Below are 57,671 nucleotides of genomic sequence, written 5' to 3' on the forward strand. Positions count from 1 at the left end.
ACATGACCGCAGCTGGAATGGCCAGGGATTTACAGGTGGGTTAACTTCTCAAGGGATCGTCATGTGTCAGGTTGATATTGGGGTGTGCGGCGAATATCTGCAGGACAATCTCGAAAAAGGTCTCACCTTCTCCACGCTCAACGGCGTCAAGCTGCGCTTGAATATGCCGCGTGTTGTATCCGACAGGTTGCGCCAACTTGCCAAGCAGCCAATTCCGCGTGGTCCCGACCCCCAGATCCTGACGGCTTTTCCCGATATTCTTCCAATGGATACCCACCGACATTGCGCCGTTCAGCGCCCCGTATCCACCGTAAAGCATGTCATCCAGAGCATCCAGACTATGACCCAGTCGCCAATCCTCGTTGGCCATGAAGACACGGTTGATCTCTTCATAAAAACCATCGATGCCGTCAAAGCTGCCACCGTCAATGGTCAAGGTAAGGACAGGTTTCGTTTCCTCCGCCCGCCCTTCGCAGCGCATTTCCAGAAGATCCGCGACGCGGTCGACGTCGCATAGCCTGCTTGCGGAAATCCGGCGCAAGATCAGGTCATTGCGATTGCGCAGCAACGCAGCTGCGCCGTTGTCGCCGGTCAGATGCCCCAACCGGTAAAACAGCGCGCGAGGAAGCAAGGCAGGTGGCATCGGACGCTTGCCTTTGGCCATCGCGGGGTGGGTGAGGCATCCCCGTACAACCTCGACAAGATCGCAACGCGCCAGACGGGGCATATCGGCCAGTAGCAGCAAGACATGGCTTGCACCGCTATTTCGGGCGGCCTTGATCCCGGCGGCAAGACTGCGGCTTTGAGATGAACGGACATGACCGATCAGCACGGGGCGCAGGCCGCGAAACAACCCCGAATGGCGGCTGTCACGCAGAACGACGAACCCCCGACAACGTGGCAGTCCTTGCAGGGTCCGGACGATATGGGCGGCCAAAGGACGTCCCTCAAATGCCGCCATCAGTTTGTCCTGACTGCCAAAGCGGCGCGATTGGCCCGCTGCCAGTACGACGACGGCCAGTTTCACCTTTGGTTCGCTTCGGCCAGCACTTCGGCCAGAACCGAGGCCGCCAGAGTCCGGGGATCGCGTGTCGAGGGGATGACGCCAATCGGCCCACGCAGCCTGCACAATTGACTTTCGGGTAAACCCATCGCACGCAACTCCTGCAAGCGCCGCTCGGCGGCCCGCCTGCTGCCCTGCGCTCCGACGTAGAATGCGGGGCTAGCCAGCAGATCGCACAGGATCGCGGGTTCATGGTCGTGATCGTGAAAGAACAGTACAGCGGCGGTAAAGGGATCTATGGCAACCTTCTGCACCGATCCGGTTAGGCCCAGTTTCTGAACAGATAGTCCTGATAGCGCGGACAGCGTCTCGGGATCGGGCGAGTGCAGCGCCGTTTCATAACCCGCGCCAGAGGTCATACGGGCAAACGCAATCGCCTCGGGGCCTTTGCCGAATACGGCAAATCTTGGGTCGGGATCGACCGTCAGATCCAGCCAGCCGGACATGGGTTTAACAGAGAGGCCCGCCGCGGAAATCCAGATCTGCAACCGTTGTCGGGCATCCAGATGGCGCTTCAAGCGGTCTTGAGTTTCCACGTCGGGCGCAGGGATGACGCAGATATCCAGACCACCGCCACAGGGCAGTTCCAGATCGCGGAAGGGTGAACCCATTCCGTAGCGCAGCAGTAACCCCTGCCCGCACGCCGCAGCGCGAGTGGCATGAACCGCAATATCGGCGTCGATGCAGCCCGATGACAGCGATCCACGCAGGCTTCCATCGACCGCGAGTACCATCGTCGCTCCGACTGGCCGGTACGAGGGACCATCGGTCCCGACGATAAAGGCCAAGGCTACGGCAGGAGGACCGGCCAAAGGCAGATCGCTGGCGCGGACCAAGGCGCGCGGAACCATATCCACCTGAATGCGCTGATCTTTCAACTTGGTCCCTGCGAGTTGCCTTGTTTTACTATAGAACGCCAGTTCCGGCTGAACAGCCCGCATCTAACCCGAGTCCTCGTCGGTAATCAGGGCGAGCTCGCGCATCTCGGAGCGATCAAGAACGCGGATATCCTCGGGCGGGGTGCGCAGGGCATAGGCCATCAGGCGCAGGTCGATGCCCATCTCGGTCAGGTAGTCCATCACGCTGGCCTGCGCGCGCTGCACATCGCTGACCGCCATGAAGGCAGGCAGCAGGGTGTTCTTGCCAAAATAATGCTGATGCACTCCGACTACGGCAGTGTCAGCGACTTCGCGTGTCGTGCCCGCCGCCAGCAGATAGGGACAGGCCGAGAGACAGACCGCCCCTTGCCCGACCTCGGTCGCGTAACCCGCCGCCCGAATTGTATGGCCCATAGCGAGTGCGTCCGACACCGATCCGCCCGAACTATCCAGCAAAACGCGGCTTGATTGCGGCCGCGTACTGTCCAGCCATGCAACGAACCGATCCGCGTCTCCGGGCGCGATCTGACCGGTTATGCGGATGATGTCGGCATCACTGGCAAATTCCAGCTTCTCGGGCATGGGGCGCATGGCCGGAGCACCAGTTCCAGCGGGTCGAAGATCGGGACGATAGGGCCTGATGCTGGGGCCCTGCGTCGAAGGCGCGAACAGGTTCGGGGCCGCGTTTCCTGTACCATGTCGCAGATCAAGCGCCACGATGGCAGTACCCAGAACGACCTGCGAAAGAAGCACAAGCTTGATGGCTGCCTGCGGCGTCGACAGGAACCGCATTTCAGCTATCCGGCTTCGTCAGGGCGCGCGGGGCCTCGGCGGCACTGTCGGCACGGCGCAACTGATCCGCTGCAGCAAGGGCTGCCCGCAATTCGCCGACGGTCATCCGCTCGTCCGAGTCATGATCGCCGCGCCCGCGACGGATCGCCGCCTGCACCACCATGATGATGAAGACCAGAACGGCGGGCAGCAGATCGATCGAGATCGCCCCAGCCCAAGCCGGCACGAAGTTCCCGGCATAGACAATCACCGCATCAGCTGCCGAGATCGGCGCATAGACGGCCTCATCGGGCTGCGGAAGTGCCTCGACCTCGGCGGCTGCGCTGGTCAGGGTGCTGGCGCGCTGCTCGACAAGGCTCAGGACCGAATTGATCGTGCTGGACTGGCCCGCCCGCATCTCGGCGGTCGAACCGTCCAGCTCGGGCAAGACGACCGCATCCGACAGATCCTTGGCCGCGCGGGCGACCAAGGGCGCAGGGTTCAACTGGCGAAGCTGGGTGATCAGGCCCGCCAGCTGGACTGCATCCTCGGAGAAACGGACCGTCCGGTCCTCTAGCGGCCCCGGCTCGACCGAGGTTCCGCGCATCCGCGACAGGATGGCATTGCCATCGGCGAAGGTTGTCTCGATCGGTTCGGCCACGCCCGCAAGCTGCGCCTCGAGTGCCTGAAGTTCGGCGCCTTTCTGGGTCAGCACGCGAAAAACCGCGCCACGGCCCGAAAAACCAGACAAAGTGCCTCCGGCTTCCTGCTGGGACAGATCGTCGAAACTTTGCCGGACCCGCGCGACATCGCGCGCCAGCGACTGGCCAGCGACCGCATTCGAATGCGCACGCTCCAGCGACGCCTGATAATGCTGGACCGTATTGGCCATATGGGTCTCGACAGCGGCGCTGCCAGCAAGGGCGGCAGCGTTCAGCCACGAGGACATAGCGACAATCGCCACGCAGCCCAATGCCATCGTCAAAAGCAGCCCCACCCGCGACGCGGCGCTGCGGACCGCTGGCAGCAAGCGCATCATATAGGACCAGAAGACGAAAATCCCGACCGAGACGGCAATCGAGTAGGACAGCGCCGCGAAGGTCGTCCACAGGCCCGGATTGTCCAGCAGCGTCCGCACGCCTAGATAGGTATAGATCCCCGATGCCGCCGCCAGCACGCCAAGCGCGGTCGAGGAAAACGTATCGAGCCAGTCTAGATGGCGCTCAAGCTCGCGCGCGTACCGGTCTCCGGAACGGCTGGAACCCGAACTTTCGCCTGTCCGTGGCATGTCACTCATGCGGTCCTCGCGCCAATGATGTGGTTACGAAAGCAAGCTAGTCGGATATCGCCTGTTTCTCAGGCCATAACTGCTCACGCATCTTCACAGTCGCGCCAGATCGGAATGATTATCTTAGCTTGGACAGGCGGCTCCGGTGTCGATCCACGCCCGCGTCAACGCACCGAACAGCTCCTGACTGCCCGGAGCGGGTGTCCGCCCTTCGCCGGGTTCCCAGCCCCAACCGACCAGTCCGTCATGGGCATTATGTTCGTGCAGATCCTCAAGCGACTTGCCGCCATTGCGTTCGGGGTCTTTGATCTGCGTGCAGATGTCAGCCAGACTGGCCCCCTGCCAGCCCATGCTGACCGGAGCCAAGGACCACGGCTCATGCCCCGGAATGCTGCCGCTTCCCGACGTCAGCTGCATGTTGGCCGTCCCGTGGCACACGTTGCAATTCATCCCCGCCGCTCCGAAATCGGCCTCGCCCCGGACAACCGGCGGCGAGTGCGGATGCATGTCGTCACCCTGTGTCGGCCCTCCTGTCACGGGATGGCAGTTCAGGCAGCGCGGATGGGTCAGCACCTTGCCCATTTCCTCGAACAGCGCGACCGAGCGCGCCTGTTCATCTGCAATTCCCGCGAATGCATCGGGACCGGAAAGCCCATCTTGCGCCCAGACCGGAGCCGCGCAGAAAACAGCGGTCGCAACCGCCCACATCACATGCTTCATGACATCGCCCCGCCGATCGGCAGATAGTGCTGGATCTGGCCCGACAAGGCGCGCCATGCGTTCGCCATCGCCGGTCCAAGCGGAGGAACGCCCGGCTCTCCGACACCGGTCGGGTCGGCCTCGCTGGCAATGATCGCAACCTCAACCGCGGGCATTTCCGATATCCGCAGCATAGGGTAATCGTCGAAATTCGATTGCTCGACCTCGCCGCCCTCACCAAGTGTGATCCTGCTATGCAGCACCGTGCCAAGCGCATAGCCGATGCCGCCCTCCATCTGGGCGCGGATGATGTTTGGATTGACCGCGATCCCGCAATCGACCGCGCACCAGACGCGCGTGACCTTGGGAATCCCCGCCTGATTCTCGACCTCGACCACCTGCGCGACATAGGTGTTGAAGCTTTTCGCCCAAGCGATGCCGTAGCCCTTGCCGTCACGCACCGGTCCGGTCCACCCCGAGATTTCGGCGACTTTCTCGATCACGCCGCGCTCGCGCAACGCATCTGCGGGCAGCAATTCCAGCCTACCTTGCACCGGATCCTTTCCGGCTGCCTCGAGCACCTCGTCAAGGAAGGTTTCGACCGCATAGGCCGTATGGGTATGGCCGACCGAGCGCCACCACAGCACCGAAACCGGACTCTCCATCCGCGCCCAGCCGATCCGCCTTGCGCCGAACTGATAGGGCAAGCCCGTCGATCCCTCGAACGAGGAATTGTCGGGGCCGCCTTGCAGCATCGCTTCCAAAGGCGTGCCCATCATGATGGATTGGTTCGCGACAGTATTCTCCCACGCGATGATCTTGCCCTCGGCGTCGATACCCGCACGGAAGCGATGGACGGTCATCGGACGATAATAGCCGCCCTTGACGTCATCCTCGCGTGTCCAGACCAGCTTGAAGGCTCCGTCGCGTCCTGCCGCCTTGGCGATCTCGGCCGCCTCGGATGCAAGATGAGCCGAGCCCTGCGCGCGTCGCCCGAACGACCCGCCCGCAAGCAGCACGTTGATCGAGACATCCTCGACGGGAATGCCCAGAACCGCGGCGACGGTCGGGCGGTCGAAAGTCGGAAACTGGCTGCCAAACCACATTTCGGCCTTGCCGCCCCTGACTTCGATCACCGCATCCAGCGGCTCCATCGGGGCATGGGCGAGGTAGGGAAAGCGGTATTCGGCCTCAAGCACCTTGGCGGCGCCCGACATGACCGAGACGTCACCCTTTTCCTCGACCGTGACACCGCCTTCGGCTGCGGCCTTGGCGAAAGCGTCAAACATCTGGGCCGAACTGCGGGTTTCCGCCGCGGTGTCGTCCCACTTGACCACCAAGGCATCGCGGCCCTTCAGCGCAGCAAAGGTATTCGTCGCATAGACCGCGACGCCCGAGCCGATCTGGCGCACCATCTCGACCCCTTTTACCGCCAACGCCGCCTTGTCGTCGAACGAGGCCACCTTGGCTCCGAACTTCGGTGGATGCGCGACAACAACTGTCAGCATGCCATCGCGGTAGACGTCCAGCGTGAACTGCGCCGTGCCATTGGTCTTGCCAACCGTATCCAACTTGGGCCGGTCCTTGCCGATCAACACGAACTGGTCCGCCGTCTTGACCGGAGGATCATCAGGCACCGGTTCCTTCGCCGCCGCAGCTGTCAAGGCTCCGAAACCTGATTTGTGCCCCGAGGCCGCGTGCGAGACGGCTCCGGCCGCGACCGAAATCTCGGCCGCCGGAACACCCCATTCCCTGGCGGCGGCCGCGACCAGCATGGCCCGACAGGCGGCGCCCGCCTTGCGCATCTGCATGAAGCTATTCGCCATCGCGGTCGATCCGCCCGTACCCTGCAAACCGAAGGCAAGATTGGCATATAGCTGGTCATTGGCCGGAGCGCCCTCGGCCCGCATCTGCGACCAGTCGGCATCCAGTTCCTCGGCGACCAGTGTCGCAAGTCCGGTATAGGGGCCCTGCCCCATTTCGATATGTTTGATCAGCACGGTGACGATATCGTCTGTGCCGATCCGGATGAACGCGTTCGGTGCAAACGGTCTTGCGACGGTCATCTGCGCCCGACCGCGCCCCAAAGGCAGCATCAGGCCCAGCGTCAGCCCCGCGCTACCGGCCAGAAAACCCCGGCGGGTGGTAATCACGCCCATGGCCTAACCCTCCAGCGTTTTTGCGGCGTCGTGGATCGCTTGCCGGATGCGGACATAGGTCGCGCAGCGGCAGACATTTCCGGCCATGGCATCGTTGATGTCACCATCCGTCGGCTTCGGGATGGCCTGCAGCAATGCCGTCGCCGACATGATCTGGCCAGACTGGCACCAGCCGCATTGCGGCACGTCGATCGCGGTCCAAGCTGCACGCACGGCGTCAGCCTCGGGGCCCTCGATTGCTTCAATGGTGACGATCTCGCTGCCCTCGACCATCGAGATCGGCGTGACGCAGGACCGGCGCGGCATGCCGTCCAGCATCACGGTACAGGCGCCGCATTGTGCAATCCCGCACCCGAACTTAGTGCCGGTCAGCCGCAACTCGTCGCGCAATACCCAAAGCAGCGGAGTGTCCGGATCAATGTCGAGATCATGGTCCCGACCGTTCACACGAAAGGTGGTCATGCCTGGCCTCGTTAGCTGGGCTACCCGACCATGATGCGCCGCAACCGTTTCAGGTCAAGCGCGAATTCCGGCAATTGCGGTGCAACTAGGCAACCGACGCAGTTGTGATCACGGTTCCGCGCATATTAACCATTTGATTAGATGACTCTTGTATCCGTTTTTGCGAGAATGGAGCATCAAGGAAACTCGGCCTCGTTTTGGCCGGACTTTAGGGTTTAAAACCGTCTCGGGTTCAGACGTAGTTAACTGGTGTAATTATTACAGATTGAGGCCTCGCTCATGACGACAGAGCCAAACTCGAGCAGCATTGCGGTTATTGTTGTGAATTTCGGAACGGCCAATCTGGCAATCGCCGCGGTCGAAAGCGTTCTTGCCCGTGAACACGGCGACCGCATCATCGAAGTACATCTCGTCGACAATGCCTCGCCCGGAAACGATGCCTCGGATTTCCTGCGCATCCACCAAGAACGGTCATGGGGGGAGCGCGTCACATTGTGGCTTGAAACCGAGAACCACGGCTTTGGTCGGGGCAACAATGTCGTCATCGACAGGCTGGCACACCGCTCCGACCCGCCCGATTACGTTTTCTTGCTGAACCCCGATGCCGCCTTGGAAAACGAGGCCTTGGTGATCCTCGCGGACAAACTCGATGCTTCTCCGGAAATCGGGGCTGTCGGTGCGGGGATCTCGCTGCCCTCAGGAAAGCCTGTTGCGGCAGCTTTCCGATTTCCTTCGGCAATCCGCGAGTTCGTTCAAGCCGTGAATTTCGGACCGCTGACGCGATTGATGTCGACCAGTTTGGTACCCTTGCCCGCGGATCACCCCGAGGGGGCAGTCGATTGGGTGGCGGGCGCTGCCGTCATGTTCCGCATGTCCATCCTGCGTGCCGAGAAAGGCTTTGATCCGGATTTCTTCCTTTACTACGAAGAGGTCGAGTTGATGCACCGCATCCGGCGGGCGGGGTATCAGATCCACTACGTCCCCCGCGCGCGCGTGCAACATGCCGAAGGCGCGTCGACCGATGAAAAAAGCCAACGGCAGGAACGTCGCGGTCGTCCGGCTTATTGGTATCGTTCCTGGATGCTCTATTACGTCAAGACGCGGGGTCAGCGCGGGGCGATCCTTGCGGGGCTGGCATGGATCGCGGGTGCATTGATCAATATTCCACTTTCCATTCTGCGCGGAAAAGGCCCAATAATGCCCAAGAATTTTCTGAAAGATTTTCCAAGGCTTGTGATGCTACCCCTCTTGATGGGCAAGATCGATGTTTGACGGTCAAGGAGACTGGCAGGAGCGCGCGGTCAAGGATCGGCGGTTCGCCCCCTCGCTTGGCGATCGCGACAACAACCCTTCCGGGATTGGCTTTTGGGCGTTGGTGGCGGAAGATTACCGCACCCATGGCCGCAGGTTTTTCGCCGACGGTTTCGAGGTGCTGTTCTGGCATCGCTTCGGCAACCTGCGCATGGGGATGCCCAAGCTTCTGCGCGCACCGATGACGCTGCTTTATCGCTTTATGTTCCACGTCGTTTCACGCCGCACCGGCATCTACCTGCCCTATACGGTCCGCGTTGGCAGGCGGGTGAAGTTCGAGCATTTCGGAGGGATGATCCTCGTCGCTCAATGGATCGGTGACGATGTCGTTCTGCGGCAAAACACGACATTCGGCATCGCTCGCGTCGACAAGCTGCATGATCGTCCCGTGATTTGTAACGGCGCAGAAATTGGCGCAGGTGCGGTCATCCTTGGCGCGGTCAAGATCGGTGAAGGTGCGGTTGTCGGGGCCAATGCCGTCGTCCGGCACGATGTCGACCCCTATATGATCGTCGGCGGTGTTCCGGCCAAAGTGATCGGCTCGATCGACGGTCGCAATGCGGCAACTGGCCATTCATCCATGCGCGACGGGATGCGTCTAGCCAATGAACCGTCCGGTCCTAATCCAACCAAACCGCTCAGTAAAACCGCAAACCCCCGACGTCAGGCTTTTCCGGACAAGCGAAGCGATCTCAACGCGTAAGACTTCAAGCTCCTAGCGGAAGGGGGAAAACACGATCATAAGCCCAATTGAATACAAAGGCATAGACCAGATAGAACAGCGCAAAGGCTATCTCCATAACCAGCGCCTCGCCCAATCCGATGTCCAGATACCATGCGATGAACGGCAGGAGCATAATCAGCAACCCGCCTTCAAACAGAACGGCATGGAGAACGCGCAGCGGCATGGTCTTTCTCACTGTTCCCAGGACGCGTTTCATGACTCGGTCGAACAGCAAATTGTATAGATAGTTCCAGCCGGTGGCGATCGACGCACCGACCACAGCCATCACGCCCACCTCATGAACCTGCAATCCGAACCCCAGTGCCCCTAGCGGGGTTACAATCGCAAGGCCCAATAGCTCAAAGCTGATCGCGTGCCGAATACGGTCAGAGGTCGTGCGCATAGTTTCCCCATCGCTGGTCCGGGCCGTCCCGGTATGGTGCCCTGATGGGGGAGGTCGTCCTCGCGGGTTCGTCGTAGAGGAAATCCCGCAGGATTGTCCAGCCCCCGGACGACTGCACGAGTGGCGCGATAGTACGGATCATGCTGAATGGGAAAGGGTTGCGATCAGGTGGCCGAAAAATCGGCCCACCTGACCGCACCCTCTGAACCATCAACCAAGCAGTTCGTGCATCCCTGCGTCGGCCAATCGCTACGCGTCTGCCTGAACACCAGCAAGTGCCGTCGCGACCACATCACGCATCGGCGTTGTCGGACGCCCGATCAGACTGGACAATTGCTTGCTGTCGTCGAACAACGCGCCCTGCGAAGCGCCGGAATCCCAGCTTGCGATAGCCGCAGCCAGCGGCTTGGGCAAACCCACGGCCTCCAAAGCGGCAGCATATTCGGCTTCGGGAAGATCACGATAGGGAATGTCGCGGCCAGTCTGGCGCGAGATCTCGGTCGCCAAACCGGTCAGTGTGTAGCTGTCGTCACCGGCAAGTTCGTAAACCTTGCCATCATGTCCGTCGGTCGTAACAACTTTTGCCGCCGCCAAGGCATAATCCGCGCGCGAAGCAGACGAGATGCGTCCGTCCTTGACGCTGCCGATGAGTGCGCCGTTCGACAATGCTGCGGGGATCGAGCCAGCGTAATTCTCGGTATACCAGCCATTGCGCAAAATAGTGGTGCGCAAACCCGAATCCTTCAGCATTTGTTCGGTTTCGCGATGCTCAACTGCAAGGCTCAGCGGCGAGCTATCCGCATGAAGCAGGCTGGTATAGACAATGCGGGATACTGCGGCCGATTGCGCGGCCGTGATGACATTGCGGTGTTGCGCTGCGCGCTGGCCAACCTCACTGGACGAGATCAGCAGCAGCGTGTCGACCCCTTGCAAAGCGCGCTCGAGCATTTCGACCGAGTTGTAATCGGCCTTGCGGGTCGGGATGCCAAGATCGCTGGCTTTCTCGGGGTTGCGTGCCAAGGCCACGACATCGGCCCCCTGCAAAGCCTTGATGACTAAGCGTCCCAGTTGGCCTGTCGATCCGGTAACTGCGATGGTCATATTTTGTCCTTCCGGTTTTGATCAGGCAGATGTAGAAGCAGTCCTAACTTTTCGGAAGTACGCACGTTAATGTAAGTATGGAGATGGCATGTCGCTGTCAGAGAAATTCCGGCGTGGCGATCTGATGGCGGCAGAATGCCCCTCTCGTCAGGTGCTCAAGCATGTCACCAGCCGATGGGGTGTTCTGGTCCTGATCGCGCTTGAAGGCGGGACGCACCGCTTCAGCGAGCTGCGGCGCATGATCGGCGGCGTAAGCGAGCGCATGCTGGCCCAGACCCTGCAATGGCTCGAAGCCGACGGACTGGTCTTGCGCACTGCCTATGAAGTCGTTCCCCCGCATGTCGATTATCGCCTGACCCCGCTGGGGGTCGAGGCCGCCGGCAAGGTCCGCGTTCTGGCAGACTGGATCGAAACCAACCTACCCGAAATCACTGCCAACTGGTCGGATTGGCAGCCGCGCTAACCCTGCCGCAGACTGCTGGCGCGGCGCGTTGACAGAATAAGGTTAGTCTCGGACGTCATAACCCCGTCCATGTTACGGATACGGCGGATGACGTCATCAAGTTCCGCCAAGGATTCCGTCGATAGCTCGACGATCATGTCCCATTTGCCATTGGTCGAATGCACCGCCATCACCGCGGGCATGCCGGTCAATCGCGCGGTGATCCGATCCCCGCCACGACCTTCGATCCCGATCATCATCAAGCCTCGCACCGGCGCGACCGAAATGTCCGAGCGCGTCAGCACGATGAAGCCGGCGATCTCCCCTACCGACTTCAACCGGTCCAGGCGCGTCCGAACGGTCGCGCGGCTGACCTTCAGCCGCTCGGCCAGTTCCGAGATGGATGCGCGACCGTCCCGCCGCAACTCGGCAATAATTCCGTGATCAAGATCGTCCATAACGGTAGCAAGATATATCAATTTGCGAAGTTAGTTTGCCAAATTAGCAAAACATCCGATTGAAGTCACCACGAAGCGGCGAAATTTCTATGTCAAAGGAGATTTGAATGAGCAGAATTTCATTGATCGGTGCGCCGGTGGATTCAGGCCAACGCCGCCGCGGTTGTCTGATGGGGCCAATCGCCTATCGCGTCGCGGGGATCGAACCGTTGCTTGCCGAATTGGGACATGACGTGACCGATCTGGGCGATGTCGCCTTGGGCGAATTGCCGCAAGCCGATTGCGTGAACCCGACTGTCGACCAATTGCCCGAGACATTGGGATGGACCCATGCCCTGCGCCAGCGGGTTGCCGAGGCGCTGGAATCCGGAACCATTCCGGTAGTGCTGGGGGGCGATCACAGTCTGGCGCTGGGTACGGTCACAGGTTCGGCCGAACATGCCGCGCGGGCGGGTCGCCCGCTGTTTCTGCTATGGCTTGACGCGCATAGCGACTTCCACACCCCGCTGACGACAGAATCCGGCAACCTGCATGGCACTCCGGTCGCCTATATCGCAGGACGCGAGGGCTTTGACGCCTTCCCGCCTTTCCCGCTTCCCGTTCCGGGCAAGAATATCTGCATGTTCGGAATCCGGTCGGTCGACAGCGCGGAACATGCTGCCCTTCGCACCACCGAGATCACCGTCAATGACATGCGGGTTCTGGATGAACGCGGTATCGTCGCACCTTTGCGGGAATTCCTTGATCAGGTGCGCTCGGCAGATGCTATGCTGCATGTTAGTCTAGACGTGGACTTTCTTGACCCCTCGATCGCGCCCGCCGTCGGGACCACCGTTCCGGGCGGTGCGACCTTCCGCGAGGCTCATCTGGTCTGCGAATTGCTGCATGAATCCGGTCTGATGACCTCGCTCGATCTGGTTGAACTGAACCCATTCCTTGACGAACGCGGCCGCACCGCCCGCCTGATGGTCGATCTGGCCGCTTCGCTTTTCGGCAAGAAGGTCTTTGACCGTCCTACCCGCAGTTTTCTCTGAGGCATCATGCTAACACCGTCCCAAACCGCCTACGTTCCCTTTGTCAGCGTCGAGAACATGATGCGGCTGGTCCTGCATATCGGGATCGAAAAGATGCTGACCGAACTGGCCGCCGAGATCGAGTCCGATTTTGCCCGCTGGCCGCTTTTCGACAAGACTGCCCGCGTCGCCAGCCATTCCGATATTGGCGTGATCGAACTGATGCCGACCTCGGATGGCGAGACATATGGTTTCAAGTATGTGAACGGTCATCCCTCGAATACCAAGCAGGGGCTGCAGACCGTGACCGCCTTTGGCCTGTTGGCAAGCGTGGCAACCGGTTATCCCCTGATGCTGTCGGAAATGACCATCCTGACCGCATTGCGCACCGCCGCGACCAGCGCGATGGCGGCAAAATGGCTGGCTCCCAACGGTGCAAGCGTGATGGCGATGATCGGCAACGGCGCTCAGGCAGAATTCCAGGCGCTGGCCTTCAAGGCGATTTGCGGCATCCGCGAGGTCCGGCTTTACGATATAGACCCCCTCGCGACCGAAAAATGCGCCAATAACCTCAAGGATCAGGGCTTGGCTGTCATCCGCTGCACCAGCGCCGAAGAGGCAATCATGGGTGCCCAGATCATCACCACCTGCACCGCCGACAAGCAATACGCAACGATCCTGAGCGACAACATGGTCGGCACTGGCGTTCACATCAACGCGGTAGGTGGCGACTGCCCCGGCAAAACCGAGTTGCACCGAGACATCCTGCTGCGCTCGGGGATTTTCGTCGAGTACCCGCCCCAGACCCGCATCGAGGGCGAAATCCAGCAGCTTGACCCCGATCATCCCGTTACCGAGTTGTGGCAGGTCATCAATGGTACAGCCGAAGGCCGGTCGGATGCGCGCCAGATCACGCTGTTCGACAGCGTCGGCTTTGCGATCGAGGACTTCTCGGCGCTGCGTTATGTCTACTCGCGACTGAAGGGCACAGGGCTGTTCCAGAATCTCGACATGATCGCCGATCCCGATGACCCGCGCGATCTGTTTGGCATGATCTTGCGCGCCGGACAGGCCTGACAACGCAGCGCGGCCCGACGGGGTCGCGCCGCATTCGAACACGTCGGGAAATGACGCGGATTGCTCGCGTCAGGTCACATCTCTGATCGCCTTATCAACGCATTAGCTGGAACGATCTGGTATGGATTTACTTCCGTCGCCAACTTTCCCACGCTATGGCTGAGGCGGGCGGCTGCGGCATCTTCGTGGCGCGTTAAAGTAATCGAGGCGCATTTTCTTGACCGATGACACAAATCAAACCGTCAAGACCGAGCATGCTCCGCTGCAAGCGATGGTCTACCGCACTCTGCGCACCCGCCTTGTCACGGGTGCGATCTCGCCTGACCAGATCCTGTCCTCGCGAAGAATTGCGCGCGAATTGGGGGTCAGCCCGATGCCGGTTCGCGAAGCGATCTCGCGGCTTGCTGCGGAACGTGCGCTGGAAGTGCGGTCGAAAAGCAGCGTCGTCGTGCCTGAAATGACCACCGCGAGATTTGATGATCTGCTTTTCAGCCGCCTTCAACTTGAACCTGCCGCCGCCGCCCGTGCCCTTGATGGCGTCACGACCGAATTGATCGACGAGTTGCACGGGATCGACGAGGCCATGAACCGCGGTCTTTCCTCGGGCGATGTGGCTGCCTACATGCTGGGCAACTTCGAGTTTCATTTCAAGATTTACGGAGCCGTTCCCGGCCCCACCCTCATGCAGCTTATCGAAACGCTCTGGCTGCAATTCGGCCCGATGATGCGCCTTGTTTTCGAACGATATGCGCCGACCCACAATGAAGAAGACAAGCATCCGCTGATCCTGCGCGCCCTGCGCCAACGCGATGCGGGTATGTTAGCGGACGCAGTAGCCGCAGATATCCGCGACGGAATGCGACTGGTGCGAACCGGATGCGACAGGTGAATATCTGCGATCTCAGATATCGATTGACAGGCTGAGATCTCAGAACTAGCGTCACACCACGACCCACCCCCGTGCATCTTACTGTCGCGCGACCAGCGACCAAAACGCATGGCCCATGAACGGAGATTGACATGTCTGGCCATTCCGTCACGGCAAATGCTTCAGCAATGACCGAAACGGTGATCGCGGCACTGGTTGACGCCATCGGTTCAGGAAGTGTCCTGACCGATCCGGCAGACCGCGCACGATATGAAAGCGATTGGCGCAACCGTTATTCCGGCACGGCGAGCTGTGTGGTCTTGCCTCGCTCGACGGCTGAAGTGGCCAAGGTAATGTCGATCTGCTACGAGGCCCGCGTGGCGGTGGTACCCCAAGGCGGCCGGACCGGCCTGGTCGGCGGCGCGATCCCGCAAATACCTTCGGTCGTCATTTCCCTCGAACGTATGACGCAGATACGTGCATTCGATCCGCTTGGCATGACGCTTGCGGTCGATGCGGGTCTTACCCTTGGCGCGGCGCGGGCTTACGCGGGCGAACACGATCTGGCACTGCCGATCCTGATCGGGGCCGAAGGCTCGGCCCAGATCGGCGGAATCATCGCGACCAATGCCGGCGGCAGTAATGTGCTGCGATACGGCATGACACGTCAAAGGGTCATCGGACTTGAGGTCGTGCTTGCGGACGGGCGAATCTGGAACGGAATGCGGTCCGTCGCCAAGGACAATACCGGCTACGGCTTGCAGCACCTGTTCATTGGCAGCGAGGGCACGCTTGGTATCGTGACCGGCGCTGTCCTGCAGTTAAGTCCCGCCCCGCGCGGCGTTGTCACGGCACTTTGCCCGGTTCCGTCCATCGATGCCGCGCTGTCCGTCCTGCTCAAATTGCGCGCTGCAATGCCGGAAGCCCTCGTCGCGTTCGAGTTCATGAGCGCGGCAACCGTTGCGCTGATCGCCTCACAGCGCCCCGATCTTGCCGCCGCGCTAGCTATTTCGGGTGAAAGCGGCGCCTGCCTTCTGGTGGAATGCGAAGACTTCACCGGAACCGATGCAACGCAGGACCGGATGCACGACGCATTGGGTAACGCACTTGAAACGGGCGAGATCTCGGATGCCTTGCTTGCCCAAAGCGTCGCACAGCGAGACGCCATCTGGGCCTTCCGGGAAGCTATCTCCTTTGCTCAAAACGGTGTCGGATACTCGGTCAAGAACGATGTCTCGGTTCCGATCGGACGGATACCGGACCTGCTGGCGCAAGGCAGCGCGGCCATCATGGCGATTTGCCCCGATGCCGTGCCGATTTGCTATGGCCATCTGGGCGACGGAAATATCCATTTCAATGTCAGCCCTGCCGTGCCCGAAGCTTCCGCCGCCCTGCAAGGCTGCGAGCCGCAAATCAACGCCGCATTGGCCGATTTGTCCGAAGAACTGGGCGGCAGCTTTTCCGCCGAACATGGTGTGGGCCAATCGAAACGCGACAGTCTTTCGCGGCTCCGCTCTGGTCCGGAGCTTGAGATGATGCGGCAGATCAAGGCCGCGCTGGACCCGCTGGGACTGATGAATACCGGCAAGTTGCTCTGACGACTGCCACAATCCAAACGAAACTGGAGACGAAAATGTCCTACCCAACCCCGATGATGTTCATCGCCGGAAAATGGTGCGCGGCCTCGGATAATGCCAGCCAGCCCGTGCTGAACCCCGCCACCGAGGAGATCATCGGTCATGTGCCGCTGGCGACCGCCGAAGATCTGGACCGCGCCGTCGAGGCCGCTGTTCAGGGCTTTGCCATCTGGCGCAATGTCGGGGTCTTCGACCGCTACAAGATCATGCGCAAGGCAGGTGAACTGGTCCGCGAACGCGCGCAGGACATCGCCCGCAACCTGACACTGGAACAGGGCAAACCCCTGCCCGAGGCAATGGTCGAAACCATGGCCTGCGCCGACGTGATCGACTGGTTCGCCGAGGAGGGTCGCCGCAACTATGGCCGGATCATTCCGGCACGGGCACCGAACGTGCATCAGCAGGTCATCCGTGAACCGGTCGGCCCAGTCGCGGCCTTTACTCCATGGAACTTCCCGCTGAACCAAGCCGTGCGCAAGATTTCCGCGGCTCTGGCGACGGGTTGCTCGATCGTCATCAAAGCCCCCGAGGAAACCCCCGCCAGCCCGATGGCCCTGATCAAGGCCTTTATCGACGCGGGTGTGCCGGACACGGTGCTCAGCCTTGTTTTCGGCGTCCCCGCAATGGTGTCGAACCATCTGATCCCGCATCCGGATATCCGCAAGATCTCGTTCACGGGTTCGACGGCGATCGGCAAGGAACTGTCCGCGCTGGCCGGTCTGCACATGAAGCGCAGCACGATGGAACTGGGTGGCCACGCACCTGCGATTGTCTTCGCGGATGCGGATGTCGATCTGGCGGCCAAGCTTCTCAGCTTCAACAAATTCCGCAATGCCGGACAGGTCTGCGTGTCTCCGACCCGCTTCCTGATCCACGAGAACGTCATGGACCAATTCCTTGACCGGTTCGAAGCCGCAGCCACTGCCCTGAAAGTCGGCAATGGTCTGGACGAGGGTGTCACGATGGGCCCGCTTGCCCATGCCCGCCGTCTGACGGCGATGGAGGACATTGTCGGCGATGCCCGCGAAAAAGGCGCCGAGATCCGTCTGGGCGGTGCGCGCCATGGCAACAAGGGCTATTTCTTCCAGCCGACCATCATGAGTTCGGTTCCGGAAAATGCGCGAATCATGCATGAGGAGCCCTTTGGCCCCATCGCGCCGATGATCACCTTCCGCGACGAAGCCGCCCTGATGGCAGAAGTTAACCGCCTGCCCTACGGTCTGGCGGCCTATGCGTTTACCTCGGCAGCCGAGACCCGCGCGATGCTTGCCGACAAGGTCGAGGCCGGAATGCTGACCATCAACCATCTGGGACTTGCCTTGCCCGAAGTGCCGTTCGGCGGGATCAAGGATTCCGGTTACGGTTCGGAAGGCGGAACCGAGGCACTTGACGCCTATGTGAACACGAAATTCGTGACTCAAGTCGCCTGAACAACAAATGCGCCTGCCTTCAATGGCAGGCGCAGATTTCCGGTTCCGGTCAGTGATCCGCTACGCGGATGAACTCCATCCCCTGCGTGATATCGGCGCGGATAGCCCGGACAAACCCCTCGCAATCCTGACGTGACAACGCATCCGTGGCATGGCGGTGATAGTCGTCAGCCAAGGCGCTCGCCCCGTATTGGCCGCTGATCAGCCGCATTGACGGGCCGTATTGCAGCCAGAGAATCTCAATCAGCCGCAGAATGGTCGGCGCGCCGCTGCGACGATAGATCAAAAAGTGAAACGCAAAATTGCTTTTCATGTAAAGCGTCAGGTCGCCATCCCGGATTGCCGCGTTGACGTGGCCGTCCAACCGCACCAGTTCCTTCAGATCGGCTTGCGTAAGATTGTCGAATGCACGCGCCGCCGCTTCCGGTTCAAGCTGGATCCGCGAGAACAGCACGTCGCGATGATTGGCCATGCTCAGCTTCGGCACCTCGATCGTGCGGCTGTCGGCAAATCGAAGCCCGCCTTCCGCCACCAGCCTGCGGATCGCATCGCGCACCGGAATGACACTCAGTTCATGCTGGGTCGCGATAGCGCGGATCGAGACCCGTTCTCCGGGCATGAACTCACCCTCGCACAGCTTCCTGCTTAAAACCTGATGCAACTGGTCCGCGGCCGTATCCGGCACATAATTTTCGTTTTCGATGCCCACAATTCCTCCTTAATTGTTGACGCGTGTTATATCACGTTCTACGGTCATATAACACATCGAGAAACGTTCCGCGACTCCGGAGATACAGTTGTCCCAATCCGTTCCTATCCGCCAAGACGCAGCCTATCTGCTTGCTGCGCATTGTGACCTGAACGGCGTGTTCCGTGGCAAGCGTCTTCCTTTGTCGGCGGCGGACAAGTTGGCTTCCGGTGGCATCCGGATGCCCATGTCGTCGATCGGAGTCGATATTTGGGGCACGGATGTCATCGGCAATTCGCTGACCTTCGATCAGGGAGATCTGGACGGTATCGTCGAACCGACGGGTCGTGGTCCGCTGCCGTTGGCCTTTGGCGCCACACCCGCCCTGTTCACGCCGATGTGGATGCGCAAAGAGGACGGGCAGCCGTTTTTTGGCGATCCGCGCCGCACTCTGGCCGCCGTTCTGGACCAGTTCGCGGCTCACGGACTGACACCCGTGGTGGCGACCGAAGTCGAGTTCTATCTGGTCGACCCCGCTGCCCGCTCTGCGCAACCCATGGCGGTGCCGGATGTGAAGCACACCGATTGCAGCGACACCATCTATTCGATGCAGGAACTGGCTGATGTCGACGCATTCCTGAACGAGGTCTACCGGATCGCGGCGGATTGCGGCGTGGCCGTGGACGGCGCGACCTCGGAAAGCGGGCCGGGTCAGTTCGAGTTCAATCTGATGCACGGCCCCGACGCGCTGAAGGTTGCCGATGACACGGTGCTGTTCAAGCAGATCGTCCGCAGCGCCGCCCGCAGGCACGGTTTCGCGGCCAGTTTCATGGCAAAGCCCTATGCCGATCACTCGGGCAGCGGGTTGCATGTCCATTTCAGCCTGATCGATGCCCAAGGCCGCAACATATTCGATGACGGGACGCGGGAAGGCACGGACGCGATGCGCCATGCCGTCGCCGGTGTGCTGGCGGCCATGCATGACAGCACGCTGATTTTCGCTCCGCACCAGAACTCGTATCGCCGTCTCAGACCCGGAACGCTGGCGCCGACAACCGTCGCATGGGGATATGAGAACCGCACCGCGGCGCTGCGGATTCCGGGCGGCCCCTCGGTCGCGCGGCGGATCGAGCATCGCGTCTCGGGTGCGGATGCCAACCCCTATCTGGTCATTGCCGCCATCCTTGCAGCCGCGCTGGACGGGATTGCGACCGCCGCCGAGCCACCAGCCCCCCTTGCTGGAAATGTCCACGATTCGGACGCACCGCATATCCCGGCAGATTGGCGCAGCGCCCTGTCGGTCTTTGAAACAAGCCCGCTCATCGCACGACTGTTTCACCCCGAATTCATCGCAATGTTCACGGCCTGCAAGCGGCAGGAACTGGACGTATTCGACCGCGAGATCACCGCGCTCGAATATCACAGCTACCTGCACACGGTTTAACGATCATGGCCGAGGCACATACCACTTCCTATTACGCTGCCACCCAGCATCCCTATACCCCCTTCCCTGAATTGGAAGGCGAGATCAAAGCTGATGTCGTCATCATCGGCGGCGGATTCACCGGTGTGAACAGCGCCATCGAACTGGCGGATCGCGGCTTTAGCGTCGTCCTGCTTGAAGCAAATCGCATCGGCTGGGGCGCGACAGGCCGCAATGGCGGACAGATCACAGGCTCTCTGTCGGGTGACAAGGCAATGGCGCGTGAGTTCCGCCGCTCGCTTGGCAGTGACACTGATGACTTCATCTGGAACCTGCGCTGGCGCGGTCATCAGATCATCCGCAAGCGCGTTAACCGCTTTGCCATCGATTGCGATCTGAAGCAGGGTCACATCCAGACCGCCTGCGCTCCGGCCCACCTTCCCGAATTGCGGACGATGTATGCGGAAGCCGTCCGACGCGGCATGGCTGACGATGTCGAATTCGTCGAGCAGGACCGGATCAAGGAGTTCGTCGATTCGCCGATCTATCTGGGCGGGCTGGTCAACCGGCGAAACATGCATGTCCATTCGCTGAACCTTTGCCTTGGCGAAGCGCAGGCGGCTGCCAAACTTGGGGTGCAGGTATACGAAAACAGCCGCGTCCTGCGGATCGAGGAAGGCGCCCGTCCGGTCGTCGTCACCAAAAGCGGCCGCGTCACTGCCGACAAAGTGCTTCTGGCAGGGAATGCCTATCACCGTCTGGGCAAGCGCAAGATGCGCGGCGCGCTGTTCCCTGCGGCGCTGGGGATCGTCGCGACCGCGCCCTTGGGCAAGGACGTGGCCCGCACGATCAACCCGCATGACATGGCGATCTATGACAACCGCTTCGTGCTGGATTACCACCGCCTGACCGCCGACAACCGACTGATCTTTGGCGGCGGCACCAACTATTCGGGTCGTCCCAGCAGCGATATCGCCGCCGAACTGCGCCCCTCGATCGAGCGCACCTTCCCGCAACTCAAGGGCGTCGGGATCGAGTTCGGATGGTCAGGGCTTGCCGGAATTATCGTCAACCGCATCCCGCATCTGGGACGGATCGCGCCGAACATCTTTTACGCCGAGGGCTATTCCGGCCACGGCATCGCCACCACCCATATCGTCGCCGAAATCATGGCCGAGGCGATTTCCGGCACGATGCGGGAATTCGATGTCTTTGCAGGCGTGCGCCACATGCGCCTGCCATTGGGAACATGGGCGGGCCAGCAGGCCATCGCCCTTGGCATGTTCTACTACCGGCTAAAGGAGCGGCTCCGCTAGCCATTCGTCCAATCCAGCGAGAAGCGCGAAAAGCGCCGCAATCCCCCAACGCAGAGGTAACACGATGAACAAAGGAAAAATCACCGTCATGCCCGGAAGCGGCGCAATGTCCCGTCGCGGCTTCATGTCAACCAGCGCGGCACTTGGTCTGGCGCTGGGGGCGGGCGGATCATTGCTGCCGCGCACAGCGCGCGCCCAGTCCCAGACTCCGGTCAAGGGCGGCAAGCTGCGCGCCGGTATTTTGGGCGCCACGTCGAACACCAACGATCCGGCGCTGCGTCAGGACGAGTTCGGTGTGATGGCGGCCTATACGACCTTCAACCACCTCGTTGAGCTCAAGGCCGACAAGACGATCGAACCCGAACTGGCCGAAAGCTGGGAAGCCAAGCCCGGCGCGACCGAATGGGTGTTCAACCTGCGCAAGGGCGTCGAATTCCATAACGGTAAGACGCTGGATGCCAATGACGTGATCTATTCGATCAACCGTCACCGTGGCGAGGCCTCGCAATCCGGCGCGAAAAGCCTGATGGCCGGTATTACCGACATCAAGGCGCTCGACAGCCACCAGATCCTGATCACGCTGGACAGCCCGAACGCGGATCTGCCGTTCAATTTCTCGGGCGACCATCTGGCGATTTCCCCTGCGGAATACGAGGACTGGATGAAGCCCGTCGGCACGGGCGGCTATGTCCAGACCTCGTTCGAGCCGGGCGTCCGCGCCACATGGACCCGCAACCCGAACTACTGGAAAGAAGGTCGCGCCCATGTCGACGAAGTCGAATTCCTTGTCCTGAACGACCCGCAGGCCCGTCTGGCGGCATTGCAATCGGGCCAGATCGACGCGCTTGGCCTTGTCGATCCGGGTGCGGTCGATCTGCTGCGCGGCATCCCCGGCGTTCAGGTCGTGAACAGCGCGGGCGGGCAGTTTTGGAGCTACGCGCTCAACTGCAAGAAAGGCCCCTTCACCGATCCGAACCTGCGGATGGCGATGAAATACGGCCTCGACCGGCAAAAGATCCTCGATCTGGTCCTACGCGGCAACGGCGCATTGGGCAACGACCAACCGCTGCCGAAAACCGATCCCTTCTTCAACCCCGAGATCGCCCAGCGTCCCTATGACCCTGACCAAGCCCTGCACTACCTGCGCAAGGCCGGAATGGAGAGCCTGTCGATCAAGCTGGACACCTCGGACGCGACCTTCGCGAACTCGGCCAATGTCGGCCAGATCTATGCACAGGGCGCGAAAAAAGGCGGCATCAACCTTGAGGTCGTGCGCCAACCCGCCGACGGTTATTGGGATCAGGTCTGGCTGAATGTCGATCACCCGATGACGACCGGCGTCTGGATGGGCCGCCCCACGGCCGACATGATCATGTCGATGGTCTATGCCTCGAAGGCGCCTTGGAACGAAGCCTTCTGGGGCAATGCCCGCTTCGACGAGTTGCTGATCTCGGCACGAGGCGAGTTGGATCAGGCCAAGCGCAAGGCGATGTATTGGGAAATGCAATCGCTGATCCACGAGGATGGCGGCCATGTCGTTCCAGTCTTCGCCGATTTCATCGACGCTTACGGACCTCGGGTTCGTGGTCTTGAACCAAGCCCGTCCTGGTATCTGATGGGCGCGCGCTTCACCGAGCGGGTCTGGCTGGACGGCTGAGGGAATGACGAAATACCTTTTGAAACGTCTGTTTGCAGGTGTGCTGCTGGTCCTTGGGGCCAGCGCCATCCTGTTCTTTGCAGGCGAACTGTTGCCGGGTGACTTCGCGAGCCGGATGCTCGGCTCGCAAGCCACCCCCGAAGCTGTCGAGGCGCTCCGCCAGTCGCGCGGTCTGGATCAGCCCGCGTTGACCCGCTACCTGATGTGGCTGGGCGGCCTGCTGCAAGGCGATCTTGGCGTTTCGCTGACCAATGGCCGCGAAATCGGGCCGCTGATCGCGACTCGCCTGTCCAACACGCTGACCTTGGCGGGGCTTGCGGCACTGGTCGCGGTCCCCTTCGCGGTCGGTCTGGGCACACTGGCCGCGATGTACCGCAATACGTGGTTTGACCGGCTGGTCCTGATGCTGTCGATGGTGACGGTCGCGACACCCGAATTTTTCTTCGCCTATCTCGCCATCGCGTTCTTTGCGGTGCAACTGCACCTGCTGCCCTCGATTTCCATCGTCACCTCGGACATGAGCTTTGCCGACAAGGTTCCGCTTCTGATCCTGCCGGTTCTGACGCTTGTCGTCACCACCTCGGCCCATATGATCCGGCTGACACGCGCCAGCCTGATTTCGGTGATGGATAGCGAATATGCAGGCACGGCCATGCTCAAAGGCCTGCCGCAATGGAAGATCGTGCTGCGCCATCTTCTGCCCAACGCCATGAGCCCGATTGCCGCCGTCGTGGTGCTGAATCTGGCCGACCTGATCGTCGGGTTGATCATCGTCGAGGCAATTTTTGCCTATCCCGGCATGGGTCAGTTGATGGTCGATTCCGTCTCGAAGCAGGATGTTACTGTCGTGCAGGCCTGCGGTCTGATCTTTGCGGTCACCTACATCGTTCTGAACATGATCGCGGATTTGTTGGCGATCCTGCTGAACCCTCGGCTGAGGTACAAGTCATGATGCTTTCCGACGCCCGCCCGCCGCGCGTCCGGCGTTTCCGGCTGGGCTGGTTGCCCGTGTCCTTGGCCGCCGCCTTTTGTGCCATCTGCCTGATCGCGGCGCTGGCCGCGCCGTGGATCGCCCCTTTCGACGAAGCCGAGATGGTCGGCATGCCATGGCAGCCCCCCGATGCGACCTTTTGGTTGGGAACCGACCAGTTGGGCCGCGATATGCTGACCCGCATCATCTACGGCGCGCGCACCTCGATTGGCCTTTCGTTTGCCATCGTCACGCTGGCCTTCGCCATCGGCATGTCGCTAGGACTTTTCGCCGTTACGCTTGGCGGTTGGGTCGATCAGTTGATCAGCCGCGCGGTCGATCTGTTCATGTCGCTGCCTCCGCTGGTGCTGGCCTTGCTGGCGATCAGCATTACGGGAACCTCGCTGGTCACTTTGACCGTGATCGCAGCTCTTCTTGCGGCGCTCAGGGTGTTTCGTCTGACCCGCTCGCTTGGCCTTGATATCGCATCGCGTGAATTCGTCGATGTCGCAAGGCTGCGCGGAGACAGCACCTGGTCGATCATGCGACACGAGATCCTGCCGAACGCCGCCGTGCCGCTGATTGCCGAATTCGGTCTGCGCTTTGTCTTCGCCTTCCTTTTCGTGGCGTCTTTGTCCTTTCTTGGTCTTGGAGTGCAGCCTCCGACGGCCGATTGGGGCGGCATGGTCCGCGAGAATGTCGGAGCCTTCAACTATGGCCATATGTCGCCTCTGATCCCGGCGGGTTTCATCGCGCTTCTGGCGATCTCGGTAAACCTGTTGGGCGACTGGTTTGTCGAAAAACGGGGTAAGATGTGATGACCAACAATCTTTTGCGGGTACGCGATCTTTGCATCGACGCTCCGGCCAGCAAGGGGCCGATCCGCATTGCCCAAGGCATAGATTTCGATCTGCACCGCGGCGAGGTCCTTGCCCTGATCGGGGAATCCGGCGCGGGGAAATCCACTATCGGCATCGCGACCTTGGGTGCTGGTCGAGGCGGCGCCTATATCGCCCAAGGCAGCATCCTGCTGGAAGGCGAGGATATCATGGCCAAGGGCGCCGCGCGGTTGCGCTCGATCCGCGGGTTGAGGGTCGCGTATGTGGCCCAGTCGGCGGCCTCGGCGTTCAATCCCGCGCATCGGCTGATCGATCAGGTCACCGAAACGATCATCAGTCGCGGCATCATGGACCGTCCCGCGGCCCGCAGCCGCGCTATCGAGCTGTTCAGGAAGCTGGGCCTGCCATCGCCCGAGACTTTCGGCGAGAAGTTTCCCCATCAGGCCTCAGGCGGTCAGTTGCAACGCGCCATGACCGCAATGGCGATCTGCGCCGGGCCCGAATTGATCGTCTTTGACGAGCCAACGACGGCCCTTGATGTGACGACCCAGATCGAAGTGCTGCTGTCGATCCGCCAGGCCATCCGCGACGAGGGCATGGCAGCCATCTATATTTCGCATGATCTGGCGCTTGTGGCACAGATCGCCGATCAGATCATGGTGCTGCGCCACGGGCAGATCGTCGAGACCGGACCGACGCGCGACATTATAGAAAGGCCGCAACAGGACTACACCCGCCGCCTGATCGCCGTGCAATCCGTGGCACTACCCACGCGTTCATCCCAGCCGGTCATGCTCGAGATCAGTGGGATCAATGCCAGCTACGGTCGGGTGCCGGTTCTGCACAATATCAACCTTTCGGTCGCCAAGGGACGGACCTTGGCGCTGGTGGGGGAATCCGGTTCGGGCAAATCGACTTTGGGCAAGGTCGTGGCAGGATTGTTGCCCCCCGATTCCGGTCGCGTGACGCTGGTAGACCGCCCGTTGTCCAGCAGCTTGTCCGGCCGTTCGCGACAGGATTTGCGCGACATCCAACTGGTGCATCAGAACCCCGATCTGGCGCTGAACCCGCGCCGCAGCGTCGGGGACTCGATCGGGCAGGCCGTCACCATGTTTCGCGGGCTGACCAACAAGGATTGCAGCCGCGAGGTCGCCCATCTGCTTGAGCAGGTAAACCTTGATCCCGCTTTGGCAACGCGTCTGCCCCATGCCTTGTCGGGTGGACAGAAACAACGCGTCTGTATCGCGCGGGCTCTTGCCGCCAATCCGCGCCTGATCATCTGCGACGAGGTGACCAGCGCCCTTGATCCTCTGGTCGCCGAGGGGGTCCAGAATCTATTGCGCCAATTGCAAGAGGACGAGGGCGTCTCGTACCTGTTCATCACCCATGACTTTGGCGCAGTTCGGGCAATGGCCGACGAGGTCGCCGTCATGCGCCAAGGGTCAGTCATCGCCTATGGCCCGACCGGACAGGTGCTGAACGCGCCGCAAGACCCCTACACACAAAAACTGATCAGCTCGGTTCCCGAACTTCGGGTCGGCTGGCTGGATGACATCGTGGCCGCGCGGACTGCGCCACAGAATGCAAGAACGGAGAAGATGACGTGACGAACCAAGCAAACGCCCTTCTGATCGCCGCGACGGGCGAAGACCCCGAGCCCTACCGTCAGGATCTGGCGCGCCGCCTGCCCGATCTTGCGATCCATGCCGAGGGCGAGGATTACGATCCCGCAACCATCGCCTATGCCCTGTGCTGGAAACCGACCCCCGGTCTGCTTGCAACGCTGCCCGGGCTGGAGGCGATTTTCTCGATGGGTGCGGGCATCGACCATATCCTTGCCGATCCCGAATTACCGGTCGCGCCGCCGATCGTCCGTCTGATGCATGATCGCACCCGCGACCAGATCCGCGATTATGTCGTTCATTGCGTCCTGCATTACTATCGCCAGATGGACGTCGCGGCCCGTCAGCAGACCGAAAAATCGTGGAAATTTCTTCAGATACGGGACAAATCTCAACTCAAGGTCGGGATACTTGGCCTAGGCGAAATGGGAACTGCGGCGGCTCAGGGTCTGACGGCACTTGGATTTACCGTCATGGGCTGGGCGCGCAGCCCCAAAAACATTGCGGGCGTGACCAGCTTTCACGGCGCGGATGGTCTGGCCCAGATGCTGCCTCAGGTCAGCTACCTGATCTCGCTGCTGCCCGCGACGGACGAAACCGTCGGACTGCTGGACGCCAAGCTGTTCGCGGCCTTGCCGCGTGGTGCGGTCGTCGTCAATCTGGGTCGAGGCAACCACCTGATCGCTGACGATCTGCTGGCCGCGCTCCACTCGGGCCAGATCGGAGCGGCGACGCTTGACGTCTTCGCCCCCGAGCCAATGCCGCAGGACAGCCCATTCTGGACCCATCCGAATGTCCGGATCACCCCGCATATCGGCAGCGACGGGAATGGCCAGATCATCGCCGATGCCGTCGGGCTGAACATCGAACGTATGTCACGCGGACTCGCTCCCGAGCCGGTCGGCGACCGCAACCGTGGTTACTAAGGAAACGAACATGACCAACCTGATCCGCATCGACCACAATCCCGCCTCTGCTCCGGAACTTGGCTCGCCCCGCCCCGAGCGCGTGATCGAAGGCAACCCGACGTCCCAGTCCTGGGACATGGAAGCCACGCCCGATGGCAAGGTAACCTGTGGCGTCTGGGAGGTGGCCCCCGGAGCCTGGAACGTCGTCAAGGACGCCTGGGAATTGATGACGATCATCTCGGGCCATTCGGAACTGACCGAGGACGGCGGCGAGACAATCGTGCTTGTTCCGGGCACCAGCGTCGTCATGCGCGCGGGCTTTCGCGGCGTCTGGCGCGTGATCGAACCGACCCGCAAAGTCTGGACAATCTACGAAGCCTGAACTTTTCAGGGGGACCGGCCCAAGGAAACGGACTGGTCCCCCTATGACGAATTATCGGCCCAGCCGCAGTCCCTGCCCTTCGAGCCAGACAAATCCGTTGGCAGGAAGTTCCAGCCGCCCTGCCGCAAGCCCGCCATGCGAGGGACCGCAGATCGCGGCTTGACCCTTCAGCCTGAGCGACAGGGGTTTCGGGGACAGGTTGAACACGCAGGTCAGTTCCTGCCCTTCATGGACACGCCGGAAGGAGAGGCATGGCTCGGCAGGTTTCATGAACTCGATATCGCCCCAACGCAAAGCCGGACGCGCCTTGCGAAAGGCGATTGTCTCGCGATAGGCGGCCAGAACGCTGTCGGCCTGTTCTTCCTGCAGATCAACCGCATGGGCGGCCTGTTCCGGCTTTACCGGCAGCCACGGCTTTCCGCTTGAAAAACCGGCATTCGGGGCTGACGCTTCCCAGACCATGGGGGTGCGGCAGCCATCTCGACCCTTGATCTCGGGCCAGAAACGCAAGGCGGGCGGGTCTGTCAGTTCTTCATAGACAAGTGCGGATTCAAGCTGGCCCAGTTCCTCGCCCTGATACAAACAGATCGTACCGGGAAACGAGCACAGCATCGCAATCGCCTGCCGCGCCAATGCGACTGGATCCGCGCCTTCCTTCTCCCAACGGCTGACATGGCGCACCACGTCATGGTTCGAGAAACTCCAGCAGGAATGGCCATCGGGTGCGCCAAGCCGGACACCCTGAATGGCACGGCGGAAATGGGCGGCGGTGAATTCCGGACTGAGCATCTCGAACGAATAGCACATATGCAGCCGGTCATCTCCGGCGGTGTATTGCGCCATGATGTCTATCGCGGCCTGCCCGCCATCGCCCACCTCGCCGACCATCATGCGGTCCGGAAATTCATCGGTCAGCGCGCGCAGGCGTTTGAGAAAACCGATATTCTCGGGCTGGTTCTTCGAATGAATGTGGCGCTGGAAACCGAACGTGTCCGGTCCGGTGTGCTTGCGGTTTGGCGGGTTGTCGCGAAGTTTCGCGTCGTGGAAATAGTAGTTCACGGTATCCAGCCGGAAGCCGTCAACGCCACGCTTTAGCCAGAAGCGCATCGAGCCGATCAGAACGTCCTGCACCTCGGGATTCCACATGTTCAGGTCGGGCTGCTCGGTCAGGAAGTTGTGCATGTAATATTGCCGACGGCGGGGCTCCCATTCCCATGCGGGGCCGCCAAAGACAGATGGCCAGTTGTTCGGAGGCGTTCCGTCGGGTTTCGGCTCGGCCCAGACATACCAATCGGCCTTCGGATTGCTCCGGTCGCGACGGCTTTCGACAAACCACGGATGCTTGTCGCTGGAATGGCTGATGACCTGATCGATGATCACCTTCAGACCCAGATCGTGTGCGCGGGCGATCAGCGCGTCGAAATCGGCCAAGCTGCCGAAGATCGGGTCGATATCGGTGTAATCGGATACGTCATAGCCCATGTCCTTCATCGGAGAGGTGAAGATCGGCGACAGCCAGATGGCATCGGCGCCCAGATCCCTGACATGATCCAGCCTTCGGGTGATGCCGCGCAAATCACCGATGCCGTCACCGTCACTGTCCTGAAAGCTGCGGGGATAGATCTGATAGATCACCGCATCGCGCCACCATTCGACCATCTGTGCCCTCATTTTGACCTAAACCCTTGCCACCACTCAAGCACGGCCACGAAGATCCGCAAATCATCTTGTGACAGCAACGGTCGCATTGCCCGAATCTTTGGCCACGCTACAGTGATCGACATGGGAAAACCGAACGCACCTATGCTTCCAAGCGATCACGACCTTGCGGCATTGCGCGAGGGGCGCTGCGACAACCCGTTCGACATCCTCGGTCCGCATGGCAACGGCAAAGAGCGCTGGCTGACGGTCTACCATCCGGACCTGACCGAATTGCGCGTCTTGGGACAGGATCGCGAGACGCCCTTGCCCCGCCTTTCGGACGCGTTTTTCTCGGGCCCTATTCCACATGGAAGTTATCGGCTGCGCGCCACCGATGACGCAGGCCGGAATTGGGAATTCGACGATCCCTACCGTTTTCCACCGGTTCTGGGCGAGATCGACCTGCATCTGATCGGCGAGGGCAAGCATCATCGTCTGTGGCAGGCTCTTGGCGCGCATATCATCACGCATCAGAATGCCCGAGGCACGCATTTCGCCGTCTGGGCACCGAATGCCCGTCGAGTCTCGGTCGTCGGCGACTTCAATGCTTGGGACGGCCGTCGCAACCCGATGCGCAGGCTTGATGGCAGCGGCGTCTGGGAAATCTTCATGCCCGGACTGGGCGAAGGAACCTGCTACAAATACGAGATCCTCGACAGCAAGGGCGACGTCACATTGCGGGCGGATCCTTTGGGCTTCGGCAGCCAGCACCCTCCCGAGAAAGCCAGCATCGTCCGCGACATCGCGGGCTATGGCTGGCACGATCAGGACTGGATGTCGAAACGCCAGAAGGCGCAGGGCCGCGCCGCGCCTATCTCGATCTACGAGGTGCATCTGGGCAGTTGGCGGCGCAAATGGGACGAAGGCGGCCGACCGCTTTCCTACAAGGAACATGCGGTCGAGCTGGTCGAGTATGCCTCCAGCATGGGTTTCACCCATCTTGAACTCCTGCCCGTCAGCGAGTTTCCCTTTGACGGATCATGGGGGTATCAGCCGGTCGGCCTATATGCCCCGACGATCCGGTTTGGTCCTCCGCACGAATTCCGCGATCTGGTCGATGCGGCGCATCAGGCGGGGTTGGGGGTGCTGCTGGATTGGGTGCCCGGACATTTCCCGACCGACGCCCATGGGCTGGCGCGTTTCGATGGCACCGCACTTTACGAACATGCCGACCCGCGCGAGGGTTTCCATCAGGACTGGAACACCCTGATCTACAATTACGGCCGGAACGAGGTGCAGAACTATCTGACCGCCAATGCGGTCTATTGGCTTCAGGAATACCACATCGACGGGTTGCGGGTCGATGCGGTCGCCTCGATGTTGTATCGCGACTATTCGCGCAAACCCGGCCAATGGATTCCGAATAGGGACGGCGGGCGCGAAAACTACGAGGCCATCGCCTTTCTGGAAAACATGAACATCGCCGCCAATGGCGAAGCGCCCGGCATCATGACCGTGGCCGAAGAAAGCACATCCTTTCCCAAAGTTTCGGCGCCGGTCGATGCGGGGGGCTTGGGTTTTGGCTACAAATGGAACATGGGCTGGATGAACGACACGCTGCGCTACATGTCGCGCGAACCGATCCACCGCAAATACCATCACGACCAGATGACTTTTGGCCTGATGTACGCGTTCTCGGAAAACTTCATCCTTCCGATCAGCCATGACGAAGTCGTTCATGGCAAGGGCAGCATGTTGCGCAAGATGCCGGGCGACGAATGGCAGCAATTCGCCAATCTGCGCGCCTATTACGCCTTCATGTGGACCCATCCCGGCAAAAAGCTGTTGTTCATGGGCTGCGAATTCGGCCAGCCCGAAGAATGGAACCATAACGGCGAACTGAACTGGAAAGCGGCCGAAAAGCCTTTGAACCAAGGGTTGCAGCGGCTGGTCCGCGATCTGAACCACCTGTATCGGGAAAACCCCGCCCTTTACCGGCACGATGCCGATCCTAAGGGCTTCCTATGGCTGCGCAGCGATGCCGACCAGTCGATACTGGCCTATCTGCGGCTGGGAGACAAAGGCGATCCCGCCGTCGCGGTCCTGTGCAACATGACGCCTGTGCCGCGTCATGGCTTCAGGATCGGGCTGCCGCAATCGGGTCACTGGATCGAGGCGATCAACACCGATGCCTCGATCTATGGCGGAAGCGGTCAGGGCAATCTGGGCCGCATTACCGCCGAAGACAAAAAGCCGATGGACGGCCAGCCCGCTTCGGCGGCACTGACCTTGCCGCCTTTGTCGGTCGTGGTGCTGGTTGCCGATGAATGACGGGATGCAGATTTTCCGGTTGGGTGGAGGTGTGAGCAATGGTTGAGAACGGGCGACTGACGCGCAGGGCGATGGCCTTTGTGCTGGCCGGAGGACGTGGCAGCAGACTTTACGAATTGACGGATCGTCGGGTGAAGCCCGCTGTCTATTTCGGCGGCAAGACCCGGATCATCGACTTCGCCCTATCGAACGCGGTCAATTCCGGCATCCGCAAAATCGCCATCGCCACGCAATACAAGGCCCATAGCCTGATCCGCCATTGCCAACGCGGCTGGAACTTCTTTCGCCCCGAACGGAACGAGTTTCTCGACATCCTGCCCGCCTCGCAGCGCGTTTCGGAAGAGCACTGGTACCGAGGCACGGCCGATGCTGTCACCCAGAACATCGACATCGTGGACAGCTATGACGTCGATTACATCATCATTCTGGCAGGCGATCACATTTACAAGATGGATTACGAGATCATGCTGCGCCAGCATGTGCAAAGCCGCGCGGATGTGACCATTGGCTGCCTGACCGTGCCCCGCGCCGATGCCAGTTCGTTCGGCGTGATGGCCGTGGACGAGACCGGACGGATCACCTCGTTTCTGGAAAAGCCCGCCGACCCTCCGGCGATGCCCGATGATCCGGCCCATTCGCTGGCCTCGATGGGGATTTATGTCTTCAACTGGGCCTTCCTGCGCGAACTGCTGCTGGAGGACGCCGCCGACGCGGAATCCAGCCACGACTTCGGGAATGATTTGATCCCCGACATCGTCGCCAAGGGCAAGGCCATGGCGCATCGCTTCGATACCTCCTGCGTCCGGGACGAAGGCGCGCCCGCCTATTGGAAGGATGTCGGCACCATCGATGCCTTCTGGCAGGCAAATATCGCGCTGACCGACTTCATCCCCGATCTGAACCTCTGGGACCGCGAATGGCCGATCTGGACCAACGCGCTCAGCGTGCCTCCGGCCAAGTTCATCCATGACGAGAAGGACCGGCGCGGGGTGGCGATTTCGTCCATGGTGTCGGGCGGATGCATCGTCTCCGGTACCGAAATCCGCAATTCGCTGCTGTTCACCGAGGTTCACACCAACAGCTATGCGGTGCTGGATCATGCGGTTGTGCTGCCCTATGTGACCGTCCACCGCTCGGCCAGATTGCGCAAGGTGGTGATCGACGGCGGTGTCGTCATCCCCGAGGGGCTGGTGGTCGGCGAGGACCCGCTCGAAGATGCCAAATGGTTCCGCGTAAGCCCGCGCGGGGTCACGTTGATCACGCAGACCATGCTGGACAAAAGGGCGGCATCCCTGTGATGCGGGTTCTGTCCGTTACCTCGGAATGCGCTCCTCTGGTCAAGACCGGAGGACTGGCCGACGTCACCGGTGCCCTGCCCCGCGCCCTTGCCATCGAAGGGGTCCAGATGCGTACCCTTCTGCCGGGATATCCCGCCGTGATGGCCGCGCTTGACGAAAACGCGGTCCGGATCGCCGATTTCAGCGACCTGTTCGGTGGACCTGCGCGGTTGCTTTCGGGCACTGCGGCGGGGCTGGATCTGCTCGTCATTGACGCGCCGCATCTGTTCGACCGTCCGGGTGGGCCGTATATCGGTCCGACAGGCGCGGATTGGCCCGACAACCCCGAACGTTTCGCTGCTTTGTCATGGGTCGGCGCCTATATCGCTGCCAATGGCGCGGCGGAGTGGCAGCCCCTGATCTTGCACGGCCATGACTGGCAAGCGGGCTTCATGCCGGAATATCTGCGACAAATGGGCAGCGCCGATATCCGGACCGTTCTGACCATCCACAATATCGCCTTTCATGGTATTGTCGGACCGGACCGCTTGGCCTCATTGCGGCTCGATCCCGCGCGCTTCCATTCCGGCGGTTTCGAATATTGGGGCGCGATATCGGCGCTCAAGGCCGGTCTGATCGGCGCGGATGCCTTGACGACCGTCTCGCCGCGCTATGCCGAGGAGCTGATGACAGCAGAATTCGGGATCGGGTTTGACGGCGTGATGCGCAGCCGCCGCGAGCAATTGGCCGGTATCCTGAACGGCATTGATACCGAAATCTGGAACCCCGCCACAGATCCGCAGATCAGCACCTACCAGAAACCGCAGCAAAAACAGGCCAATAAGGCAGCCCTGCGCGCCGAGTTCGGGCTGCCCGCATCGGATGGGCCGCTGTGCATCATCGTGTCGCGTATGACCCATCAGAAAGGGCTGGACCTTGTCCTTGAGGTCATGCCGACCCTGCTTGCCCATGGTGGCCAGCTTGCGCTTTTGGGCACGGGTGAGCGCGATCTTGAACTTGCATTCTCGGCCTTGGCCGAGCGCGAGGCCAATGTCGCCGTCCGTATCGGCTATGACGAAGGCCTGTCGCATCGCATGATGGCTGGCGGCGACGCGATCCTTGTGCCCTCGCGGTTCGAGCCCTGTGGCCTGACCCAGCTTTACGGCCTGCGTTACGGAACACTGCCCGTCGTGGCGTTGACCGGAGGTCTGGCGGATACGGTCATCAACGCCTCGCCCGCCGCATTGGCGCGCGGCGTGGCGACCGGATTACAGTTTTCTCCGGTCACGGCCGAGGCGTTCCGCAATGCAATCGTGACCATGTGCAATCTATATTCCGACCGGAACACATGGTCGAAAATGCAGCGCAATGCCATGGCCCAGCCCGTCGGCTGGGACCAGTCGGCCCGTGTCTACGCGCGGCTATACGAAAGGCTGGCGGCATCGGAATGAAGCGCAGCTACACCATCTCGGCGGGACTGGCCGCACCATTGGGCGCGACCTTCGACGGGGCGGGGGTGAACTTTGCCCTGTTTTCGCATCACGCCGAGCGGGTCGAGCTATGCATGTTCGACGGCGCGGGGCAGGAAACCCGGATCGAACTCCCCGAACGCGAAGGCCATGTCTGGCATGGCTATATCGCGGGCCTGCGCCCCGGCCTGAAATACGGCTACCGCGTGCATGGCCCCTACAATCCCACAGAAGGGCATCGCTTCAATCCGAACAAGCTGCTGATGGACCCCTATGCCAAGCGACTGACCGGCAGTCCGATCCAGAACGACGCGCTATTCGGCTATAAAGCGGGCGATCCTTTGGTGGACCTCAGCTTCGATCCGCGTGACAGCGCCGCCTATATGCCGCGTTCAGTCGTTGTCGATCCCAGCTTTTCATGGGGCAGCGACCACCCACCGCAACATCCGATGATCGACACCATCATCTATGAGGCGCATGTCAAAGGACTGACCGCCCTGCGCGAGGATGTCCGTGATCGCGGCACATTTCTGGCGATGGCCTCGGCTCCAATCCTTGACCACCTGAACAAGCTGGGCATCACCGCGATCGAATTACTGCCGGTCCATGCCTTTGCCGACGACGCTTTTTTGGCTGCAAAGGGGATGCGGAATTACTGGGGCTACATGTCCTACGGCTTTTTCGCGCCCGAGCCGCGCTACATGCGCGACGGAGACATTGCCGAATTCCAGCAGATGGTCTCGCGCTTCCATCAGGCCGGCATCGAGGTCATTCTGGACGTGGTCTACAACCACACCGCCGAAGGCAACGAATTGGGTCCGACACTGTGTTTCCGCGGTCTGGACAATGCCTCGTATTATCGTCTGGCCGAGGACCGGCGCTACTACGTCAACGATGCCGGAACCGGCAATGTACTGGACATGGACAAGCCATTCGCCTTGCGGCTGGTAATGGATTCCCTGCGCTACTGGGTCGAGGTCATGCATGTGGACGGCTTCCGCTTCGACCTGTGCTCGGTACTGGGGCGCTCGAACGGGGTGTTTGACCGCGACGGATCGTTTTTCCGCGCCGTGCGTCAGGACCCGGTGCTGAACCGCGTCAAGCTGATCGCCGAGCCGTGGGACATCGGCGAAGGCGGCTATCAACTTGGGGCCTATCCCGCGCCGTTTTCGGAATGGAACGACCGCTACCGCGACCAGATCCGAAGTTTCTGGCGCGGCGATCCGAACAAGGCGGGCAAGCTGGCCAAACGGATCGCTGGCTCTGCGGCCCGTTTCGACCATGATGGACGGCCCGCGACGGCCTCGGTCAACTTTATCTCGGCGCATGACGGATTCACCCTGACCGATACCGTCAGCTACAACCAGAAGCACAACGAGGCCAATGGCGAGGGCAACCGCGACGGCCACGACCACAACCTTTCCGACAATTGCGGCGTCGAGGGATCGACCGCCGATCCGAAAATCCTCGAGAAGCGCGGGCGGCGGCGGCGCAACCTGATGGCAACGCTTCTGCTGTCACAAGGCACGCCGATGATCTTGGCCGGAGACGAACTGGGCAATTCGCAAGGCGGCAACAACAACGCCTATTGTCAGGACAACTCGATCGGCTGGGTGGACTGGGCCGATGCGGATCCCGTCTTCCTTGAGTTTTGCCAACGCGCCATCGCCTTTCGCAAGGCCCACCCGATCTTGCGGCAGAAGCGGTTCCTGCACAGCCAGCCACGCGAACAGGACGGGATTCCGGATCTGTTCTGGCGCCGCGCCGATGGCGAGGCCATGCAGGTCGAGGATTGGACCAATCCCGAGCTGCGGCTGATTGCAGCCGAAATGCGGATGGCCTCGGGGACGCCGGATTATGCCGCGCTACTCGGCGCGATTTTTCTGGTCCTGAATGCCGGACCCGATACCGAGGTCCAATTGCCCGAGGCCACCTCGCGCGGCATCTGGCGCAGACGGCTGGACAGCAGCCGCTTCGGCCCCGTTGACGAGCCCGTTGGCGACAAACCCGAACCGATCCAGAAGGACAGCGTCGTCGCCTTTGTGCTGACCGATCTGGTAGGTACCGACGTATGACGATGGGCCTTTGGAACAGGCAGCGACGTCATTTTCTGGGCAACCGCGCAAGGACTTCTGCCCGCCATCAGCCGCCCAGCCTTGGTCCCGTTTGCGAATCCACCGGAATGCGCCAGCAATCCTATATCGGCACTGCCCTGCTTGCGCGGGAATACCACTTCTTCTGAACGCCTATCCGTCTGTCATCCCCAGCCCACGAGGCCCGATTTGACCGAAAAGCCAACTGCCCGCGATCTCGCCGATCAGATCATGTACCACCTGACCCATACCCAAGGACGGGGGCCGGAATTCGCCACCGTCTTCGATTGGCGGCTGGCGGTCAGCTACACCATCCGCGATCTGATCGTCACGCCATGGATGGCCGGCCACCGGACGTCGCGCGACAACAAGCTGAAGCGGGTCTATTACCTGTCGATGGAATTCCTGATCGGCCGCATTCTGGGCGATGCGATCATCAATCTAGGGCTTGACCACCAGATGGACGAGGCGCTGGAAAGTCTTGGCCTCAACAGAACCCAGATCCTCGAGGACGAACCCGACGCCGCATTGGGCAATGGCGGGCTTGGGCGGCTGGCGGCCTGCTTCATGGAGTCCCTCTCCAGCCTCGGCGTTCCGGCCTTCGGCTACGGCATCCGCTACGAACACGGGCTGTTCCGCCAACGTTTTGCCGCCGGTCAGCAGGTCGAGACCCCCGAGGACTGGCTGAACCAACCCCATCCGTGGGAATTCGTGCGCGTCGATTACAGCTATACCATTGGCTTCAAGGGCGAAGTCGAGACGGTTGACGGCCACAGCGTCTGGCTCCCGGGCGAAAGCGTGGTCGCGCGGGCCTATGACACGCCGGTGATCGGCTGGCAGGCGAACTGGGCCAATACGCTGCGGCTGTGGGGCGCACAGCCGACCAACCTGTTCGACCTGCACCGTTTCAACGCGGGCGATTACGCCGCCGCCGCCGAACCCGAGGCGCTGGCGCGGACGCTGTCTCGCGTGCTTTACCCAGACGACACCACCGATCAGGGCAAGGAGTTGCGGCTGAAGCAGGAATATTTCCTGACCTCGGCGGCGCTGCAGGACATCATCCGCCGCTTCGTGGCCGAACATGGCGAGGATCTGGCCCATCTTCCCGACAAGGTCGCGATCCAGCTGAATGACACCCATCCGGCAATCGCGGGCCCCGAACTGATCCGCCTGCTGATGGACGAACACGACCTGCCTTTCGCGCAGTCGCTGGATCTTGCCCGACGGACCCTGAACTACACCAACCACACCCTTCTGCCCGAGGCGCTAGAGCGCTGGTCGATCTGGCTGATGGGCCATGTCCTGCCGCGCCATTTGCAGATCATCCGCATGATCGACGAGGACCATCGCAAGTCGACAGGCCGCCCCGCCAATGTCTCAATCATCGACCATGACGAAGTCCGGATGGGCGAGTTGGCCTTCATCATGGCCGGCAAGGTGAACGGCGTGTCCGCGTTGCACACCGATCTGGTCCGCAGCACCGTCTTTGCCGATCTGCACAAACTGCATCCCGACCGCATCGTGAACCTGACCAACGGCGTCACTCCGCGCCGCTGGCTGCGGATGTCGAACCCGCCTTTGGCCCGCCTTCTGGATAAGACCATCGGAACGGGCTGGACCGGAGATCTCGATCTGCTCAAGGGCCTTGCGCCTTACGCGGATGACGGGGGCTTTCTGGACGAGCTGCGCGCGGCCAAGCGGCAGAACAAGGTCGCATTGTCCAACGGCCTGCTTGCCGATCTTGGGATCAACGCCGACCCCGAGGCGATCTTTGACGTGCAGGTCAAGCGCATGCACGAATACAAGCGGCAATTGCTGAACATCCTTGAAACGATTGCGCTATGGCATCGCATCCACGAAAGCCCGAATGGCGACTGGACGCCGCGCCTGAAGATATTCGGCGGCAAGGCCGCTCCGGGTTACTGGACGGCCAAGACCATCATCCATCTGATCAACGATGTCGCCAAGACGATCAATGACGATCCCGTCACGTCGCAATTCCTGAAAATCGCCTATCCGCCGAATTACAACGTCTCGATGGCCGAGAAACTGATCCCCGCCGCCGATCTATCCGAACAGATCTCGACCGCGGGCAAAGAGGCCTCGGGCACCGGCAACATGAAGTTCACCATGAACGGCGCGCTGACCATCGGGACATTGGACGGCGCGAATGTCGAGATCAGGGAACTGGTCGGCCCCGATAACTTCTTCCTGTTCGGCCTTACCGCCGCCGAGGCCGAAACCGAGAAAGCCAAACCCGGCCACGCCCGTGCCGCGATCGAGAAAAGCGACGACATGAAGATCGCCCTGCAACTGATCGCCGAGGGGCGGTTCGGTCGCCCCGAACATTATTACGCCCTGCTGGACCGCACATGGAATGACGACCCGTTCCTCGTGGCTTCGGATTTTGACTCGTATTACCGCTGCCAGCGCAGCGTTGATTCCGCCTATGCCGATCACGGGCATTGGGATCGCATGTCGGCGCTCAACATCGCCTCGTCCGGCTTCTTTTCATCGGACCGCACCATCCGCGGATATATGGAAACAATCTGGCACGTCTGAAGGGGCATTGCCCCCTTCGACACCGCACCCTGCCGGATTGGCTGCGGCCCGCCTTCAACCATTCGTCGCAGTTTGCCCGAATTTGTTTGGACAGTCCGCTTTCCCGAAGGTGTGTTGAACCTTAGGGGAGTGAGAAATGTCACAACATGAGCGTTTCGAGGCTGGCGCGGTCGCCCGCCTCGCGGGTGATGTGGCCAGCGGGTTGGTCGGGCATGAACGGATGGCCGAGCGTCTGGTCATCGCCTTGCTGGCGGGCGGGCATGTATTGCTGGAAGGGCCACCGGGCATCGCCAAGACCCGCGCGGTCAAGCGGCTTGCGGCGCATCTTCCCGGCAGTCACGCCCGCATCCAATGCACGCCCGACCTGTTGCCTTCGGACCTGACAGGAACGCAGGTGTTTCGCGCCGATACCGGTGGCTTCGATTTCGCCCCCGGCCCGATCTTTCACACCTTGGTGCTGGTCGATGAAATCAACCGCGCTCCTCCCAAGGTCCAGTCCGCCCTGCTGGAGGCAATGGCCGAACATCAGGTCACTTCGGCTGGCGTCACACGGAAACTGCCCGATCTGTTCATGGTGGTTGCCACGCAGAACCCCATCGAACACGAAGGAACCTTTCCGCTACCGGAAGCGCAGATGGATCGCTTCCTTCTGCATCTGGCGCTGGATTTGCCCGATGCCGTCACCGAACGAGGCATTCTGGACCTTGTAGAGGCCGAGGCCCTGACGCCATTGGTCGATCCGGTCTTGCGCGTCCCGTCGGATCAGGTCGAGGCCGCGCGGGCAGCCGTCGCCCGCGTCCATCTTGCTCCGGCGCTCAAGGATTTCATCGTCCGGCTGGTGATGGCGACCCGCGCTGGTGGCACCATCGCCGAATGGGTCGAACATCCGGTTTCGCCGCGCGGCACGCTGGCCCTTGCATCAGCGGTTCGTGCGCGGGCATGGCTGCGGGGCCGCGATCACGGCCTGCCCGAGGATGTCGAGGAACTGGCGATGGACGCGCTCGCGCACCGGCTGATCCCGAACTGGCAAGCAATCGGCGAGGGCCGCACCGGACGTAGCCTGATTGCCGATGTCCTGCACGAGGTGCGCCCGTGGTAGGCTTGTCTGCCGCACTCGATCAGGCCGGCTTGCGTGTCACCGCCGGCGAACTGATCGCGTTAAAGGCACAATACCATCTGTCGCGCCACCGCCCTGCCAGCCGACGCCCCGGTGCCGTCCCTGCCCGCGTTGCCGGACAAGGTATGGACCTGCGCGAGATCCGCGCCTTTTCCGATGGCGACGATCCCCGCCGTCTGGACCCCGCCGCGACCGCCCGCACCGGCCAATTGCATGTCCGCAGCTTCCACGAAGAACGCGACGACACGACCCTGCTGATCGCGGATTTCAGGCGCCCGATGTTGTGGGGGACGGGTCATGCACTACGCTCGGTTCTGGTGGCGCGGCATCTGGCGCGGCTGGGTTGGCGTGCCGTGTCGCGTGGCGGCTCGGTCGGATTGCTTGTCGCGACCGACGAAGCCAACGCCCGACTTTCGCCTGCAATCGGCGAGGCGCAGATGCAGCAGATCTGTCGCCTGCTGGCCCGAACACATGACGCGGCGCTGATCCGGAACAGCACCAAGGACCAACCGTCCCCCATAGCGCTGACCGCCGTTTTGGCGCAGGGCCGACAGACGGTTGCTGCGGTGGGACGGATACATCTTGTGACGGGACCCGATGCATTGGTCGGATGTGACGGAACGCTGACGCAGTTAAGCCGCGGGCGGCAGGTCGAAATCCATCTGGTCCTTGATCCGGTCGAGATCGCACCGCCACGCCATGCGCTGACCGTCAGTTCAGTTCATGCCAGCCGACACGGAAATCTGGCGGCTTATGACGCTCATCCCGTTATGGCGCATCTTCGCAAGTTGGGCGCCAAGCCTCATCTGGTTCTGCCCGATGACCTCGGATGAACTGATCGCAGCCCTTGCGCCAAGCAGGTTGCCCGAGACCATGCTGATGCCGGGATGGGGCGAGTTGCTGGCGCTGTTCGGAATCGGATTGCTGGCCGGTTCGGTGTTGGCCGCCATTGTTTCGCCCCTCATGGCCCGTCGCCAATCCCGCCGCGCCCTGATCCGCGCCACACGCGGCCTGCCTGCACAGGAACGGTTGTTGCGCATTGGGCGCATCCTTGGCCATTTACCCCCCGCATTGCGTAGGGCTGCTTACGACGCGGCCCTTGCGCCGAACGACGCCGAAATCGAGCGCGCCTTGCGCCGAGGGCGGCGGCGCAGATGATCTCGCTCGCCCAGCCTCTTATGCTGCTTTGCCTGCCGCTACCCATCGTGATCAGGTTGCTGCCCGCATCGGCCGCGCAGGGCGGTCTGGCCGTACCGGACCACATCTTTGCCAATGTGACGCCGCAGCGCCGCGACGGAAATCGCTGGTTACTTGCCACGCTTGGCTGGGTGTCGCTGATCGTCGCCTTGGCAGGTCCGGGGATTGACCGACCCACCCCGCTCCAGACAGCATCAGGGCGCGATATTGTCCTTGCGCTGGATATGTCGGGCAGTATGGAGAAGACCGATTTCCGTCTTGATGGTCAGCCGATCTCGCGGCTTGATGCGGTCAAGCGCGTTGCCACCCGCTTCGTCGCGGCCCGCAATGGCGACCGGATCGGGCTGGTGATTTTTGGCGACCGCGCCTATTTCGCCCAACCCGTCACCTTCGACGTAGATTCGGTGGCCCGTGCGATCGACGAGGCCCAGATCGGCATCTCGGGCAAGTCGACGGCGATCTCGGACGGGCTGGGACTGGCACTGAGCCGCCTTGCCGACAGCCCTGCATCCACACGGGTCATCGTTCTTTTATCCGACGGGATCGACACCGCAGGCAAGGTCGACGCGGTGGATGCCGCAACGCTGGCCGCAAATCACGGCGTCCGCGTCCATACCATCGCGCTTGGCCCAGACGATCTGGAAAGCCAGCCGAAATCACGCGATGCCGTCGATGCCGGAACCTTGCGGCGGATCGCGGAAGCGGCAGGAGGAACCAGTTTTCGGGTCCGCGGCATGGATGATCTGGTCCGGATGGCCGCAACCCTCGACCAGCTTGAGCCGAACCCGTCCGAGCGCCCGCCCCTGCGGATCCGGCAATCTCTTTGGATGTGGCCCGCTGCCGTTTCCTTGCTGATCCTGCTCGTACTGGCATGGAGGCGGGAATGATCCTGCTGCGCCCTTGGTGGCTGCTGGCCTTGCCGGTGCTGCTTCTGATCGCCGCGCTGGTCTTTCGTCGCCCCGCGGGCAGCGGTGGATGGCAAACGGTTCTGGCCCCGCGCATGCTCGCCGGAATGACCGCGCTTGGCTGGATCGATCACGGCAGCAAATGGTCTAGGGCAATGCCTTTGGCAGGGGCAGTCGCGCTGGTTCTGGGCTTATCCGGTCCGGCCACGCCGAAATCCGATACTCCGGTCTTTGCCCAAAGCGATGCGGTGCTGCTGGCATTGGACATGTCCGCCTCGGTCACGAGCGGAAACCGCGCACAGGCGCTGGCAGATTTACAGGCCGCCGCAGCCCGCATCGTGGGGCAATTGGTTGGCAGACCAGTCGGGCTGATCCTTTACGCGGGCGAGGCCTATATCGCCGCCGCCCCCACGACCGATCCGGCAGTTCTGGACAGCCTGATCGCGGTTCTCGACAGCCAGACCATGCCCGACAAAAGCAGCAATCCCGCGGCGGCCTTGTCCCTTGCGCAGGAAATGTTGGTGGGGACACCTAGGGCTGATCTGGTGCTGATCTCGGATGGCGGCGGGATCTCGGCTTCAGCCAAGGCCGAGGCGGCGCGGCTCAGGGCTTCAGGCGTCCGAATTTGGGCGCTGACGGTCGATGGCAACCCCGCATCCGACCCGACCGCCTTGCAATCCATCGAACCGCAGCGCATTTCCCCCGCCAATGCGCCCGAGGCTGTCATCGCAGCGTTGGACCGCGCCGGATTGGGACAAGACCCCGTGACACGCGCACTGCATTACCGCGACCTTGGACCGTTCCTTGCTGCGCTGGCGATGCTTCCAATGCTCGTCCGGTTCCGGAGGCGGGCATGAAACGTCTATCAGGTCTGCTGGCCGCGATAGTCTGTCTTGCCCTTGCCGGTCCGCAGGCCATTGGCCACATCCTGCTGACAGCGGGCATTCCCGGCCTTGCCGCAGGGCTTTTGTCCGACCCCGCGGAGCGCGGCGTGGCCCTGTTCCGTGCAGGTCATTTCGCGTCGGCCGACACGGCCTTCGCCGATGCCGGACGGACCCAGACCTACAATCGCGGCCTCAGCCTTGCCGCGACGGGTGATTACGCATTGTCCCGCGCCTATTTCGATGCGGTCCTGTTCGCCAACCCCAGCGATGCCGAGGCGCGGCAAAACCGCGATCTGGTCGCCGCAATGATCCGGCCCGAAACCGGCGACAGCATCGTTCCCGGCCGCATCGCCGCAAGCGGCGGCCTTGGTCCGGGAACCGAGGCCCCGAATACCACCGCCAAGATGTTGGCGATCCATTGGAAGCGCGATGTCGAAGCCCGAGGCATTGCCGCCAGCGATGACTGGCTGGACACGATCCCCGACGACCCCGGAGAGTTCCTGCGTCTCAGGTTACAGGCCGAATATGACCGCCGTGCCGCAAAAGGACTGGTGCGACCGGCCGAGGGCGAGCCGTGGTAAGCCTTTTCGCCCGCCTGTCTCTGGTCCTGTTCTTCGCCTTGCCCGCCACGGCTCAGGACAGTCTGCGCCTGATCCTGCCCGAGACCCACCCCGTCGTCGGCGAGATGATCGCACTGACAATACGAGGCGAATATACCGGAGCCATCACGCTGGAGGATATGACATTTCCTGATTCCGCCGCCTATGACTGGATCCAGATCTCGCCTGACGAATGGAAAGATGAGCGCATCGAGGGCAAACTCCGCCGGACCTTCCAGCGCCATATTGCGATCTTTGCCAAGCAATCGGGAAGCCTTGCCATCGGTCCGGTCACCCACATGCTGACCAAGGCGGAAACTAACGCCCGCGCGCAGGTTCCGGTCACGGCCAAGGCCGTCTCGATCAATGTCGCGCCCTATCCAGCGCCTGGCCGCCCTTTGGCCGCCAGCACTCTGGCCGTCACGGATGAGCTATCGGGCGATCCCGCCCGCATCCGCGATGACCAGACCATCCAACGCCGGATCACCCTGACGGCCCAAGGCAGCATGGGCCATTTGCTACCGCCCCGCCCCGATCTGCGCGAACCGTGGCTGATCAGTTTCGCCGCTCCGGAAAAACGCGAGACTCGCCTGACCCAAGATGGACCTGTGGCCTTTGTGCAATGGGAGTGGAGCTTGCGCCCGATCACCGGTGAACAGGGCGCCTTGCCTCCGATGCGGTTTTCCTGGTTCGATACCGGCAAGCGCGAAATGCGTGGCGCAATCATGCCGCCGATCCCGTTCGGCTATGGAAAGCTGGCCGAAAACGTCGGAGGCATGGCGCAAGCCCCCGCCTTGGCCCGTTGGTCCAGCATGGCAGCGGTTTTGGCGGGATTTCTGATGCCGCTGCTCGTTTTGTTGCGCAGTCGGCGGTTTCCGGCGCTTAGCCGACTTAAAGCGGCGCTGCATCGCCTGCGCCCAAACCCCGCCCTGACCGATTTGCGCGAGGCCGCACGAGGTCAGGACCTGCTCGCATTACGCCGGTCGGTCGAGAAGTATCTGGGACATGAGGCATCGGTAAGTCCGACGCAGAACCTTGCGCTGCACCGGCTGGACACCGCCCTTTTCGCCAAAGAGCCTCACGATTTTGACCGGGACGCCTTTCTTGCCGAAATCACCCGATCACGAGGCCGATAGTACATCCCGGCTACCGCGCGCATCCGGCCATGTCCTAAGCAGCAGTCAACTCCGTGTCGGTACCCGAGGCGGAACGACGTCCTTGAAGCTGTCAAAACCTTTCCATGCTGGCTCGACCGGCGCGACGCCGGGACGCGGGCAATAGATCGATGCGCCCCCGTCACCGGGAATATAGCGCGGACAGTTCGGAAAGATTGCATGGGCATGGACGCGGATCAGCAACTGGGCCCCGATAAAATCACCGATCAGCGGATCGTCCGGACTGACGCGCGCGGAGCCGTTGACCCTGAGACGCGCGGGCTTTCCACCCATCGCGATGAACAGCATTCCGATGGCGGCGTTCACCAGAATATTCCCCAGACTGCGAAACATGCCATTGCCGTCATAGTCCGGAAAGACCAACTCATCCGCGCCAATGACCCGAACGAAGCCCGGCATACCGCCCTTGAACGAACAGTCCGGCCGCCGCTCGGCATCCGCCGTCGCCAGAAAGAAGAATGACGCGCCTTCGATAAATGCGCGGTCATTGTCGGTGAAAGCCTGTCGAAACGTGACCGATTGCAGCCGGTCGGCAATGCGGCGGCTGTCGAAATCATCCTGTAGCTTGCGCTGCCCCGAGTGATAGAACTGGCCGCTATCCATCATTCGCCCCCCTTCCCGAACGATGCCGCGCCGGATTGGCGGATATCGGCGCTGAGCGTGTATGTGACGACTCGTCAGAGCGATCTGGCGGGTGCTGTATTCTAATCCTCGTAGGGCGGCGAATCCAGAAAACCTTGAAACTGGGGTCGAAAACCGGCGCGACCGGCGTTCCGAGCCGAAGACCACCCCGATCGCAACGCTTCGGAAACGCTTGAAGAACGATCGATCAATCAATATGCGTCGGCACCACTTCGGGGCTGACCTCATCGCTACGCAATTCGCCCTAGCCGCAAGGCATGGTCGAGCCGCAAGCCACAGAATTTCGAGGCTGAGACTGCTATGGCCAGGCCCCCACAACGATACCAGCAGGAGTTGGGAACAGCATGAGTGCCACACCTGACAGACAGGGGCGCATCACGCCCAGTGACATCCGCTCTCGCAAAGGGACCGAACCGGTTGTTTGCCTGACCGCCTATACCACGCCGATGGCCCAACTCGTGGACCAATCCTGCGATCTGGTGCTGGTCGGCGACAGCGTCGGCATGGTGCTGCACGGGTTGCCCTCGACGGTTGGCGTGACGATCGAGATGATGATCCTGCACGGTCAAGCCGTCGCGCGGGGTTTGAGCCATGCCTGCATGGTCGTCGACATGCCCTTCGGCTCGTACGAGGAAGGCCCCGCGCAGGCATTTCGCAACGCCGCCCGCATCATGGCAGAAACCGGCAGTCAGGCCGTCAAGCTGGAAGGCGGCGCACATATGGCCGAGACGGTCCGTTTCCTTGTCCAGCGCGGCATTCCGGTCATGGCCCATGTCGGCCTGACCCCTCAATCGGTGAACACATTGGGCGGCTACAAGGTTCAGGGTCGCGGAGCGGACGGCGACCGCGTCCTTGCGGATGCGGCGGCATTGGCCGATGCGGGTGCATTTGCAGTTGTGCTTGAAAAGCTGCCCGCCGAGCTGGGCGAACGCATCACGCGCGACATCCCCGTCCCAACAATCGGTATCGGAGCGGGTGTGGATTGTGACGGACAAGTGCTGGTCGTTGACGACATGCTGGGGCAATTCGCGGGCTTCCGCCCGAAATTCGTCAAACGCTACGCCGAACTGGGCGAAACCGCGCAGCAGGCCATCGCGAATTACGCCAGTGATGTGCGGACCCGCCGCTTCCCCGGCCCCGAGCATATCTTCACCGAAAGCAAGAAAGCATGACGACACCGATCATCCGCCGCCTTGACGATCTGCGCGCCAATCTGCGCGAATGGAAACGGAATGGCGATCTTGTCGGCGTGGTCCCGACGATGGGTGCGCTGCATGACGGCCATCTCAGCCTGGTCCGCGCCGCCAAAGCCAGTTGCGATCGGGTGATTGTGACGCTGTTCGTCAATCCGCGCCAGTTCAACTCGCCCGAGGATTTCGCGAAATATCCCCGGACCGAGATCGCAGATGCCGAGATACTGGCTCCGCTAGACGTCGATGCGCTGTTCGTCCCCCACGTGGCCGAGATGTATCCTCTGGCCCATGCGACGACGATTTCCATTTCAGGGGTCAGCGAACCGCTGGAAGGCGCGCATCGCCCCGGACATTTCGACGGCGTGGCGACCGTCGTTGCCTTGCTGTTCAACATGACCCAAGCGGACCGCGCGTTCTTTGGCGAGAAAGACTGGCAACAATTGCTGGTCGTGCAACGCATGGTCACAGATTTGCGCCTGCCGGTTGAGATTGTTCCCTGTCCCTCGATCCGGACCGAGAGTGGCCTCGCACTTTCCTCGCGGAACCAGCGCCTGTCGGATCAGGCGCGCGCCAGAGCCGTCGCTTTGCCCGAGGCATTGTTCGAGGCAGCGGATGCCATCGCCAAAGGCAAAACAGTGGACAACGCGATTGCATCGGCGCGGGCAAGGATCTCGATCGCTGGATTCGACGACATCGAATATCTCGAACTGCGCGACAGCGCGACGCTTGGACCGGCGCAGGCCGACCGCCCTGCCCGGCTGCTGGTGGCGGCGTGGCTGGACGGCGTCCGCCTGATCGACAATGTCGCGGTCCCGCCCTCGAGTTGAGCATTTTACGGGCCGCAGGCATTTGCTGCCCGTCCAATGACACAGAATTGTTGCGCTAGCTAATAGCCGACGCTATCAGGCGCGCGCCGGACCTTCGCAGTCTGGCACCTTGGGAGGTTAAGAAATGCTGGATAAAACCGATATCCGGAAGGAATTGCGGGCTCATTACGATCTTGAGCCCTCGCTTGAACTGGCCGCCGAGATGTCAGACATCCATGCCCGCATGGATCGCGTCATGCCCATGGTCGACTGGGCGATCCACGCGCCTTATGTGCGTGCCATCAACATCCTGAAAAAGCAGCGCAATGCCGTGATCCTCGCGCATAATTACATGCGTCCGCAGATCTATCACGGGATTGCCGATGTGGTCGGTGACAGCCTGCATCTTGCGATCAAGGCGACCGAGGTCGAGGCCGACGTGATCGTGCAATGTGGCGTCCATTTCATGGCCGAGACCTCCAAAATCCTGAACCCCCGGAAAACCGTGCTGATGCCGGATATGGAGGCAGGCTGCTCGCTGGCGGAAAGCATCACCGCCGAGGGCATCGCCCAGATGCGGGCGCGGTATCCCGGCGCGCCGGTCGTGAGCTACGTCAACACCACAGCCGAGGTGAAGGCCGCGTCGGATATCTGCTGCACCTCGGCCAATGCCGCGCAGATCGTCGCCGCAATGGACAGCGATACGGTGATCATGACGCCGGATAAATGGCTGGCGCAGAACGTCGCCAAGCAGGTGCCGCAAAAACGGATCGTCTGGTGGGATGGCGCCTGCATCGTGCACGAGCAGTTCAGCCCGCAGGATCTGCGCGACTTCCGCGAGTGGAATCCGGGCCTGAAAATCATCGCCCACCCTGAATGCCCGCCCGATGTCGTGGCCGAGGCCGACTACGCCGGATCGACCGCGAATATCCAGCACTGGGTCGAACAGGAACGTCCCAAGCAGGTGATGCTGGTCACGGAATGCTCGATGGCGTCGAATATCTCGGACGCCAATCCCGAAGTGGAGTTCCTTGGTCCCTGTAACATGTGCCCGTATATGCAGAAGATCACGCTCGAAAAGGTGCTGTGGTCGCTGCACACGATGACCGGCGTCGTCGAAGTTGACCCCGCCGTGGCAGAACCCGCCCGACGTGCGGTCCAACGGATGATCGACGTGTCGCGGCAGGCCCAAGCGTGACAGACGCCATTTCGACGGGTCGGATCGTCATCCTCGGGGCTGGACTGGCTGCCCTGTCCGCAGCGCTGCGACTGGCCCCCCGACCGGTATTGGTGATCTCGCCCGAGGCGCTTGGTCAGGGTGCAAGTTCGGTCTGGGCACAAGGCGGCGTCGCGGCCGCCATGGACCCTGCCGACACCCCCGAGGCCCATGCCTGCGATACTGTGAATGCAGGCGCGGGCTTGGTCGATCCCGAGGTCGCCCGACTGGTCACCAACGCCGCGCGGTCGCGGATTTTCGACCTGACCGAAATCGGCACACCCTTTGACCGCACGCCGGATGGCGGCTTTGTGCTATCGCGCGAGGCCGCACATGGCGCAGCCCGCGTCGTGCGCGTCAAAGGCGATCAGGCCGGTGCGCAGATCATGAAAACGCTGATCCGCGCCGTGCGGGCAACGCCTTCGATTCAGGTGCTGGAAGGCGTCATGGCCTCGGGGCTAGAGGTTGCGAAGGGGCGCGTGGACGGCGTGCGCTTGATGCGCGCCAGCGGATCGCAGGAAATTACGCTTCGCGCGCCCGCAGTTCTGCTCGCGGCGGGTGGCTCGGGGGGGCTGTTCGCCGCAACGACCAACCCGCACCGCATCGCGGGCGCAGCCATTGGCATGGCCGCGCGCGCAGGGGCGGTGATCTCGGACCCCGAATTCGTGCAGTTCCACCCGACCGCGATGGATGTGGGCATTGATCCCGCGCCGCTGGCCTCCGAGGCGCTGCGGGGCGAAGGCGCGCATCTGCTCAATGCAAATGGCGAACGCTTCATGCTGGCCGTCCATCCCGACGCCGAGCTTGCCCCACGCGATATCGTGGCCCGCGCCGTCTATCTGCAATCAAAGGCCGGTCTGCGACCCGCGCTCGACACCCGCCATTGTCTGGGCGAACGCATCCTGACCGAGTTCCCCGCCGTGGCTCAGGCTTGCGCCCGAGCGGGCATCGATCCGACCCGACAGCCGATCCCGGTGGCGGCTGCGGCGCACTACCATATGGGCGGCGTCGAAACCGACGACACGGGCCGCAGTTCCCTTTCCGGCCTTTGGGCCTGCGGCGAGGCAGCCTCGACCGGTCTGCATGGCGCGAACCGTCTGGCCTCGAACGGCTTGCTGGAGGCGCTGGTCTTTGCCGATCGCTGCGCGGATTCGATTGCCGCAATAACCCCCGAAGTAACCGCGCTGGAAGTGGAACTGCCCGATCTCGCCGCCGCGCCGCTGCCCGACCCGCAACTGGTCCAGCGCTTGCGCCGCGCAATGACTTTGGGCGCGGGCGTAGTGCGCGATACCGTAGGTCTGATGGCCTGCCTGCGCGAGATCGACGCAATCGAGAATAGCCAGCCCGATTGCACGCCCTTATTGAATATGACCGCGACCGCCCGTCTGATCGCTTATGCCGCGCTGAACCGTCAGGAAAGCCGGGGGGCGCATTTCCGCAGCGACTATCCCCAGTCTCAGGGCAAGACTGGTCAGCGCACGCGTATCCGACTGACCGACGCCCTGCCCTCGAGCCTTAAGGAAACCGCATGACCTTGCTGCCCGCCTTTCCCGACATGATCCTTGAGCCTCTGGTGCGCGCTGCCTTGGCCGAGGATCTGGGCACTTACGGCGATCTGACCACCCGCACCGTGATCAAGGCTGGAACGCGATACACCGCGCGGATCGTCGCGCGCGAGGACGGGATCGCTTCGGGAATGCAGATCGCGGTGATCGCCTTCAGACTAATCGATCCGGCCCTGAGCGTTCGCGTGGTCGTACCCGATGGTGGAGCCTTCACCAAAGGCGACACGCTGGCCGAAATCGAAGGCGAAGCGGCCTCGATCCTGTCGGCCGAGCGCGTCGCGCTGAACTTTGCCGGTCGCCTGAGCGGCATCGCCACCATGACATCGCGTTTCGTGGCCGAAACCCGTGGCACGTCGACCCGTATCACCTGCACTCGGAAAACGACTCCGGGACTGCGCATCGTCGAAAAACAGGCGGTCCTACATGGCGGCGGCTTCAACCACCGCTTCTCGCTTTCGGATGCCATCCTGATCAAGGACAACCACATCGCGGCAGCAGGTGGAATCCGTCCGGTCCTGCAAGCGGTCAAGGCCGCCGCCTCGCATATGGTTAGGGTCGAGATCGAGGTGGACAATCTGGACCAACTGGCTGAGGTTCTGGACGAAGGCGGCGCCGATGTCGTGTTGCTGGACAATATGGACACCCCGACGCTGCACGAAGCCGTCAGGATGAACAATGGCCGCCTATCCCTTGAAGCGTCAGGAAATATGCGACTAGGCTGTGTGGCGGAAGTGTCCGCGACAGGCGTCCATTACATCTCGGTCGGGGCGTTGACGCACTCGGCCTCGACCTTGGATCTTGGTCTGGATTTCTAGGAATTACCCGAAACGGATTTGCGCGGGCAGGCTTTGGTCCTGATCGCACAAACACCGGCGCGGCACGTTCGCACGATACCTGCCGTCAGGACTGGACCCCGCCCATCGCGCGATCGGCCAACACAGCTGCCGAGGTGCGGTTATCGACGCCCATCTTTTCAAAGACCTGTTCCAGATGCTTGCTGACCGTGCGTCCGCTTAGCCCAAGAATGCTGCCGATATCGGTGTTGCTTTTGCCTTGGGTCAGCCAGAACAGGACCTCGGCCTCGCGGTCGGTCAGCCCGAAACGCTTCGACAGCAATTCCTCGCGCGGGTTGTCCCTGCGATCATGGATCGCCAGCAGTAGCTCCTGCGCTCCGCCCTGCCCGATATAGGTCAGTTCCAGCCGGTCCGAGATCAGTTTCTGCGCCTGCGATAGCGGCATCCGCCGCAATTGCCCCAGCCAGCCCAGCAGTTCACCCGCGGCATCGCCCTGAGAGGTCCGCCAAGCCAAAGGCGCCGTCTCCAACAACTCATGCGCCCGGGGCGAGGCCCATCCTAGTTCTCCGGTCAGCGAAAAAGCCGCGACGGCGCGGCTATTCGCGTCAAGCGCCCGCCTTGCGCTGGCCAGTTTCTGCGCGTTCAGCAAATGGATGCTCAGTCGCGCAATCAACTCGTCCAGATTCAAAGGTTTGGTGATGTAGTCGACGCCGCCCGCGCGCAGCCCTTCAAGAATATGCTCTGGTGCACCAAGACCCGTCATGAAAATTACCGGAGCCGCCTGCACCGATGGAAGGGCCTTGAGCAACCGACATGTCTGGAAACCGTCCAATCCCGGCATCATCGCATCCAGCAGAACGACATCCGGAACGACCCGCCCCGCAAGGCGCAACGCCGCCTCGCCGTCGCGGGCCGCCATGGCGGTGATGCCCGCCTGCTCGACCGCTTCGGCCACCATCATCAGCGAGGCCGGATCATCATCGACCACCAATGCGATGCTGCGGCTTTCGATGTCAGTCGGCATCTTGGAAGACCGCACGGGCATAGTCATCGAGTGCATCAACAATCCTTTCGAAATCAACTTCCTGCAGCGCATCGCCAAGATGGCGCGTCAGAGAAACGGGAAGAGGCAGTTGGGAAATACCCTCGCGCAACTCGCGGATGCGCCCCAACTCGGCCAGATAACGCAATTTGTCGATCTGGGCCGAGGTCACCTGCACTTCGGCCTGATCTGCGGGTGCCAGATCAGGCAGGACTGGCCTGCGTTCGATCTTGAGCAGGCTGTCTATCCGCGCACGCAAATCATCCAGAATGCAGGGCTTGGCAATGAAGGCATCGTGAAGCGGGATCTCGGGCGCGCCGGATTGCGCCTCACGGGCATGCCCCGAAAGGACGATCACCGGCGTCGCGGCATGACCGTTGCTGCGCAGCCATTGCAGGAAATCCCATCCGCTCATGCCCGGCATGTCGATATCTATCAGGAACAGATCGGGCGTCGCATCGTCCAGGGCCTGCATGGCGGTCTCGGCATTGCCCGACAGCATCGTGTTGAAGCCCTGCGGCCGCAGATAGCTTTCCATCAGCGCCAGATGCGTCGGATCGTCATCGACAACCATCAAGAGCCGCAACCGCCCATCATAGGGCTCGGGCGAGGCGTTCTCGATCGGGTTTGTCTGCGCAGGCACGTTCCTCGTTTCGGCAAGGTACATTTTCAGACGGAACAGGCTGCCCTTCCCCGGCGTACTGGTGACCGAGACTTCACCGCCAAGGATATCGACCAGAAGCTTGGTGATTGTCAGCCCCAGCCCCGAGCCGTGGCGGGTCATGTTCGTGCCACGCTCAAACGGCTTCCAGATCCGCTCCATATCCTCGGGCGCGATCCCGATGCCGGTATCCTCGACCTCGATCGTCGCAACCTGATTGCGCCAACCGATCCGCAGTTTGACCTGCCCGTGATCGGTGTAGCGGAATGCATTGGCGAGCAGGTTAATGACGATCTGCCGCAGCCGTTTCTCGTCAACCAAGACCCATTCGGGCAGCGCGCCCATCCGTTCGATGACGAAATCCAGCCGACGTTCCCGCGCGGTTTCCTGAAAGATATCGGTAATCTGCCGCAACAGGTCGGGCAATTGGACGCGCGTCCGGTTCAACTCCAAGCGCCCTGCCTCGATCTTCGAGATATCCAGTAGGCCCTCGATCAGGCCGGCCAGATGCTCGCTTGAGCGCCGGATCGCCCGCACCGCCTCGCGCCGACCAAGCGGCATCGCGGCATCCGCGTCCATAAGCTGCGCATAGCCGTAGATCGCGTTCAAGGGCGTTCGCAATTCGTGGCTGAGGCCCGCCATATAGCGTGATTTGGCAAGGTTCGCGGCCTCGGCTTTTTCCTTGGCCTCTTGTAGCGCGCGGTCGGTCCGTTCATGGGCGCGGATCTCGCGCAGCAGGCGTTCGGTCTGGCGTTCGGTGTCCCGTTGCGCAGCCAGCCGCGCCTCGCGGGTCAGCAGGAACAGCCAGATCGCCACGCCGGAAGCCACCATGGTCGATGCCAGAATGACCGCAAGCAACGGGTCGAGCCGCGGCTCGTTCGCGGTGCGCCGGATCATCCAAAGCAGCGTTGCGACTCCGCCTGTCATGATCGTTGTGCCGATCAGGAACTGCGTCAGCCGGCCGTGCAGCAAGTGCTCAAGCCGTGTCGGCAGCATTTCCTGCGCGCGTGAGCGGGTCATTTGCCCCAGTTTGGCATGGGGCTTGCAAACGTCGCCACACGAGGCATTCAGCGAACAACACAACGAACAGATCGGGGCCGCGTAGAACGGGCAATGCGTCATGTCCTCGGGATCGAACCGGTAATCGCACAGGCAGCAGGTGATCAGCCCCGACGGAAGCTCGGCCGAAGGGCGCGCCAGATAGTAGCGCCCCTGCGTTCCCCATGCGATCAGCGGAGCGATCACTATCGCTGCCCCCAATGCCACAAAGGCCGACAGCGCGCTGGGGTCAGCGCCGAAGGTGCCCACATGCGCCAGCAGCGCGATCAACGTGCCCCCGAATACCGCGCCTATGCCAACGGGATTGACGTCATAAAGATGGGCGCGACGAAACTCGATGCCCTTGGGCGACAGCCCCAACGGCTTGTTGATGGCCAGATCGGCAAACAGCGCCCCGATCCATGCCAGCGCGACATGGGCATAGACGGACAGCGTCGCCTCCAGCGCGGCAAAAACCCCCAGTTCCATCAGAAGCAAAGCAATGGCGACGTTGAAGAACAGCCAGACCACGCGGCCCGGATGGGCATGGGTGATGCGTGAAAAGAAATTCGACCACGCGATCGAACCGGCATAGGCATTGGTCACGTTGATCTTGAGCTGGGACAGGATCACGAACAGACCGGTCAGCAGCAAGGCGATCCCCGGCCAAGGGATCACCTGCGAATAGGCGTTATGATAAAGAAGCGTGGGGTCGATGGCATGGCTGAAATCGATTCCCTCGCTTTGCGCCAAAGTAACCAGCCACGATCCGGCCAACATCTTGAGCGTGCCGATGATGACCCAGCCCGGACCCGCCGCGATCAACGCGATCCACCAGCGTCGCCGTTCGGCTCTGGTTTTCGGCTCGGGCAGAAAGCGCAGGTAATCGACCTGTTCCCCGATCTGGGCGATCAGTGCCAGAACCACGCCCGAGGCCGCGCCAAAGGCCATGGTCGGGGTGACAAGCGGACCCGCTGCGCCGTGGAATGCCTTACCCTGATAGCTGGTCCAAGGGTCCAGATCATAGCCCGAGAAAGCCAGCAACAGGAATGGCAGGACGTGCAGCACGATCCATAGCGGCTGGGTCAGCGCCTGAAAGGCCGAAATTTTCGAGAACCCGTTCACCACCAGCGGGATTACCGCCACAGCCGAAATCAGGTAGCCGATCGACAATGGAATGCCGAGTAACAGGTTCAGCGCCATGCCCAGAATGGCGGCCTCAAGCGCGAAGAAGATGAAGGTGAAGCTGGCGTAGATTAGCGAGGTGATGGTCGAGCCGAAATAGCCGAACCCCGCGCCCCTTGTCAGCAGGTCGATATCGACGCCGTAGCGCGCCGCGTAATAGGAAATCGGCATTCCGGTCAGGAACAGGATCAGCCCGCCCCACAGGATGGCTTGCAGCGCAATCTCGAAGCCCCAGTTCAGCGTGATTGCCGCGCCGATGGCCTCGAGCGCCAGAAACGAGATCGACCCCAGCGCGGCATTCGCAACGCGGCCGGCCGTCCAGCGCCGCGCCCGCCTTGCGGTAAAGCGCAGGGCGAAATCTTCCATGGTCTCGTTCGCGACCCAACGGCTATAAAGCCGCCGCTCACGCGTCGCCTGAAAGGCCGTGATCATGCCGTCTTCCCTGTTCTTGTCCGGACTTTGCCGGACTTGGCCGCCCACGGTTTACTCCGCAGTGCAGCACGATTGTGGTGTGTCCTTAGCTTAGGGGGAAAATTGCGCAATTGAATACGTCAGATGACGTATGTTGCGCCGCAGCATTCCGGCCCAGTCTTGCGACAGAATTGTGGCAGCACGCCGCAGCCCTCCCCCGAGACAGGAGCCTTTCATGACCGAAAAGACCCCGAAACCAACCTTTGCCGCCCCGTCGCGGCGGGCATTTCTGACCGCGTCGGCGGCGCTTTCAGCATCCCTGTTTTTGCCCAAAGGGCTGCGCGCTCAGGACTTTCCGACCGCAGCGGTCAACACCACCGGACTTGCCGTGACGGATACGGAAGTCACGGTCGGTATCCTGCATTCGGTCACCGGCACCATGTCGATTTCGGAAACCGGCTCGGTTCAGGCCGAAAAGCTGGCGATCGAGCAGATCAACAAGATGGGTGGCGTTCTGGGCCGCCAGATCAAGTTCGTGCAGGAGGATGGCGCCTCGGACTGGCCAACCTTCGCCGAAAAAGCCCGCAAGCTGCTGGTCGATAACAAGGTTGCCTCGGTCATGGGGTGCTGGACCTCGGCCAGCCGCAAGGCCGTCCTGCCCGTGTTCGAGCAATATAACGGGATGCTGTATTACCCGACCTTCTACGAGGGGCTCGAACAGTCGCCGAACGTCATCTACACCGGCCAGGAAGCCACGCAACAGATCATCGCTGGCCTTGACTGGGTAACCAAGACCAAGGGGGCCAAGTCCTTCTATCTGCTGGGCTCGGATTACATCTGGCCGCGCACCTCGAACAAGATTGCCCGCAAGCATATCGAGAAGCTGGGCCTCGAAGTCGTCGGCGAGGAATACTACCCGCTCGGTCACACGCAATTCAACTCGGTCATCAACAAGATCAAACTGAAGAAACCGGACGTGATCTACGCGATCGTCGTGGGCGGTTCGAACGTGGCCTTCTACAAGCAACTGAAGGCCGCGGGCATCGACATGACCAAGGAGAAGCCACTTCTGCTGACCATCTCGGTCACCGAGGACGAAATCCTTGGCATCGGCGGCGAAAATATCGACGGCGCATATGCCTGCATGAAATACTTCCAATCGCTCGACAACCCGAACAACGTCGATTTCGTCAAAGCCTTCAAAGAGATGTATGGCAACGACATCGTTATCGGCGATGTGACGCAGGCGGCCTATCTGGGGCCGTGGCTGTGGAAGGCCGCAGTTGAGAAGGCCGGCAGCTTCGACATCGACAAGATCAAGGAAGCCAGCCCAGGGATCGAATTGCCAACCGCCCCCGAGGGGTACGTCAAGGTCCACGAGAACCACCACCTGTGGTCCAAGACGCGCGTCGGGCACGCTCAGGCCGACGGCCAGTACAAGGTTGTCTTCGAAACCTCCGATCTGGTCGAGCCCGATCCCTTCCCCGAAGGCTACCAGTAAGCAGATCCCGACCGCGCGACCCTGTTCGCGCGGTCAACTGCGCCGGGCCGCATGGGTCCGGCGACTTCTTTCCTGAATCCCGCCCGGAGGTGTGTGATGTTCGCCGATTACAGCTGGGGCGAGCTCCTGTCGATTTTCGCGATGCAGGGCTTTGCCGGCCTTATCCTATTCTCGGTCTTCGTTCTGATGGCCTTGGGACTGGCGATCATCTTTGGCCAGATGGGCGTCATCAACATGGCTCATGGCGAGTTCATGATTCTGGGCGCCTATGTGACCTATCTGGTCTCGCGCCTGTTCGAGACCTATATGCCCGCACTTTTCGGGATCTATTTCTTCATCGCCATGGCGCTGGCCTTTGTCGTCGCGGGGGCCTTGGGGATGGTAGTCGAATGGACGCTGATCCGCAGGCTGTACAAGCGGCCACTTGACACGTTGCTGGCGACTTGGGGGCTGTCGCTGATCCTGCAGCAGCTTTTCCGCAGCGTCTTTGGCCCGCGCGAGGTCGGCGTCACCATTCCGCAATGGATGATGGGCTCGTTGCCACTGACCGACACGATCGAGGTTCCTATCAACGGGCTGTTCGTCATGGTGTTGGCGATGAGCATCTCGGCGGCAATCTATGTGCTGATGTTCCGGTCGCGCTGGGGGTTGCAGGTGCGCGCCGTGGTCGCGAACCGCACGATGGCAGATGCCGTGGGCATCAACACCGAGCGCACCGACCGCCTGACCTTCGGGATCGGCTGCGGGGTCGCGGGTGTGGCGGGCGCGGCCTTCACGA

At 61.7% G+C, this 57,671-nt stretch carries 50 protein-coding genes (1 of these 50 cut by a window edge); 35 read left to right on the plus strand and 15 right to left on the minus strand.

Annotated elements, in window-relative coordinates:
• Positions 1-40 precede the first annotated feature (40 nt).
• From GL286_RS09415 to GL286_RS09445, 7 genes are all read right to left on the minus strand, one after another.
• Positions 41-1,027, minus strand: coding sequence for an NTP transferase domain-containing protein (locus GL286_RS09415; RefSeq protein ID WP_155095307.1), 987 nt, complete (start codon positions 1,025-1,027; stop codon positions 41-43).
• Positions 1,024-1,941 (minus strand): XdhC family protein, encoded by a 918-nt coding sequence (locus GL286_RS09420; RefSeq protein ID WP_170295129.1) that lies wholly within the window; start codon positions 1,939-1,941, stop codon positions 1,024-1,026. The genes GL286_RS09415 and GL286_RS09420 overlap by 4 nt, the downstream gene beginning before the upstream one ends.
• A gap of 63 nt (positions 1,942-2,004) precedes the next feature.
• Complete coding sequence (locus GL286_RS09425; protein WP_155095309.1) at positions 2,005-2,733, minus strand: COG3904 family protein; 729 nt, start codon at positions 2,731-2,733, stop codon at positions 2,005-2,007.
• Between the two features lies 1 nt (position 2,734).
• Positions 2,735-4,000, minus strand: a complete 1,266-nt coding sequence (locus GL286_RS09430; RefSeq protein ID WP_155095455.1) for a hypothetical protein — start codon at positions 3,998-4,000, stop codon at positions 2,735-2,737.
• Positions 4,001-4,123: 123 nt separating this feature from the next.
• The gene (locus GL286_RS09435; protein WP_246184893.1) at positions 4,124-4,720 is read right to left on the minus strand and encodes an Isoquinoline 1-oxidoreductase subunit; all 597 of its coding nucleotides are present in this window, start codon (positions 4,718-4,720) and stop codon (positions 4,124-4,126) included.
• Positions 4,717-6,858 (minus strand): xanthine dehydrogenase family protein molybdopterin-binding subunit, encoded by a 2,142-nt coding sequence (locus GL286_RS09440; RefSeq protein WP_155095310.1) that lies wholly within the window; start codon positions 6,856-6,858, stop codon positions 4,717-4,719. Before GL286_RS09440 ends, GL286_RS09435 begins: the two co-directional genes overlap by 4 nt.
• A gap of 3 nt (positions 6,859-6,861) precedes the next feature.
• Positions 6,862-7,320, minus strand: a complete 459-nt coding sequence (locus tag GL286_RS09445; RefSeq protein WP_155095311.1) for a (2Fe-2S)-binding protein — start codon at positions 7,318-7,320, stop codon at positions 6,862-6,864.
• A gap of 279 nt (positions 7,321-7,599) precedes the next feature.
• Between GL286_RS09445 and GL286_RS09450 the strand changes: the two genes are divergently transcribed.
• On the plus strand, positions 7,600-8,592 hold the full coding sequence (locus GL286_RS09450; protein WP_155095312.1) for a glycosyltransferase family 2 protein: 993 nt from the start codon (positions 7,600-7,602) through the stop codon (positions 8,590-8,592).
• 331 nt (positions 8,593-8,923) lie between these two features.
• Positions 8,924-9,334 (plus strand): serine O-acetyltransferase, encoded by a 411-nt coding sequence (locus GL286_RS22915; protein WP_425496094.1) that lies wholly within the window; start codon positions 8,924-8,926, stop codon positions 9,332-9,334.
• Positions 9,335-9,338: 4 nt separating this feature from the next.
• Here the strand turns inward: GL286_RS22915 and GL286_RS09460 are convergent, their stop codons facing one another.
• Positions 9,339-9,758, minus strand: a complete 420-nt coding sequence (locus GL286_RS09460; RefSeq protein ID WP_155095314.1) for a PACE efflux transporter — start codon at positions 9,756-9,758, stop codon at positions 9,339-9,341.
• Positions 9,759-10,007: 249 nt separating this feature from the next.
• Complete coding sequence (locus GL286_RS09465; RefSeq protein WP_155095315.1) at positions 10,008-10,859, minus strand: SDR family oxidoreductase; 852 nt, start codon at positions 10,857-10,859, stop codon at positions 10,008-10,010.
• An 88-nt stretch (positions 10,860-10,947) separates the two neighbouring features.
• Between GL286_RS09465 and GL286_RS09470 the strand changes: the two genes are divergently transcribed.
• Positions 10,948-11,322 carry a winged helix-turn-helix transcriptional regulator gene (locus GL286_RS09470; RefSeq protein WP_155095316.1) on the plus strand — a complete coding sequence of 125 codons (375 nt, stop codon included), beginning with the start codon at positions 10,948-10,950 and terminating at the stop codon, positions 11,320-11,322.
• Here GL286_RS09470 and GL286_RS09475 read toward each other — a convergent pair.
• Complete coding sequence (locus GL286_RS09475) at positions 11,319-11,759, minus strand: Lrp/AsnC family transcriptional regulator (protein ID WP_155095317.1); 441 nt, start codon at positions 11,757-11,759, stop codon at positions 11,319-11,321. The two genes, GL286_RS09470 and GL286_RS09475, sit on opposite strands and share 4 nt — an antisense overlap.
• A gap of 107 nt (positions 11,760-11,866) precedes the next feature.
• Here GL286_RS09475 and rocF point away from each other — a divergent pair, with 107 nt between their 5' ends.
• The 5 genes from rocF to GL286_RS09500 all read left to right on the plus strand — a co-directional run bounded on the left by rocF (position 11,867) and on the right by GL286_RS09500 (position 17,784).
• Positions 11,867-12,793, plus strand: a complete 927-nt coding sequence (rocF, locus tag GL286_RS09480; RefSeq protein WP_155095318.1) for an arginase — start codon at positions 11,867-11,869, stop codon at positions 12,791-12,793.
• A gap of 6 nt (positions 12,794-12,799) precedes the next feature.
• Positions 12,800-13,849, plus strand: coding sequence for an ornithine cyclodeaminase (locus GL286_RS09485; protein ID WP_155095319.1), 1,050 nt, complete (start codon positions 12,800-12,802; stop codon positions 13,847-13,849).
• Positions 13,850-14,066: 217 nt separating this feature from the next.
• On the plus strand, positions 14,067-14,738 hold the full coding sequence (locus GL286_RS09490) for a GntR family transcriptional regulator (RefSeq protein WP_155095320.1): 672 nt from the start codon (positions 14,067-14,069) through the stop codon (positions 14,736-14,738).
• A gap of 131 nt (positions 14,739-14,869) precedes the next feature.
• Entirely contained in the window at positions 14,870-16,315 is a 1,446-nt protein-coding gene (locus GL286_RS09495; protein WP_155095321.1) for an FAD-binding oxidoreductase, read from the plus strand.
• A gap of 35 nt (positions 16,316-16,350) precedes the next feature.
• Positions 16,351-17,784 carry an NAD-dependent succinate-semialdehyde dehydrogenase gene (locus GL286_RS09500; RefSeq protein WP_211596246.1) on the plus strand — a complete coding sequence of 478 codons (1,434 nt, stop codon included), beginning with the start codon at positions 16,351-16,353 and terminating at the stop codon, positions 17,782-17,784.
• Between the two features lie 49 nt (positions 17,785-17,833).
• On the opposite strand, the gene GL286_RS09505 is transcribed toward GL286_RS09500, so the two are convergent.
• Positions 17,834-18,493, minus strand: coding sequence for an FCD domain-containing protein (locus tag GL286_RS09505; RefSeq protein WP_155095322.1), 660 nt, complete (start codon positions 18,491-18,493; stop codon positions 17,834-17,836).
• Between the two features lie 88 nt (positions 18,494-18,581).
• Between GL286_RS09505 and GL286_RS09510 the strand changes: the two genes are divergently transcribed.
• From GL286_RS09510 to GL286_RS09545, 8 genes are all read left to right on the plus strand, one after another.
• The gene (locus GL286_RS09510) at positions 18,582-19,916 is read left to right on the plus strand and encodes a glutamine synthetase family protein (protein WP_155095323.1); all 1,335 of its coding nucleotides are present in this window, start codon (positions 18,582-18,584) and stop codon (positions 19,914-19,916) included.
• Between the two features lie 5 nt (positions 19,917-19,921).
• Positions 19,922-21,211, plus strand: coding sequence for an NAD(P)/FAD-dependent oxidoreductase (locus GL286_RS09515; RefSeq protein WP_155095324.1), 1,290 nt, complete (start codon positions 19,922-19,924; stop codon positions 21,209-21,211).
• 64 nt (positions 21,212-21,275) lie between these two features.
• A complete protein-coding gene (locus GL286_RS09520; RefSeq protein ID WP_155095325.1) occupies positions 21,276-22,868 on the plus strand; it encodes an ABC transporter substrate-binding protein in 1,593 nt (530 codons plus the stop codon).
• Between the two features lie 4 nt (positions 22,869-22,872).
• Positions 22,873-23,820, plus strand: a complete 948-nt coding sequence (locus GL286_RS09525; protein ID WP_155095326.1) for an ABC transporter permease — start codon at positions 22,873-22,875, stop codon at positions 23,818-23,820.
• The gene (locus GL286_RS09530) at positions 23,817-24,656 is read left to right on the plus strand and encodes an ABC transporter permease (protein WP_246184895.1); all 840 of its coding nucleotides are present in this window, start codon (positions 23,817-23,819) and stop codon (positions 24,654-24,656) included. Before GL286_RS09525 ends, GL286_RS09530 begins: the two co-directional genes overlap by 4 nt.
• A complete protein-coding gene (locus tag GL286_RS09535) occupies positions 24,656-26,284 on the plus strand; it encodes an ABC transporter ATP-binding protein (RefSeq protein WP_155095327.1) in 1,629 nt (542 codons plus the stop codon). The genes GL286_RS09530 and GL286_RS09535 overlap by 1 nt, the downstream gene beginning before the upstream one ends.
• On the plus strand, positions 26,281-27,225 hold the full coding sequence (locus GL286_RS22480; RefSeq protein WP_155095328.1) for an NAD(P)-dependent oxidoreductase: 945 nt from the start codon (positions 26,281-26,283) through the stop codon (positions 27,223-27,225). Before GL286_RS09535 ends, GL286_RS22480 begins: the two co-directional genes overlap by 4 nt.
• Before the next feature lie 10 nt (positions 27,226-27,235).
• Positions 27,236-27,589, plus strand: coding sequence for a cupin domain-containing protein (locus tag GL286_RS09545; RefSeq protein ID WP_155095329.1), 354 nt, complete (start codon positions 27,236-27,238; stop codon positions 27,587-27,589).
• Between the two features lie 51 nt (positions 27,590-27,640).
• On the opposite strand, the gene GL286_RS09550 is transcribed toward GL286_RS09545, so the two are convergent.
• Complete coding sequence (locus GL286_RS09550; protein WP_155095330.1) at positions 27,641-29,248, minus strand: alpha-glucosidase family protein; 1,608 nt, start codon at positions 29,246-29,248, stop codon at positions 27,641-27,643.
• 144 nt (positions 29,249-29,392) lie between these two features.
• On the opposite strand from GL286_RS09550, the gene glgB reads away from it, so the two are divergent.
• The 12 genes from glgB to GL286_RS09610 all read left to right on the plus strand — a co-directional run bounded on the left by glgB (position 29,393) and on the right by GL286_RS09610 (position 44,800).
• Positions 29,393-31,561, plus strand: coding sequence for a 1,4-alpha-glucan branching protein GlgB (gene glgB, locus GL286_RS09555; protein WP_155095331.1), 2,169 nt, complete (start codon positions 29,393-29,395; stop codon positions 31,559-31,561).
• 38 nt (positions 31,562-31,599) lie between these two features.
• A complete protein-coding gene (glgC, locus tag GL286_RS09560) occupies positions 31,600-32,859 on the plus strand; it encodes a glucose-1-phosphate adenylyltransferase (RefSeq protein WP_155095332.1) in 1,260 nt (419 codons plus the stop codon).
• Positions 32,856-34,289, plus strand: coding sequence for a glycogen synthase GlgA (gene glgA, locus GL286_RS09565; RefSeq protein ID WP_343038873.1), 1,434 nt, complete (start codon positions 32,856-32,858; stop codon positions 34,287-34,289). The genes glgC and glgA overlap by 4 nt, the downstream gene beginning before the upstream one ends.
• Complete coding sequence (glgX, locus tag GL286_RS09570) at positions 34,286-36,382, plus strand: glycogen debranching protein GlgX (protein ID WP_155095334.1); 2,097 nt, start codon at positions 34,286-34,288, stop codon at positions 36,380-36,382. The genes glgA and glgX overlap by 4 nt, the downstream gene beginning before the upstream one ends.
• A gap of 249 nt (positions 36,383-36,631) precedes the next feature.
• On the plus strand, positions 36,632-38,962 hold the full coding sequence (locus tag GL286_RS09575) for a glycogen/starch/alpha-glucan phosphorylase (protein WP_155095459.1): 2,331 nt from the start codon (positions 36,632-36,634) through the stop codon (positions 38,960-38,962).
• 136 nt (positions 38,963-39,098) lie between these two features.
• Complete coding sequence (locus GL286_RS09580) at positions 39,099-40,061, plus strand: AAA family ATPase (RefSeq protein WP_155095335.1); 963 nt, start codon at positions 39,099-39,101, stop codon at positions 40,059-40,061.
• Positions 40,055-40,912, plus strand: a complete 858-nt coding sequence (locus GL286_RS09585; RefSeq protein ID WP_343038859.1) for a DUF58 domain-containing protein — start codon at positions 40,055-40,057, stop codon at positions 40,910-40,912. The genes GL286_RS09580 and GL286_RS09585 overlap by 7 nt, the downstream gene beginning before the upstream one ends.
• The gene (locus GL286_RS09590; protein WP_155095336.1) at positions 40,899-41,237 is read left to right on the plus strand and encodes a hypothetical protein; all 339 of its coding nucleotides are present in this window, start codon (positions 40,899-40,901) and stop codon (positions 41,235-41,237) included. Before GL286_RS09585 ends, GL286_RS09590 begins: the two co-directional genes overlap by 14 nt.
• Positions 41,234-42,163, plus strand: a complete 930-nt coding sequence (locus tag GL286_RS09595; RefSeq protein WP_155095337.1) for a VWA domain-containing protein — start codon at positions 41,234-41,236, stop codon at positions 42,161-42,163. The genes GL286_RS09590 and GL286_RS09595 overlap by 4 nt, the downstream gene beginning before the upstream one ends.
• Entirely contained in the window at positions 42,160-43,038 is an 879-nt protein-coding gene (locus tag GL286_RS09600; protein WP_155095338.1) for a VWA domain-containing protein, read from the plus strand. The genes GL286_RS09595 and GL286_RS09600 overlap by 4 nt, the downstream gene beginning before the upstream one ends.
• Entirely contained in the window at positions 43,035-43,646 is a 612-nt protein-coding gene (locus GL286_RS09605) for a tetratricopeptide repeat protein (protein WP_155095339.1), read from the plus strand. The genes GL286_RS09600 and GL286_RS09605 overlap by 4 nt, the downstream gene beginning before the upstream one ends.
• On the plus strand, positions 43,640-44,800 hold the full coding sequence (locus GL286_RS09610) for a hypothetical protein (RefSeq protein WP_343038860.1): 1,161 nt from the start codon (positions 43,640-43,642) through the stop codon (positions 44,798-44,800). The genes GL286_RS09605 and GL286_RS09610 overlap by 7 nt, the downstream gene beginning before the upstream one ends.
• A gap of 45 nt (positions 44,801-44,845) precedes the next feature.
• Here GL286_RS09610 and GL286_RS09615 read toward each other — a convergent pair whose 3' ends face one another.
• The gene (locus tag GL286_RS09615; protein ID WP_155095340.1) at positions 44,846-45,445 is read right to left on the minus strand and encodes a pyridoxamine 5'-phosphate oxidase family protein; all 600 of its coding nucleotides are present in this window, start codon (positions 45,443-45,445) and stop codon (positions 44,846-44,848) included.
• A gap of 380 nt (positions 45,446-45,825) precedes the next feature.
• Between GL286_RS09615 and panB the strand changes: the two genes are divergently transcribed.
• From panB to nadC, 5 genes are all read left to right on the plus strand, one after another.
• Positions 45,826-46,653: a 3-methyl-2-oxobutanoate hydroxymethyltransferase gene (panB, locus tag GL286_RS09620; RefSeq protein ID WP_155095341.1), complete on the plus strand. Its 828-nt coding sequence runs from the start codon at positions 45,826-45,828 to the stop codon at positions 46,651-46,653.
• Positions 46,650-47,501: a pantoate--beta-alanine ligase gene (gene panC, locus GL286_RS09625; protein WP_155095342.1), complete on the plus strand. Its 852-nt coding sequence runs from the start codon at positions 46,650-46,652 to the stop codon at positions 47,499-47,501. The genes panB and panC overlap by 4 nt, the downstream gene beginning before the upstream one ends.
• 124 nt (positions 47,502-47,625) lie before the next feature.
• Complete coding sequence (gene nadA / locus GL286_RS09630; protein ID WP_155095343.1) at positions 47,626-48,678, plus strand: quinolinate synthase NadA; 1,053 nt, start codon at positions 47,626-47,628, stop codon at positions 48,676-48,678.
• Positions 48,675-50,228, plus strand: coding sequence for an L-aspartate oxidase (locus GL286_RS09635; protein ID WP_343038861.1), 1,554 nt, complete (start codon positions 48,675-48,677; stop codon positions 50,226-50,228). The genes nadA and GL286_RS09635 overlap by 4 nt, the downstream gene beginning before the upstream one ends.
• Positions 50,225-51,076 carry a carboxylating nicotinate-nucleotide diphosphorylase gene (gene nadC, locus GL286_RS09640; protein WP_155095344.1) on the plus strand — a complete coding sequence of 284 codons (852 nt, stop codon included), beginning with the start codon at positions 50,225-50,227 and terminating at the stop codon, positions 51,074-51,076. Before GL286_RS09635 ends, nadC begins: the two co-directional genes overlap by 4 nt.
• A gap of 85 nt (positions 51,077-51,161) precedes the next feature.
• Here the strand turns inward: nadC and GL286_RS09645 are convergent, their stop codons facing one another.
• Positions 51,162-52,079: a response regulator transcription factor gene (locus GL286_RS09645; protein WP_155095345.1), complete on the minus strand. Its 918-nt coding sequence runs from the start codon at positions 52,077-52,079 to the stop codon at positions 51,162-51,164.
• On the minus strand, positions 52,069-55,413 hold the full coding sequence (locus GL286_RS09650; protein WP_155095346.1) for an ATP-binding protein: 3,345 nt from the start codon (positions 55,411-55,413) through the stop codon (positions 52,069-52,071). Before GL286_RS09650 ends, GL286_RS09645 begins: the two co-directional genes overlap by 11 nt.
• Positions 55,414-55,627: 214 nt before the next feature.
• Here GL286_RS09650 and urtA point away from each other — a divergent pair, with 214 nt between their 5' ends.
• Complete coding sequence (urtA, locus tag GL286_RS09655) at positions 55,628-56,893, plus strand: urea ABC transporter substrate-binding protein (protein ID WP_155095347.1); 1,266 nt, start codon at positions 55,628-55,630, stop codon at positions 56,891-56,893.
• A gap of 96 nt (positions 56,894-56,989) precedes the next feature.
• Positions 56,990-57,671 carry the 5' portion of an urea ABC transporter permease subunit UrtB gene (urtB, locus tag GL286_RS09660; RefSeq protein WP_155095348.1) on the plus strand. 245 nt of this gene lie beyond the right edge of the window, so the window shows 682 of its 927 coding nt (coding positions 1-682); the start codon lies at positions 56,990-56,992; the stop codon falls past the right edge of the window.

This window comes from Paracoccus aestuariivivens, from assembly GCF_009711225.1.
In the GTDB taxonomy this organism is placed as follows: domain Bacteria; phylum Pseudomonadota; class Alphaproteobacteria; order Rhodobacterales; family Rhodobacteraceae; genus Paracoccus; species Paracoccus aestuariivivens.

Excerpts from the sequence above, each read along its gene's own strand:
- GL286_RS09425 (WP_155095309.1), bottom strand. The coding sequence starts at position 2,733 with ATGCGGTTCCTGTCGACGCCGCAGGCAGCCATCAAGCTTGTGCTTCTT.
- GL286_RS09430 (WP_155095455.1), bottom strand. The coding sequence starts at position 4,000 with ATGCCACGGACAGGCGAAAGTTCGGGTTCCAGCCGTTCCGGAGACCGG.
- GL286_RS09435 (WP_246184893.1), bottom strand. The coding sequence starts at position 4,720 with ATGAAGCATGTGATGTGGGCGGTTGCGACCGCTGTTTTCTGCGCGGCT.
- GL286_RS09440 (WP_155095310.1), bottom strand. The coding sequence starts at position 6,858 with ATGGGCGTGATTACCACCCGCCGGGGTTTTCTGGCCGGTAGCGCGGGG.
- GL286_RS09445 (WP_155095311.1), bottom strand. The coding sequence starts at position 7,320 with ATGACCACCTTTCGTGTGAACGGTCGGGACCATGATCTCGACATTGAT.
- GL286_RS09450 (WP_155095312.1), top strand. The coding sequence starts at position 7,600 with ATGACGACAGAGCCAAACTCGAGCAGCATTGCGGTTATTGTTGTGAAT.
- GL286_RS22915 (WP_425496094.1), top strand. The coding sequence starts at position 8,924 with ATGATCCTCGTCGCTCAATGGATCGGTGACGATGTCGTTCTGCGGCAA.
- GL286_RS09460 (WP_155095314.1), bottom strand. The coding sequence starts at position 9,758 with ATGCGCACGACCTCTGACCGTATTCGGCACGCGATCAGCTTTGAGCTA.
- GL286_RS09465 (WP_155095315.1), bottom strand. The coding sequence starts at position 10,859 with ATGACCATCGCAGTTACCGGATCGACAGGCCAACTGGGACGCTTAGTC.
- GL286_RS09470 (WP_155095316.1), top strand. The coding sequence starts at position 10,948 with ATGTCGCTGTCAGAGAAATTCCGGCGTGGCGATCTGATGGCGGCAGAA.
- GL286_RS09475 (WP_155095317.1), bottom strand. The coding sequence starts at position 11,759 with ATGGACGATCTTGATCACGGAATTATTGCCGAGTTGCGGCGGGACGGT.
- rocF (WP_155095318.1), top strand. The coding sequence starts at position 11,867 with ATGAGCAGAATTTCATTGATCGGTGCGCCGGTGGATTCAGGCCAACGC.
- GL286_RS09485 (WP_155095319.1), top strand. The coding sequence starts at position 12,800 with ATGCTAACACCGTCCCAAACCGCCTACGTTCCCTTTGTCAGCGTCGAG.
- GL286_RS09495 (WP_155095321.1), top strand. The coding sequence starts at position 14,870 with ATGTCTGGCCATTCCGTCACGGCAAATGCTTCAGCAATGACCGAAACG.
- GL286_RS09500 (WP_211596246.1), top strand. The coding sequence starts at position 16,351 with ATGTCCTACCCAACCCCGATGATGTTCATCGCCGGAAAATGGTGCGCG.
- GL286_RS09515 (WP_155095324.1), top strand. The coding sequence starts at position 19,922 with ATGGCCGAGGCACATACCACTTCCTATTACGCTGCCACCCAGCATCCC.
- GL286_RS09520 (WP_155095325.1), top strand. The coding sequence starts at position 21,276 with ATGAACAAAGGAAAAATCACCGTCATGCCCGGAAGCGGCGCAATGTCC.
- GL286_RS09525 (WP_155095326.1), top strand. The coding sequence starts at position 22,873 with ATGACGAAATACCTTTTGAAACGTCTGTTTGCAGGTGTGCTGCTGGTC.
- GL286_RS09530 (WP_246184895.1), top strand. The coding sequence starts at position 23,817 with ATGATGCTTTCCGACGCCCGCCCGCCGCGCGTCCGGCGTTTCCGGCTG.
- GL286_RS09535 (WP_155095327.1), top strand. The coding sequence starts at position 24,656 with ATGACCAACAATCTTTTGCGGGTACGCGATCTTTGCATCGACGCTCCG.
- GL286_RS09545 (WP_155095329.1), top strand. The coding sequence starts at position 27,236 with ATGACCAACCTGATCCGCATCGACCACAATCCCGCCTCTGCTCCGGAA.
- GL286_RS09550 (WP_155095330.1), bottom strand. The coding sequence starts at position 29,248 with ATGGTCGAATGGTGGCGCGATGCGGTGATCTATCAGATCTATCCCCGC.
- glgB (WP_155095331.1), top strand. The coding sequence starts at position 29,393 with ATGCTTCCAAGCGATCACGACCTTGCGGCATTGCGCGAGGGGCGCTGC.
- glgC (WP_155095332.1), top strand. The coding sequence starts at position 31,600 with ATGGTTGAGAACGGGCGACTGACGCGCAGGGCGATGGCCTTTGTGCTG.
- glgX (WP_155095334.1), top strand. The coding sequence starts at position 34,286 with ATGAAGCGCAGCTACACCATCTCGGCGGGACTGGCCGCACCATTGGGC.
- GL286_RS09575 (WP_155095459.1), top strand. The coding sequence starts at position 36,632 with ATGTACCACCTGACCCATACCCAAGGACGGGGGCCGGAATTCGCCACC.
- GL286_RS09580 (WP_155095335.1), top strand. The coding sequence starts at position 39,099 with ATGTCACAACATGAGCGTTTCGAGGCTGGCGCGGTCGCCCGCCTCGCG.
- GL286_RS09590 (WP_155095336.1), top strand. The coding sequence starts at position 40,899 with ATGACCTCGGATGAACTGATCGCAGCCCTTGCGCCAAGCAGGTTGCCC.
- GL286_RS09595 (WP_155095337.1), top strand. The coding sequence starts at position 41,234 with ATGATCTCGCTCGCCCAGCCTCTTATGCTGCTTTGCCTGCCGCTACCC.
- GL286_RS09600 (WP_155095338.1), top strand. The coding sequence starts at position 42,160 with ATGATCCTGCTGCGCCCTTGGTGGCTGCTGGCCTTGCCGGTGCTGCTT.
- GL286_RS09605 (WP_155095339.1), top strand. The coding sequence starts at position 43,035 with ATGAAACGTCTATCAGGTCTGCTGGCCGCGATAGTCTGTCTTGCCCTT.
- GL286_RS09615 (WP_155095340.1), bottom strand. The coding sequence starts at position 45,445 with ATGATGGATAGCGGCCAGTTCTATCACTCGGGGCAGCGCAAGCTACAG.
- panB (WP_155095341.1), top strand. The coding sequence starts at position 45,826 with ATGAGTGCCACACCTGACAGACAGGGGCGCATCACGCCCAGTGACATC.
- panC (WP_155095342.1), top strand. The coding sequence starts at position 46,650 with ATGACGACACCGATCATCCGCCGCCTTGACGATCTGCGCGCCAATCTG.
- nadA (WP_155095343.1), top strand. The coding sequence starts at position 47,626 with ATGCTGGATAAAACCGATATCCGGAAGGAATTGCGGGCTCATTACGAT.
- nadC (WP_155095344.1), top strand. The coding sequence starts at position 50,225 with ATGACCTTGCTGCCCGCCTTTCCCGACATGATCCTTGAGCCTCTGGTG.
- GL286_RS09645 (WP_155095345.1), bottom strand. The coding sequence starts at position 52,079 with ATGCCGACTGACATCGAAAGCCGCAGCATCGCATTGGTGGTCGATGAT.
- GL286_RS09650 (WP_155095346.1), bottom strand. The coding sequence starts at position 55,413 with ATGATCACGGCCTTTCAGGCGACGCGTGAGCGGCGGCTTTATAGCCGT.
- urtA (WP_155095347.1), top strand. The coding sequence starts at position 55,628 with ATGACCGAAAAGACCCCGAAACCAACCTTTGCCGCCCCGTCGCGGCGG.